This is a genomic window from Burkholderia sp. Nafp2/4-1b, from assembly GCF_003635165.1.
GTDB lineage: Bacteria > Pseudomonadota > Gammaproteobacteria > Burkholderiales > Burkholderiaceae > Burkholderia.
The window spans coordinates 281750-337496 of sequence record NZ_ML058616.1 but is presented as its reverse complement, the minus strand read 5'-3'; the positions used below and the strand labels follow the sequence as shown (position 1 = coordinate 337496).

The following is a 55747-nucleotide window of genomic DNA, read 5'->3' as shown; positions in this document are numbered from 1 at the left end:
CGCGTCGGCGGCCGCACCCGCGACGATCTTCTGGAACAGGTCCATGTCGATCGCGCCCGAGCACGAGTACGTGAACAGCAGGCCGCCCGGACGCAGCAGCTTGAAGCCGCTCAGGTTGATGTCCTTGTACGCGCGCGATGCGCGGTCGACGCTGTCGCGGGTCGGCGCGAACTTCGGCGGATCGAGCACGATCAGGTCGAAACGCTCGCCTTCGTCGACGAGGCGGCGCAGCGTCTTGAACGCGTCCGCGTCGAGCCAGGTCGCGCGTTCGGCGTCGAAGCCGTTCGCCACGACGTTCTGCTGCGCGAGCGCGAGTGCATCGCCCGACGAGTCGATCGACACGACGCGTTTCGCGCCGCCCTTGAGCGCCGCGAGCGAGAAGCCGCCCGTGTAGCAGAAGCAGTTGAGCACGTCGCGATCGGCCGCGTACTGCGCGACGAGCGCGCGGTTGTCGCGCTGGTCGACGTAGAAGCCCGTCTTGTGGCCGTTCGGCACGTCGACGTGATAGCGCACGCCGTTTTCGTTCGCGATCAGCGTCGCGGGCGGCGCGTCGCCGGCGAGCACGCCGGTCGTCTGCTCGAGCCCTTCCTTGTCGCGGATCGACACGTCCGAGCGTTCGTACACGTTCGGGCAGCCGGTCGCGCCGGTCAGGGCCGCGACGATCGCGTCCTTCCACGCTTCGACGCCCGCCGCCATGAACTGGCACACGAGCTGGCCGCGCGGCGCGGCGCCGGGTTCGGCCGTGTCCGCGATGTAGTAATCGACGATCAGCCCGGGCAGGCCGTCCGCTTCGCCGAACACGAGCCGCACCGCACCGGTGCCCGATACCATCGTCGTGCGGTGCGCGACCGCGCGCTGCACGCGGCGCTTGAAGAACGCGTGATCGATCGGCTCGTTCTCGTCGAAGCTCCACGCGCGCACGCGGATCTGCGACTGCGGGCTGTACGCGCCGCGCGCGAGGAAGCGGCCGTCGTGCGCGCGCACGATCACGGTCGCGCCGGGCGCGGGCTTGCCGTCGACGCGGTCGATTGCATTGGCATAGACCCACGGATGCCGGCGCAGCAGCGATTTTTCCTTGGACGGTTTGAGTGTGACGGTTTGCATGATCGATTCGGAATGAGTGGCCGGCGGCGCCGGCGCAGGCCGGTCGCCGCGCGGCGGGTCGTGCGGGATGCGCGTCAGTCGCGCTTCTTCGCGCGCGGATGCGCGCTGTCGTAAATCTTCGCGAGATGCTGGAAGTCGAGCGACGTGTAGACCTGCGTCGCGGCGACGCTCGCGTGGCCCAGCAGCTCCTGCACCGCGCGCAGGTCGCCGCTCGACTGCAGCACGTGCGTCGCGAACGAATGGCGCAGCACGTGCGGGTGGACGTTGGCCGGGATGCCCGCGGCAAGCGCCGCGCGCTTCACGCGGTCGCGCACGACGCCCGGCGCCATCCGGTTGCCGCGCACGGACAGGAACAGCGGTTGCGGATCGTGCTTGACGAATTCGCCGCGCACCGCGAGCCATGCGTTCAGCGCATCGATCGCCTTGCGGCCGACCGGCACCTTGCGTTCCTTGTTGCCCTTGCCGCGCACGGTGACTTCGGCTTCGGCGAGGTCGAGCCAGCCGGCCGAGCGGTAGCCGTCTGCTTGCGTATACATGACGTCGAGCCCGACCAGTTCGGCGAGGCGCAGCCCCGACGAATAGAACAGCTCGAGGATCGCGTGATCGCGGATGCCTTCGGTCGTGCCGGCGAGCGGGGCGTCCATCAGCGCCGATGCGTCGTCGACCGACAGCGCCTTCGGCAGGGTTTTCGGGCGCTTCGGCGCGCGCACCGCGGCGACCGGGTTCGCGGGCATCTCGATGCGCTGCGAGAGCCAGCGGTAGAACGCGCGCCACGCGGACAGCCGGTGCGAAATCGAGCGCGCGGACAGTCCGCCCGCATGCGCACGCGCGACGGCGCCGCGCATGTCGGCGGCCGTCAGCGCTTCCAGCGGCCGGCCGGAGGCGAGCTTCTTCAGTTCGTCGAGTTCGTGCGTGTACGCGCGCAGCGTGTGCTCCGATAGCTGCCTGATGTGCTTCAGGCTCGACAGGTAGGCGGCGATCGGATCGTCGGTCATCGCGGCTGCGATATCAGTGCGGCAGCAGGCGCGTGAGCGCGGCGCTCGCGAGCGTCGCGATCTGCGCGAGGAAGTCGGTCGCCATACCGTCGTGGAAGCGGCGCGGGTCGGGCGAGCCGAGCACGAGCAGGCCGAACGCCGGCGCATCGTTGCCGGCGAGCGGCGCGCGCAGCGCGAGCAGCGCGACCGAGGTGGCCGAGCCGTCGCCGGCCGGTGCGGCTTCGGCGCCTTCCGCCGCGCTCGCGGCCGGCGCTGCCACCGCGGGTGCCAGCCACTGCGCGGCTTCGAAACCGGTGTTCGCGCCGCAGTACGGCGTCGACAGACCGTTCGTGAACAGCCGCACTTCCTCGCCCACCTGGCGCGCGAAATCGGCCTGCGAATAGGTGTCGGCGACGTCCCACACGCGCAGCGCCGTTTGCGGCACGTCGAACACGTCGGCGATGCCGTCGGCGATCGTGCGCGGCAGCGCGTACGGGTCGCGCTCGGCGATCACGCGTGCGGTCCAGCGGCTGAACTTCGCGGACAGGCTGTCGTTCTCGTGGCCGTAGCGCACGAGTTCGGCGAGGCGGCGCTCGAGATGCTTGTTCTTGTCGCGCAGCATCTCCATCTGCCGCTCCTGCAGCGAGATCGCGGCCTTGCCGTGCGGATTCGCGAGACGGATCGTCGCGAGCAGTTCCGCGTGTTGCGCGAAGAATTCGGGATTGGCGAGCAGGTAGTCGGCGACTTCGCGATCGTTCATGTGGCTGGAGCGTTCAGTTAACAGGACGTTGAAGGGTCAGACGTTCAGGTCGATCTCGCCTTCGAACACGGTCGCGGCGGGCCCGGCCATCATCAGTGCGGCGGTTTCGTCGCGCGCGCCGCCCCAGCCGATCGTCAGCGTGCCGCCGTGCGTGTGCACGGTCACCGGCGAATCGAGCAGGCCGCGCCGGATGCCGGCCGCGACCGCCGCGCACGCGCCGGTGCCGCACGCGAGCGTCTCGCCCGCGCCGCGTTCGTACACGCGCAGCTTCACTTCGTTGCGCGACACGATCTGCATGAAGCCGGCGTTCACGCGCTGCGGGAAGCGGGCGTGGCGCTCGATCAACGGGCCTTCGTCGAGCACCGGATACGCTTCGACGTCGTCGACGACCTGCACCGCGTGCGGGTTGCCCATCGATACCGTCGAGATCCAGCGCGTCGCGCCGCCGACGTCGAGCGGCCACAGCGTGTCGTTGCCTTCCGTGCGGCCGTCGAGCCCCGCGGCGCCTGGACCGGCCGTGTCGAAGGGCACCTGCTCCGGCGCGAACACGGGCGCACCCATGTCGACGATGACTTCGCCGTTGTCCTGCATCGTCAGCGTGATCAGGCCCTTCATCACCTGCACGCGCACGCTGCGCTTGTCGGTCAGGCCGCGGTCGCTGACGAACTTCACGAAGCAGCGCGCGCCGTTGCCGCAGTGTTCGACCTCGCCGCCGTCGCAATTGAAGATCCGGTACTTGAAATCCGCGCCGTCGACGGTCGGCTTCTCGACGAGCAGCAGCTGGTCGGCGCCGATGCCGAAGTGTCGGTTGGCGAGCGCGCGCACCTGCGCGTCGGTAAGCGGCGGCAACGCGCGCGAATAGCCGTCGAGCACGACGAAGTCGTTGCCCGCGCCGTGCATCTTGGTGAACGAGAGTTTCACTGGGTCCGGAATTCCATGGCGAACAAGGTGGTCGGCACGGCGGACGCGGTGTGCCGCCATCCCGGGCGGCGTCGTTCGTCGTGCTGATCTCAACCGCAAATGATACATGCAGCCGACAGGGGCGTCCTGCGCGGAGGGGTGCCGGGCGTCGTTCGGGCGGCGGAGCGCGGCGATGCCGGCCGATCGGCTGACTGGTCGCGTGGGCAGCGAGTCGGCAGATTGAGGTAGTGCGATGTGGCGAGCGTGGTCGGGAAAGTTGAATCCGGCGACACGCGTGCCGGTGTTCCCGGCGCACGGGACTCGCCCCGCGCGCGTTTTCGTACAGGTCAAATTGACAAATCAATCAGGTGATTCGTATAGTGTGGCTATACGCTGCGTGGGCCATGCCATCGAATCGCACTCGAGTGTGGGAGGCCCATGATCAAGTCGTGGCAGCACAAGGGGCTGGAAGCGTTTTTCACGAACGGGAGCAGGGCGGGCATCCGGCCGGATCATGCGCCGAGGTTGCGGCGCCAGCTGGCTCGCCTCGACATCGCGAGCCAGCCGTTCGACATGAACGTACCGGGCTGGCGCATGCATGGCCTGGCCGGCGAGATGGAGGGCTACTACTCGGTGAGCGTGAGCGTCAACTGGCGCCTGACGTTCAGGTTCGAGGGCCCGGATGTCGTCCTGGTCAACTATCAAGACTATCACTGAGGTCATTCAACGCCATGACTCGCATCTTCAATCCGCCCCATCCGGGCGAGGCGCTGCGCGACGACATCTTGCCGGCGCTCGGCCTGACCGTCACCGAAGCCGCCGCGCAGCTCGGCGTCACACGTGCGGCGCTGTCGCGCATCCTGCACGGCCATGCCGGCATCTCGCCGGAAATGGCGCTGCGTCTCGAAGCGTGGCTCGGTGAGGAAAACGGCGGGAAGGCAGATCTGTGGCTCGCGCAGCAGTCGGCCTACGATCTCTGGCAGGCGCGCGCGAAAGGCGCGCCGAAGGTGGCGAGGGTGCAGGCGCGTATCTGACGACGCTGACGACGCGCCCGTGACTACGCGCCCGCGGGTTCTGCTCAGTAGAGGCTCGGCTCGCCGGGCGGGCGCGTCTTGAAGCGCTTGTGCACCCAGTAATACTGCTCGGGGATCAGCGGAATCTGTTCCTCGAGGAATTCGTTCATCCGCCGCGCGTCGAGATCGTCGTCGCCGGTCGGGTAGTTGTCCCACGGCTTGAACACCTTCAGCCGGTAACCCTTGTAGTTCGGCAGCACTTCGCCGATGAACGGCACGAGCTGCGCACGGCCCGTCTTCGCGAGCCGGCCGACGGCCGTCAGCGTGCACGCGGGCACGCCGAAGAAGGGCACGAACGTCGAATTGCGCAGACCATAGTCCATGTCCGCACCGAGCATCACCGGCTTGCGGTCTCGCAGCCAGCGCAGCACGACGCGCGCGCTGTCCGCGCGGCCGACCATCTCGGCATCGAAGCGCCCGCGCGCCTTCTTCGCTTCTTCCTCGAGCACCGCATTCGAGAACGGCTGGTACAGCGACCCGCAGCGGCGCTGCAGCGAACGGTTCAACCAGATCGAGCCGGCTTCGATGCCGACGAAATGCAGGCCGAGGAACAGCGTCGGGGGCAGATCGGGATCGGTGAGATCGACCGCGCTGTCGACCTGGATCAGCTTCGCGAGCTTGCGCTCGGAGCCGAACCACTGGACGCTGCGCTCCACGTAGCTGCGGATCGCGTGGCGGAAATGCCGGCCCGCCACTTCCTCGCGCCGTTCGTCGCTCCAGTCCGGGAAGCAGAGTTTCAGATTGATATGTACGATGCGCTTTCGCCGGCTGGGAATCTGATACAGCAGCCAGCCGAGGCCATCGCCGAACCGCGCGGTCAGACCGTACGGCAGGAGGGCGAGCAGCTTCAGCAAGCCGATGGCGAGGTGCGTGCCGAGGCGGCCTAGCATGCGGAATCTCCGTAAGGCCGGCTGGCCGGCACGTTGCGAACAGGGTGGTGGAACAGCGGACGATGCAGCACGGGCGGGGCTCTGTGACAATTCACGAAAGCCGCTATAATACGGGCTTCGCCGAGTTAACTGACAACTTGCGGGGCGAAGCCGGCCGGCGCGAAGCGCGCTGCCCGGTCCTGGTAATCCGCTAAAGCGTCGCCGCTTCAGGCCCAACGAAGCTGGCTACGTGAAACCAACCGTAACCACACAGGAGCCTGAAAAAGTGGCAAACGATTATTTCTTCACGTCCGAATCCGTCTCTGAAGGCCATCCGGACAAAGTCGCGGACCAGATCTCGGACGCGATTCTCGACGCCATCCTCGAGCAGGACAAATATTCGCGCGTTGCGGCCGAAACGCTGTGCAACACGGGTCTCGTCGTGCTGGCCGGTGAAATCACCACGACGGCCAACATCGACTACATCCAGATCGCGCGCGACACCATCAAGCGCATCGGCTACGACAACACCGACTACGGCATCGACTATAAGGGTTGCGCGGTGCTCGTCGCGTACGACAAGCAGTCGCCGGACATCGCGCAGGGCGTCGATCGTGCACACGACGACAACCTCGATCAAGGCGCGGGCGACCAGGGCCTGATGTTCGGCTATGCGTGCGACGAAACGCCGGAACTGATGCCGCTGCCGATCTACCTGTCGCACCGTCTCGTCGAGCGCCAGGCCAGCCTGCGCCGCGACGGCCGTCTGCAATGGCTGCGCCCGGACGCGAAGTCGCAGGTCACGGTCCGCTACGTCGACGGCAAGCCCGATTCGATCGACACCGTCGTGTTGTCCACGCAGCATGCACCGGACATCGAACTGCCGGCGCTGCGCGAAGCCGTGATCGAGGAAATCATCAAGCCGACGCTGCCGGCCGACCTGATCAAGGGCGACATCAAGTTCCTGGTGAACCCGACCGGCCGGTTCGTGATCGGCGGTCCGCAGGGCGACTGCGGCCTGACGGGCCGCAAGATCATCGTCGATACGTACGGCGGTGCCGCACCGCACGGCGGCGGCGCGTTCTCGGGCAAGGATCCGTCGAAGGTCGACCGTTCGGCAGCGTATGCCGGCCGCTACGTCGCGAAGAACATCGTCGCCGCGGGCCTCGCATCGCGCGCGCTGATCCAGGTGTCGTACGCGATCGGCGTTGCCGAGCCGACCTCGGTGATGGTCAACACGTTCGGCACGGGCCGCGTGTCGGATGCGGTGATCACGAAGCTCGTGCGCGAGCATTTCGACCTGCGTCCGAAGGGCATCATCAAGATGCTCGACCTGCTGCGCCCGATCTACGAGAAGACGGCCGCTTACGGCCACTTCGGCCGCGAAGAGCCGGAATTCTCGTGGGAAGCGACCGACAAGGCACTCGTGCTGGCCGAAGCGGCAGGCGTGGAGCCGACGGCACGCGTCGCGTAAGCGTCGTCCGCCAGAAACGAAAAACCCCGGCATGCCGGGGTTTTTTTATGCGTATCGCGCGGCGCGCGGAATGACGCCGCTCGCGGTGTGCGCGGCGCGCGCACGACTCGCCGGTTCGGCCTCAGCGTGCGCTGAACCCGAACCACCCGTTGCTCGCCGCGAGGCGGCGCGGGCGATTGACACGGCGCTGCGGCCCGAGCGTGCGGCGCAGCGCGAGTGCGCGCAGCGACGACGGCTTCTGCAGCAGCGAGCGCAGGCCGACGCGGCGTGCGGCCGCCTGCGCGCTCATCATCGAGAAAAACGCGTGGAACCACGCGCGGATACCGTCCAGCCGGCTATGCGCGTGCGTGTGCTCGGCGAGCGCGCGCGTGCGTGCGCGGTGATGGCGCAGCGAGCGGGCGGGAGCGGACGGCACGACGCGCTTCGCAGCGCGGCTGAGACGGGAAGTCAGACGGAATGGCATGTGAACGATGCTTCGCTTGTATGAATGGCGCCCTTGAAGAGCGCACTGGTATGAACGGCCTCGGATTGCGCAACGGATCTTACCGAAACTCGTTGCGCGCCGCGCCCGCCAGAATTGACAGGCCGCGACAGGCTACAAGGGATTCGTGACGCGCAAAAGTCGCGATAAACCCTCGTGCCGCAAGCGAATTGCCGCATACCGCCTGTCGCTGAGGCTCGCGCCGCGCCGCACAGTTCCCTTGCGCCGGATCAAATTGCGGATTGGCATGGCCCTGCGCACGACAATGGTGCTGTTCGCGGCATCCGGCGCCGATTTACAATCGTCACATTCACACAATAAACGTCTGGCATCCCATGTCGTCTCCATTGCAGTCGGAATCGATCCGCGCGCAAGTCGCGGAATTGCGCGAACGCGGCTTCGTCGTCGCGCGCGGCCTCGTGAGCGAAGCGCAATGCGCGGAACTCAAGCGCATCGCGGAGCGCCAGCTGCAGGAAGCGGCGGCACCGATCGAGTTCGAGGCGGACCTGCGCTACCCGGGCGCACCCGAGTCGAAGCACGCGCCGGGCGGGCATACGGTGCGGCGGCTGCTGGACGCCTACGCACGCGATCCGGCATTCGCCTCGCGCGCGATCGCGCCCGAAATCGGCGCGTGGCTGCGTGAGTATTTCGGCGAGCAGCCGGTGCTGTCGCGCGTGCATCACAACTGCATGATGACGAAGCACCCCGCGTACGGCAGCCTGACGGGCTGGCATCGCGACTTCCGCTACTGGTCGTTCGAGCGCGCGGACATGGTGTCGGTGTGGCTCGCGCTCGGCCCGGAAACGAACGAAAACGGCGCGCTGTGGCTGGTGCCGGGTTCGCACACGGCCGAATTCGGGCCGGAAGCGTTCGACGACGCGAAATTCTTCCGCAGCGACCTGCCGGAGAACCGCAAGATGATCGACGCGGCAACCTGCCCGCCGCTGCAGACGGGCGACGTCGTGTTCTTCCACTGCAACACGCTGCATTCGGCGGGGCAGAACCGTTCCGACGACGTGAAGTTCTCGCTCGTCTACACGTATCACGGCGTGAGCAACCGGCCGCTGCCGGGCACGCGCTCGGCCACGAAGCCGGAAGTGCAGTTCTAGCAGCGGTTCGGGCGGCGACGCAGCCGCATCGGTCGTTCGATGCGGCATCGCGGTCGCGCGGGCGGATGAAGGATGAAGCAACGGGCGGCCAGGGCCGCCCGTTGCGTTTGGTGCGGCCCGATCGCACGATACGGGTCGCCGCGTGTCGCGTCGCTGCGCGCTCAGCGCTTGCGGGCCGGCATCGAGAGGCCGATCAGGCCGATCAGCATCGCGACGGCGCCGCCGGCGATCAAGAGGATCGTCTTGGTAGCGGGCGAGCCGGTGAAGAAGCGCGACACGTTGTCATTGATCGAATGGAACGACTGGCCGCCGAAGTACAGCAGCACGATGCCGCCGACGAGCAGTGCAACCGAGATGACCCGGGACATACCAACCTCGCTGTAACGGTGATTCGAGACGCCGCAGTGTAGGCGACCCGCGCGGCCGAGTCCATGGCCGTGCGCGCTTGCGCGGTGTTCGTTACCATAGCCGTCGTGTGTTTCCTGCGCCGCTCGCGCGCACTGTTCGCGTGCGGCGCGCGTCCCTTCCCCGACTTCCTGACGGAACCGATCCATGGCCTACGAAGCAGCTTCCGAACGTTATGCCGACATGCAATATCGCACCTGCGGCAAATCCGGGCTCAAACTGCCCGCCCTGTCGCTTGGCCTGTGGCACAACTTCGGCGACTCGACGCCGATCGCGACGCAGCGCGACATCCTGCGTACCGCGTTCGACCTGGGCATCAATCACTTCGATCTCGCGAACAACTACGGGCCGCCGTACGGCAGCGCCGAAACCAACTTCGGCCGGCTGCTGAAGGAAGATTTCCGGCCGTACCGCGACGAGCTGCTGATCTCGACGAAGGCCGGCTGGGACATGTGGCCGGGGCCGTACGGCAGCGGTGGCGGGTCGCGCAAGTACGTGCTTGCGAGCCTCGACCAGAGCCTGCAGCGGATGGGACTCGACTACGTCGACATCTTCTATTCGCACCGCTTCGACGCACACACGCCGCTCGAGGAAACTGCCGGTGCGCTTGCGTCGGCGGTGCAGCAGGGCAAGGCGCTGTACATCGGCATCTCGTCGTACTCGGCCGCGAAGACGCGCGAGATGGCCGAACTGCTCGCGCAATACAAGGTGCCGCTGCTGATCCATCAGCCGTCGTACAACATGCTGAACCGCTGGATCGAGGAAGATCTGCTCGGCACGCTCGACGAGATCGGCACGGGCAGCATCGCGTTCACGCCGCTCGCACAGGGCCTGCTGACGTCGAAATACCTGAACGGCGTGCCGGCCGATGCGCGCGTGAACAAGCCGGGCGGCGGTTCGCTGAAGCAGGATCACCTGAGTGCGGACAACCTCGAGCACGTGCGCAAGCTCAACGGCATCGCCGAGCGGCGCGGGCAGAGCCTCGCGCAAATGGCGCTCGCGTGGGTGCTGCGCAACGGGCGCGTGACGTCCGCGCTGATCGGCGCGAGCCGTGCCGAGCAGGTGCGTGAAAACGTCGGCGCGCTGAAGAACCTCGAATTCTCGGCGGACGAACTCGCTGAGATCGATCGCTACGCGACCGAAGGCGGCGTCAATCTGTGGGAAAAGCCGTCCACCGATCAGGCGATCTGATCGGCAGCACCGGCGGTGCGGGCAGTCGATACGGGATGCGAACCATCGTATGCCGTATCGGCGAGGGCGCACGCACGTCGTCACGTCGCTGCGGTGCAGCGATGTGACCGGCGCGCGCAACACGCGCGGCTAGAGCAGCGCAGGCAGGCCTTCGACGAGCAATACCGCGACGCCGACGCCGAGGATCACGCCGAGCACGCGCAGCAGGTTGTGGCGGAATTCGGTGGCGCACGGCACCGCGCCGAGGAATAGCGCGCCGGCCAGCGCCATCGGGATCAACAGGATGAAGTCGCCGATCGTGAAGTAGGTCGTCATGCGTGTCTCCGTAGTCGGCCGGAGACGGCGCATGCGCATTCTCCAGCCCCATGCCGGGTATTTCTCGTTTGTTGCCGACCCGATTGCGGGCGGGCGGGCAATTCGAGTATAGGCAAGCTCACGGCGTTTTTCGCTATCCGAACCATTAAAAGTATGCGGATAACCGGGCGAATCCCGCGTTTTTTCACGCGAACAAGACGAATGCCTTGCGCAAATCTTTCCCGTTCCTTTCGTTTCGCGCGGAATCGTCGTACGTGTTCGATATGGGCCGCCGCGCCCGTGGATGCGGCGGCCCGTCCCCTTATGCGCGATTGGGTCGTGCGCGCAGGGCCGGCGCGCGGAACACGAGCGCGAGCCCCGCGACGATCGCCGCCATGCCGGCGAGCGCGAGCGGTTCGGGCCGGTTGCCGAGCCAGACGGCGTCCATCAGCGTGGTGACGACGGGCACAAGATAGAACAGGCTCGTCACGTTGACGAGATCGCCGCGCTGCATCAATCGGTAGAACAGCAACTGCGCGATCACGGAGATCACGATGCCGAGCCACAGCAGCGGCACGACGAACGCCCAGCTCGCATCGAGCGAGATCGGCCGGAACGGCAGGATCGCGACGCACAACGCGAGGCCGATCGCGTTCTGCAGCGGCAGCACATCGGCCGGGGACGAGCGCACGCGCTTTTGCAGCAGCGAGCCGACCGTCAGCGCGACGAGCGCCGTGAGCGCGCAGGCGACACCCATGATCGGCAAGCCGGCACCGCCCACGCCGCGGCACACGACCAGCGCGAGGCCGGCCAGCGACAGCCCGAGGCCCGCGACGCGCATTGGCTGCCAGCGCCGCTCGACGATCGCGAGCGTGAGGATCGGCTGCACGCCGAGGATCGTCGCGAGCACGCCCGGCGCGATGCCACGGTCGAGCGCGAGCAGGTAGAAGATCGAGTAGCCGCCCATCATCAGCAGCCCGATCAGCGCGGCCATGCGCCGCTCGCCGCGTGGCGGCAGCCAGCGGCCGCGCAGCGCGGCGAACGCGAGCAGCACGACGGATGCGAGTGCGAAGCGTGCGGTGAGAAAGACGAACGCGGACGCGTGACGCAGACCGAGTTCAGCGAAGATCGCGCCGCTGCTCCACAGCAGGACGAAGAGCGACGTGATGCCATGCGCGGCGAGCGCGCGTTTGAACGAAACCATGTGAATCCACCTGTCGAACGGATCGAAACGTTCCATGTCGCGGGCGCGGTAACGCGCCGTGCGTGAGCACGCACGAACGGCCGCGAACACGGCCGCACACGAGCGAATGGAAAACGGAAAGCGAAGCCGGCTGATCAGCCGACGCGTGCCGCCGGCGGGGGCGGCGCGGCGCGGACGACCGGCGGTGCGACAGGAGGAGGGAGGACCGACGGATGCGCGCACGCCCGCGGCCGCGAGTCGAACTGCGGCCGGGATTTTGCGAGAGCGGACGTGAGCGGATGCATCGTGTCGGAATGCGCTTGAACGCGGATGAGCGTCAAAGGTACCGCAAGGCTGCTGTCGAGCGCAACTGTCGGCGGCAGGACGCCGCCGCGCGCCGCGACGTCGTCACGCGGCGCCGCGCGCGGCCGCGGGCGTGGTGCCGTTGGGTGCTTTCACGCGAATTCTCCTGACTGCCGGGACAAAGGCCAGACGACCCGCGCATTGCGCAATTCTCGTACGTATCGCATGGCTGGCCGGATTCGGCGGACAGTCACATTCGACAGGGTATGATGGGGGTATCCGCCCGTGCAAGCGCACGCGCGGCGCAGTGGTTGATTGGAGACATTCGACGAATTCGCGGCACTTCACCCGCTTCTTCTTCTTTTCGCGCTTCGATAAACCGTGAACAATGGGATCACGCGCAACACCCCGGCGAGGGCGCGCGGATCGTGCATTTGCCGGCTCGCCAGCGGGCCGGGTTTCAAGTTTCAGAGTGGGGAACCATCATGCATGTCGGGTCGATTGTCTGCACTACCCATATCGCGGTGCCCAAGGGCGCGCGCGGCATCGTCCAGCGCCTTCTGGGCGACATGGCCATGGTGACCTGGTACGCGGGCGTGCCGGGCGAGTCGAAGGAACTCAACACCGAGCCGTTCTTTCTCGAGGATCTGATCGACACCGGCGAATCCGTGCTGCCGGCCGGCGCCGCGATCCACTGAGCCCGCGTGGCGCACCGAGCGCTCGTGTTTCGGCGCGGCTGACGGCACAATGCGGGGCATGAAAGACGTCACTTCCGCTCCCGCAGTTCCCGCCGGCCCGCCGTTTGCCGGCCTCACGCCCGAGTGCGTGCTCGACGCGCTCGACAGCGTGCTGATGCCGGCCGGGCTGCGCACCGACGGGCGCCTGCTCGCCCTCAACAGCTACGAAAACCGCGTCTACCAGGTCGGCATCGAAGACGGCCCGCCCGTCGTCGCCAAGTTCTATCGGCCCGAGCGCTGGTCGGACGATGCGATCCTCGAAGAACACGCGTTCGTCGCCGAACTCGCCGCGCGCGAAATTCCGGCGGTGCCCGCACGTATGTTCGACGGCCGCACGCTGCACGCGTTCGACGGCTTTCGCTTCTCGATCTTCGAGCGGCGCGGCGGCCGCGCGCCCGATCTCGACCGCAGCGACACGCTCGAATGGCTCGGCCGCTTCATCGGTCGTATTCATGCGGTCGGTGCGACGCAGCCGTACGCGTCGCGGCCGGTGCTCGACATCCGCACGTTCGGCTACGAGCCGCGCGACTACCTGCTCGCGCACGATTTCCTGCCCAACGATGTCCGGCCCGCCTACGAGACGGCGGTCGCGCTCGCGCTCGAAGGCGTCGAGGCCGCATTCGAGCGGGCGGGGGAAATCCGCCTGCTGCGCACGCACGGCGACTGCCACCCGAGCAACGTGCTGTGGACCGATGCGGGACCGCACTTCGTCGACTTCGACGACAGCCGGATGGCGCCCGCCGTTCAGGACTTGTGGCTGCTGCTGCCGGGCGACCGCGAAGGCGCGTCGCGCGCGCTCGCGGACCTGCTTGCCGGTTATGAGGACTTCTGCGAATTCGAGCCGCGCGAGCTGCATCTGGTCGAAGCGCTGCGCACGCTGCGCTTGATTCACTATGCGGCGTGGCTCGCGCGCCGCTGGGACGATCCCGCGTTTCCGGCCGCGTTCCCGTGGTTCAACACGCATCGCTACTGGGAAGCCCGCGTGCTCGAACTGCGCGAGCAGATCGCCGCGATGCAGGAAGGGCCGCTCTGGCCCGTGTGAGGTGCGATGATGCGCGATGACGCGCGCGGCGCCGTTGTCGCGCGGTGGCGGCAGCGTCGACGGGCCGCCGTGCATTGCACGCGGCCCGCCTCGCTCAGAACTTCAACATCATCTTGATCACCGCGGCGAAGCGCTTGCCGTAAGGCGGCGCGATCAGCCCGCGCGTATTCAGGCGCGCCTGCGTGAGCACCGGTTTCATCTTCGAGAACGTCACGAAGCCGTCGTAGCCGTGATAGGCGCCCATCCCGCTCGCACCGACGCCGCCGAACGGCAGGCTGCCGCACGCGATGTGCAGCAGCGCGTCATTGACCGTCACGCCGCCCGAGATCGTTTCGCGCATCACGCGGTCGACCGTGCCGGCATCCTCGTCGAACAGGTACAGCGCGAGCGGCCGCGGCCGTGCATTCACGTAGGCGATCGCTTCGTCGAGCCGTTCGTACGGCACGAGCGGCAGCAGCGGCCCGAAGATTTCCTCCTGCATCAATTGCGATGCAGCCGGCACGTGCGTGACCGCACACGGCACGAAGCGGCGCGACACGGGATCGGACTGCGCATCGGACAACGGATGCAGCTGCGCGCCGGCTGCCTGCGCGTCGCTCGCCAGTTGTTGCAGCCGCGCGTAATGGCGCGGCGACACGATCGTCGTGTAGTCGCCGTTGGCCGACAGGTCCGGATACAGCTTCGCGAAGCGCGCGCGCGCGCGTTCGATGAACGCGGCTTCCATCCCGCGCGGCAGCAGCACGTAGTCGGGCGCGATGCAGGTCTGGCCGGCGTTCAGCGTCTTGCCGCCGATGATCGCGTCGACGGCCGCATCGAAGCGCGCATTCGGGCCGACGATCGCCGGCGACTTGCCGCCGAGCTCGAGCGTGACGGGCGTGAGGTTGTCGGCCGCGGCGCGCATCACGTGGCGGCCGACGTGCGTCGAGCCGGTGAACAGCAGGTGATCGAACGGCAGCGCGCTGAACGCGGCGCCTACTTCCGCATCGCCGTTCACGACCGCGACGTGGTCGCGCGAGAAGGTCTTGCCGATCAGCTGTTCGAACAACGCCGACGTGCGCGGCGTCAGTTCGGACATCTTGATGATCGCGCGGTTGCCGGCCGCGAGCGCGCAGATCAGCGGGCCGGCCGCGAGCAGGATCGGATAGTTCCACGGCACGACGATGCCGACCACGCCGAGCGGCTGCGGCAGCACCTTCGCGCGCGCCGGCCGCAGCCACTTGTTCATCGGCTTGCGGCGCGGTTTCATCCAGCGCTTGCCGTGCTTGAGCGCGTCGTCGATCTCTTCCTTCGCCATCCAGATTTCCGACAGCAGCACCTCCTGCTTCGCGCGATGCCCGAAGTCGGCGCTGATTGCGTCGGCGAGCGCATCCGCGTGATCGATCAGCAGCGTGCGCAGCGCGCGCAGATGCTGCGCGCGAGTCTCCCACTCCGGATACGGCGCGCGCAGGTAGGCGGCGCGCTGGTCGTGCAGCAGCGACGTCAGCGCGTCGACGGACGGTAGCGCTTGCGGGGCCAGTTCGGGCAGGTCGTTCTTCATGTCGTCTCCTCCAGTTGGGCGTGGCACGTCGGCCAGCAGTCAGGCCGCACGTACCCGCTCGACGAGCGTGGCGGGGCGGATCGGGATGGCACGCGTCGCGCGGCGCGGGGCCGGATGCGACGTACGGTCAAAAACAGGGCGCGGCGTGCGGCAAACGTCGCATCCGCGCGACGGTGTTCGCGTTTCATGGCGGGGGTAAACGAGGTGCGCGTACGGCTCGATGCGACCGCTGAATGGTGCGCGATCGCGCGCGGCGAACGCTTGCCGACGCATCGAAGCGACGCAGCGCGACACCCGCGGCGACAGGCATGCAACCGGCGCGTGCCGCACAGGCGACACGCCGTCCAAACGGTCGGCGATGCGGGGTGTCGTTCGATTTCGACCGGCCACGCGTACGCCGTTGCACGTCACCGCACGGGCTGCCGTTTGAAATGAAATGCCGGCCGCGTGCGGTGCGTCCGGACTACCCGGTCGGCACGCGGCCTGCAGAACGTCGCGCTGCATCGTCGTCTCCCCAGTTTCGCGACGGCGCGGCTTCGGGTGGCCGCCGCATCGCGTCGAATTCATCGATACATCTTAAATTTAGTTCACGCGGGCGTTTAGAGGAATCGCTCTTGAATCGGCGTGCCGCGCGCGCGACGGCCATTCCTACAATGCCCGAACATTACAAGCGGGAGCCGGCCGCGCCGGGCGCCGTTCATGACACGAAGGAGACGTGACATGCAATACGACTACATCATCGTTGGCGGCGGATCGGGCGGGTCGAGCCTCGCCAGCCGCCTCGCCGATGCATGCCCCGACGCGACGATCGCGCTGATCGAAGCCGGCTCGCACACGGAGCGCAACCTGCTCGTCAACATGCCGGTGGGGATCGCGGCGCTGGTGCCGTTCAAGCTCGGCACGAACTACGGTTACGAGACGGTGCCGCAGCCGGGCCTCGGCGGCCGCCGCGGCTACCAGCCGCGCGGGCGCGGGATGGGTGGCTCGAGCGCGATCAACGCGATGATCTACACGCGCGGCCATCCGGGCGACTACGACGAGTGGGCGCAACTCGGCGCGACGGGCTGGGGCTGGCAGGACGTGCTGCCGTATTTCCGGCGCGCGGAAGGCAACCAGCGCGGCGCCGACGCGTGGCACGGCGCGGACGGCCCGCTGACGGTGTCCGACCTGCGCTTTCGCAATCCGTTCTCCGAACGATTCATCCAGGCCGCGCATGCGGCCGGCTATCCGCTGAACGACGACTTCAACGGCGCGACGCAGGAAGGCGTGGGCTTCTACCAGGTCACGCATCGCGACGGCTCGCGCTGCAGCGTCGCGCGTGCGTACATCTACGGCCGCAACCGCCCGAACCTGCACGTGATCACCGATGCGACGGTGCTGCGCGTGGGCTTCGACGGCAAGCGCGCGGTGGGCGTCGTGGTGTCGCGCGACGGGCGCATCGAGACGCTCGCCGCGCGCGCGGAAGTGGTCCTGTCGGCCGGCGCGTTCAATTCGCCGCAACTGCTGATGTGCTCGGGGATCGGCCCGGCGGAGCAGCTGCGCCGGCACGGGATCGCCGTCGTGCAGGACGCGCCGGACGTCGGCGCGAACCTGATCGACCACATCGATTTCATCATCAACACGCGCGTGAATTCGTCGGAACTGGTCGGCATCTGTCTGCGCGGAATCGCGAAGATGACGCCGGCGCTCGCGCGCTATTTCTCGAGCCGCACGGGGATGATGACGAGCAACGTCGCGGAGGCCGGCGGCTTCATCAAGAGCGACCCGTCGCTCGAGCGTCCGGACCTGCAGCTGCATTTCTGCACGGCGCTCGTCGACGATCACAACCGCAAGATGCACTGGGGCTTCGGCTATTCGCTGCACGTGTGCGCGCTGCGCCCGTTCAGCCGCGGCACGGTCGCGCTCGCGAGCGGCGATGCGCGCGATGCGCCGTTGATCGATCCGCGCTTCTTCAGCGATACGCGCGATCTCGACCTGCTGGTGCGCGGGGCGCAGGCGATGCGCCGGATCCTGTCGCAGGCACCGCTCGCGTCGCAGGGCGGCCGCGAGCTGTACACGCGCGCCGGCCAGAGCGAAGCGGAGCTGCGCGCGACGATCGTCGCGCACGCCGACACGATCTATCACCCGGTCGGCACCTGCCGAATGGGCTCGGATCCGCGCGCGGTCGTGGATCCGCAACTGCGCGTGCGCGGGGTCGAAGGACTGCGGGTGGTGGATGCGTCGGTGATGCCGACGCTGATCGGCGGGAATACGAATGCGCCGTCGGTGATGATCGGCGAACGGGCGGCGGACTTCATCGTCGCCGCGCGCCAGGGCGGCGTGCCGCGCGGGGAGGCGGCCGCGGCGGTGCACGGCCGCTGAGCGGCGCGCACCGGCACACGACCGACGCGATGCTCAGGCGAACGTATCCACGAGGCCCGCGCGGCCCACGCTCGCGCCGGCCGCTGCGGATTGCGCAGCGTCGACCGGTGCATCGACGGCTGACGATCCGGCGCGTGCGCGCGGCGACGACTGCCCGCCGGCGAAGCGCTGTTGCGGGTTCTGCTGCTGCGATGCGAAGCCGCCGTCGCTGACGGTCGCGCTGCCCAGGCCGAGCCCGCCCGCTTCCATCGCTTCGCGCAGCTTCGGCAGCGCGGCTTCCACCGCGTCGCGCACCTGCGCGTGCTGCGACACGAACAGCGCATGCGCGTGGTTGTCCGCGACGCGCAGCACGACCTGCAGCGGACCGAGGTCCGGCGGGTTCAGCGTCAGCTCGGCGCTCTGCTGGTGCGCATTCGACAGGAACACGACCTTCTGGCTCAGCGCGTCCGTCCAGTCGGCGGTGCCGACGTGCGGCGCGAGCACATGCGGGTTGGCCGCGGCGATCGAGCTGGCGGCCGGCGACGTCGCGACGCTCGCCTGGGCGGCTGCCGCGGCCGTGGCGGCAGCGGCCGAGGCATCGGCGGCCGGACTGGCGGTTTCTTCGGCTGCCGCGAGGGCATGTGCGGCAGGCTGGCCGGTCGCGCTTGCCTGCAGGGTCGCTTGCGTGGGCGTCTGCTGCGTCGCGAGCGCGCCTTTCGCGTCGGCGAGCGTGCGGTCGAAGGTCGCGACCTTCGGCGTGAGCGGTGCGGCGGCGGTCGATGCGGACGCCGTCGTCGTGGACGTCGTGGACGTGGGCGCCGCCGCTGTCGCAGCGGTGCCCGTCGCGGGCATCGCGATCGCGCCCGAACCGCCGGTCAGCTTCGTCAGCGCGGCCTGCAGCGCATCGCGGCTCGACGCTGGCGCGGCAGGCACGGCCGGTTCGGCGGCCGCATCCTTCGCGGTTTGATTCGTCAGCGCAGCCGTCGCGTCGGGCTGGCCGGACACGGCCGTCGTTTGCGCGGCGGTGGCGGCGCTGCCGGCATCGGCCGGTGCCGCGTCGTTCGCGCGCGCCAGCAGTTGTGCCTGCACGGCGGCGGCCGCGGCGAGCGCGGCGGCGTCGGGGGTGGGTGTCGCATTCACATCGGCGGTCGACTGGTCGTCGTCGTCGTTACCGGACGGTTTGGTGCCGGCGGCCGACGTCGACGCCGCCGGTTTCGTCGTGGCGTCGGGCTGGCCGGCGTTCGCCGCGTCGTGGCGTGTGACGACGCTTTGCTTCAGCGTCTGCGCGAACGGCACGGCGGCCGGGCTGGTCGCCGCATCGTTGCCGGCGGTCTTGGCCGCGGCCGACGAACTCGCGTCGCGGACGGCCTTGAGTGCGGTGCTGGCGGTGTCGAGCAGCGCGCCGAGCAGGGGCAGGGGAGGCATGACGGTTCTCTCGTTCGAAAGCGGTGAGCGGTTACGCCGAGCGGGCCGCATCGGCCCGCATGCGCAGGATCTTCGCGGCGTGTTCGTCGGCATCGCGTTGTTCGCGCTTCGCGGCACGCTGCGTTTCCTGCGCGACGCCGCGCGCCTGCAGGATTTCGTACGAGCCGACGGTGCGCTTCTTCTGCTGCCAGTTCGGGCGGGCTTCGTCGATACGCACTTCGGCCGCGACCAGCACGTTGCGCTGCTGGGCGATCGCCGCGTCGAGCGTATCGATGAACGCCTGGAAATTGCGCAAGTTGCCGGCCGGCATCCCGTTCTGCGCGGACTGCGCGAAGCGCGCGTGGTATTCGTCGCGGTAGCGCAGCAGCGCATCGAGCTGCTCGGCGGCCGCGGTGCGGTCGCGCTGCGCGGTGCCGAGCTGCTTCGCGGCGGTGTCGAGATCTTCCTGCGCGCGGTCGAGCAGCAGTTGCAGGGGAAAGCCGTGTGCCATCGGGATCAGCCTCCGTATACGTCGAACAGCGCATCGAGCGCGGCGAGGCTCGACGCGAACGGCGCGCATTCGCGAAAGCCCTGCTGCAGGAACGATTCGATGCGCGGATAGAGCGCGATCGCGCGGTCGAGCTGCGCGTCGCGGCCGGGCGCGTATGCGCCGACCGCGATCAGGTCGCGATTGCGCTGGTAGCGCGACAGCATCTGCTTGAATTGCCGCACGCGATCGAGGTGCGGCTCGTCGATCAGCGCGGTCATCGCGCGGCTGATCGACGCCTCGATGTCGATCGCCGGATAGTGGCCGGCTTCGGCGAGCGCGCGCGACAGCACGATGTGGCCGTCGAGAATCGCGCGGGCCGAGTCGGCGATCGGGTCCTGCTGGTCGTCGCCTTCGGTCAGCACCGTGTAGAACGCGGTGATCGACCCGCCGCCTTCCGGCCCGTTGCCGGTGCGCTCGACGAGCGCGGGCAGCTTCGCGAACACCGACGGCGGATAGCCCTTGGTCGCGGGCGGCTCGCCGATCGCGAGTGCGATCTCGCGTTGCGCCATCGCGTAGCGCGTCAGCGAATCCATCAGCAGCAGCACGTGCTTGCCCTGGTCGCGGAAATACTCGGCGAGCGACGTCGCATACGCGGCGCCCTGCATCCGCAGCAGCGGCGACACGTCGGCCGGCGCCGCGACGACGACCGAGCGCGCGAGGCCGTCCTCGCCGAGGATCTGTTCGATGAATTCCTTCACTTCGCGGCCGCGTTCGCCGATCAGCCCGATCACGATCACTTCCGCGCTGGTGTAGCGCGCCATCGTGCCGAGCAGCACCGACTTGCCGACGCCGGAGCCGGCGAACAAGCCCATCCGCTGGCCGCGGCCGACGGTGAGCAGCCCGTTGATCGCGCGCACGCCGACGTCGAGCACGTGATGGATCGGCTCGCGCTCGAGCGGGTTGATCGACGGCGCCGACAGCGGTGCGTCGACCTTCGAGCCGAGCGGGCCGAGGCCGTCGAGCGGGCGGCCCGACGCGTCGACGACGCGCCCGAGCATTTCCCAGCCGACCGGCAGCCGCTTAGCGCCCGCGAGCGGATCGGCGACGGGCGCGGCTTCCAGCGGCCACACGCGCGCGCCGGGCAAGACGCCGGCGACATCGGTGGTCGGCATCAGGAACAGGCGATCGCCGGAGAAGCCGACGACTTCCGCTTGCGCGTGCGGCAGCGTGCTGCCGGGCGGCAGTTCGATCGTGCATTCGGCGCCGACCGACAGGCGCAGCCCGATCGCTTCGAGCACGAGGCCCGCGGCGCGCGTGAGACGCCCGCACGGGCGCAGCGGCAGCGCGTGGTGACTGCGCGTCGCGAGGCCGTTCAGGTGCGTGCGCCAGTGCGCGAGATGCGGATTGTGCGGCGCGCGCGGCGCGGCATCGGCGGCATCGGCCGCATGAGCTTGCGCGTGGGTGCCGTGTATGTCGTGTATGTCGTGCGCGGCGACATGCGGCGCTTCGGCACCGAACGACGCGAGCGCGAGTTCGCGCTCGAGCGGCGTCATCCCGTCGTGCAGCACCGATTCGAGCGTGGGCGTCACCATGTGCCCACCTTGCCGATCGCGGCGGCGACGCGCTGCCAGCGGGTCGGCAGCGTCGCGTCGACTTCGCCGGTCGCGGCGTGCGCGCGGCAGCCGCCGCGCTCGATCGACGCGTCGGTGCGCACGTTCCAGCCGAGCGTATCGAGATCGTCCTGCAGATACGCTTCGACGACGGGCAGGTCGGCCGGATTCACCGCGAGATGCGGTGCGCCGGACAACGCCGGCTCGGCGGCGAGCACGTCGCGCACGGCCGCGACGAGCGCGGCGGGATCGTGCTTCACGTGCTGGCGCACGACCTGCTGCGCGATGTCGAGCGCGAGCTGCGCGAGGTCGGACGCGAGATCGTGCTCGGCGCTCGACACGGCTTCGCGGAACGACGCGGCGAGCGCGGCGAGCCGCGCGGCCTGTTCGCGTGCTTCGGCCTGGCCGGCCGCGAAACCCTGCTCGCGGCCCTGGTCGAAACCGGCCTGGTAGCCGAGCGCCTGGCCTTCGACGTGGCCGGCCGCGTGGCCTTCGGCGTGCGCGGCGTCGCGCACGCGCTGCAGTTCCTCGGCGAGCGCGGCGGCGGCCGCTGCCGCATCGTCGGGCGGCGGCGGAGGCGGGGGCGGATCGAACGACGCCATCTCCCACCGCTGGTACGCGGTGAGGGTGCCGGCGCGGTCGCGCACGGAATCAGACATACGCGTCTTCCGCCTTGCCGCCGATCACGATCTGGCCGCTTTCGGCGAGGTTGCGCACGATCTGCAGGATGCGGCGCTGCTGCGTCTCGACTTCGGACACGCGCACCGGGCCGCGCGCGTCGAGATCCTCGGCGAGCAGTTCGGCCGCGCGTTGCGACATGTTCGCGAGGAACTTCTGGCGCAGCGCGGGCGGCGCGCCCTTCAGCGCGATGATCAGCGTTTCCGACTCGACTTCCTTCAGCACCATCTGGATCGCGCGATCCTCGAGGTCGAGCAGGTTCTCGAACACGAACATCTGGTCGATGATCTTCTGCGCGAGGTCGGCGTCGTACTGGCGCACGCTCTCGAGCACGCCCTCTTCATGATTGCTCGTCATGAAGTTCAGGATCTCGGCCGCGGTGCGGATGCCGCCCATCGGGCTGCGCTTCAGGTTGTCGCTGCCGGACAGCAGGCCGGTCAGCACGTCGTCGAGCTCGCGCAGCGCGGCCGGCTGGATGCCGTCGAGCGTCGCGATCCGCAGCAGCACGTCGTTGCGCAGCCGCTCGGTGAAGCACGATGCGATCTCGGACGCCTGGTCGCGGTCGAGGTGCACGAGGATCGTCGCGATGATCTGCGGATGCTCGTTCTTGATCAGTTCGGCGACCGCGCCCGAGTCCATCCACTTCAGGCCCTCGATGCCGCTCGTGTCGCTGCCCTGCAGGATCCGGTCGATCAGCACGCCGGCCTTGTCCTCGCCGAGCGCCTTGGTCAGCACCGAGCGGATGTAATCGCTCGAATCGAGCGACAGCGCGGTGTGCTGCTCCGCTTCCCGCGCGAATTCCTGCAGCACGTCCTCGACCTGCTCGCGCGTGACGTTCTTCAGCGCGGCCATCGCGGCGCCGATCTTCTGCACCTCGCGCGGTGCGAGGAACTTGAATACTTCAGCGGCCTCTTCCTCGCCGATCGACATCAGCAGCAGCGCGCTCTTGGTCAGGCCTTCAGCGTTCATCGGACACCCAGTTCTTCACGACGGTTGCGACGATCTTCGGATCCTGGCGGGCGATCGTGCGCGCGTAGTCGAGGTTGCGTTCGTAGCGGTGCTTTTCGTTCTCGAAGCCGAGCAGCAGCGGATCGGGCTCGTCGGCCTTGTCCGGCGCGGGCAGGCCGTCGAGCGCGATGGCATCTTCCGGCGCCGCGAGCGTCGGCGCGACCGGCTCGGGTGGCGGGAACGCGCGGCGCATCGCCGGCCGCACGAACATGAAATAGAGCGCCGCCGCGGCCGCCGCGATGCCGAGCCACTTCGCGGCTTCCTTCGCCATCGCGATCATGTCCGGCTGGCGCCACCACGGCAGGTCGGCGTACGGATCGGCGGCGGTCGAGAACGCGCTGTTGACGACGTTGACCGAGTCGCCGCGCTTCTCGTCGTAGCCCATCGCGTCCTTCACGAGCTGCTCGATCTGCGCGAGCTTCGCGGGCGGCAGCGGCTGCATCGTCACGTGGCCCTTCGCGTCCGCGATCGGCTGGTAGTTGACGACGACGGCGACCGACAGCCGCTTCACGTTGCCCATCGGCTGTTCGACGTGACGGATCGTCTTGTCGAGCTCGTAATTGGTCGTCTGGTCCTTGCGGTCGCTGACGGGTGTCGCCTGCGGACCGTTCTGGCCGTTGCCGGCGACGATCGGCGCGGACGCCGGCTGCGGCGGCGTGTTCGACAGCGCGCCCGGCACGCCCGACGCGCCGCCCTGCGCGAGTTCGGTGGCGGTGCTGGTCTGTTGGCTGCGGATCGCGCTCTGCTGCGGCGTGCCGTTCGGGCCGTAGCTTTCGGAGGTCTGCTCGAGCTTCGAGAAATCGACGTCCGCGCTGACCTGCGAGCGTGCGTTGCCGGTGCCGAAGATCGGCGCGAGGATCGCGTCGATGCGCTTTTGCGTGTTGCGCTCGACCTGCTGCACGTACTTGAGCTGGCTCGCATCCAGCCCGGATGCCGACGCGGTCTGCGTGAGCAGGTTGCCGTCCTGGTCGACGATCGTCACGTTCTTGGCCGGCATGTCGGGCACGCCGGACGACACCATCCGCGTGATCGCCTGTACCTGGCCCTCGTCGAGCACGCGGCCCGGGTAGAGGTCGACGAACACCGACGCGCTCGGCGCCTCCTTGTCGCGCACGAACACGGACGGCTTCGGGATCGCGAGATGCACGCGCGCGCCGCGCACCGCGTTGATCGATTCGATCGTGCGCTGCAGCTCGCCTTCGAGCGCGCGCTGGTAATTCACCTGCTCGGCGAACTGGCTGATGCCGAATTTCTGGTTGTCCATCAGCTCGAAGCCGACCGAGCCGCCCTTGGGCAGGCCCATCGCGGCGAGCTTCAGCCGCGTTTCGTGCACCTGGTTCGACGGCACGAGGATCGCGCCGCCGGCATCGGCGAACTTGTAGGGAACGTTTGCCTGCTGGAGCGCGGCGATGATCGCGCCGCCGTCGCGGTCCGACAGGTTGCTGTACAGCACGCGATAGTCGGGCGCGCGGCTCCACAGCACGAGCGCGGTGATCGCGGCGATCGCGAATGCGACGGCGATCACGAACGGCAGCTTCGGGTTGCCCTTCATCCGCGAGATGCCGGGGATGCGTTCCGCGAAGCCGCCGAACCCGAAGTCCGCGCCGGCGCCGCCCGCGCCCGGGAACGCGGCGGCCGCGGTGGCACCTGGCGCCGGGCTGGCGAGTGCCGCGCGGGCGTCGGGGTTGATCAGCGAGTTGGCCTGCGAATCCATGCGTGGAATTTCTCCGGAGCGGAACGACTGAGCCGCTCGGGCGAGCGGACGGACAATGACACGATGCGATTATCGGGATCCGGGCGCGACTCCGATCGACCGAAAAGAGCGGGATTTCCCCCGTACTTTCGCGGCTTTGGCGCGGGCCGCGCTGCTATCCTTTTTCACGATCCGGCATGGTGCGCGTGGTGCGGCGCCGGCGGAACCGCCCGGTGGATCCGGGTCTCTTCTCTTATGTCTGGGGACAGCATGACTGCCAACGTCAGCGGAATCGGTTCGGTGTTGCAACAGATGCAGGCGATGGCCGCGCAGGCGAACGGCGGCGTCGCGAGCCCGACGGCGGCGCTCGCCGGCTCGGGCGCCGCGACGGCCGGCACGTTCGCGAGCGCGATGAAGGCGTCGCTCGACAAGATCAGCGGCGACCAGCAGCACGCGCTCGGCGAGGCGAAGGCGTTCGAGGTCGGCGCGGCGAACGTGTCGCTGAACGACGTGATGGTCGACATGCAGAAGGCCAACATCGGCTTCCAGTTCGGGCTTCAGGTCCGCAACAAGTTGGTGAGCGCTTACAACGACATCATGCAGATGTCGGTCTGACGGAGCGGCTGCCGCGGGCGCGGCCTGGCGCCCGGGCCGGCACCCGTTGCGCCTAAAGCTTTCTCGTTCCCTTCCGATAACTCCGGAACAAGGCCGCGTCGTGCGAAGCACGGCGGCGGCTTCCGCATAGCCAACGCATCACAAGGAGAAGCGCATGTTTTCCCCAGGACACGCTGGAGCCAGTGCGTACGCGCGTGTCGGCGTCGAGACGGGGGTGATGGGCGCCTCCCCGCACCGGCTGATCGCGATGCTGTACCAGGGCGCGCGGCAGGCCATCGCGCTCGCACGCATGCATTTGCAGCAGGGCAACGTGCCGGCGCGCGGCGAAGCGATCGGCAAGGCGATCGGGATCGTCGAGAGCGGGCTGCAGGCCGCGCTGAACCGCGAGGCGGGCGGCGAGATCGCCGGGCGCCTCGACGCCCTGTATGCGTATATCGGCCGGCGCCTGCTCGAAGCCAACGCGAAAGCGAGCGATGCGATGCTGGTCGAGGTCGACGGACTGCTCGCCACGCTCGAGGAAGCGTGGACGGGCATCGCTCCCGAAGTCGCGCGGATGGCCGCTCAACACGCGGCGGACGCGACGCGATGAATCGCAAGGCCGAATACTTCGCGTGTTACGAGGCGCTCGCGGCCGTGTCGGGGCGCATGCTGTGCGCCGCGCGCGGTGCCGACTGGAGCGCGCTGCCGGAGTTGCAGGCCGAATTCCTGCGTCTCGTCGACGGGCTGAAGGCGGCCGATCCGGGCGTTGCGCTCGACGCATCGGACCTCGGCCGCAAGCTCGCGCTGATTCGCCGCATCCTCGCCGATGACGCCGCGATCCGCGATCTCGCGAGCCCCGACGTCGCGCGGCTGTCCGCGCTGTTCGAGGCGCGCCGTTCGACCCAGGTATTGACCGATCTGTACCGCGCGCGCGGCTGATGGCCGCGAGCGCCCGTGTGCCGGGCGGCGGCTGCCGCGTGCCCGGCTTCGCAACGATGTGGCCGAGATGAGCAGGCTCCGATCATGACCGGTATCGACTCCGTTGCGGCCGCCCTGCTGGCGAGCCGCCTCGACAGCCTGCTGACCGGCACCGTGACGGCGCCGGCCGGCGGCGGCGCGACCGCGCAGGTCGGCACGCCGGGCACCGGTGCATCGTCGTCGCCCGCGACCGGTGCCGCGCCGGCCGCGCCGCCGGCGTCCGCGCAGACCGCGCTGTCCGATGTCGCGCTCGTGCTCGACGCGATCTCGCGCGCAGGCGGTGTCACGACGCCGGTGATCGCCGGGCGCACGCCGCTGCTCGCCGATCCTTCCGTGTTGCTGGGTACGGCGGCGGCCGTGCCCTCGCAAGCGCAGCCGGCAACCGAACCGACGTCTTCCGCGGCATCCGCGGCACCTGCTTCTGGTTCTGCTTCCGCTGCAGCGTCAACGTCAACGTCGGCGTCGGCCGTGCGCGACGCAGCCGGCCTGCCGCCCATCGCGGCGCTGCGCGCGGCGCTCGCACAGGCGGTGAGCGAAAGCGGCCTCTTTTACGAATCTCATCTCGCGCAGTGGCTGGCCGGCCAGCGCCCGCTCGCCGCGCTGATGCGCGAGCCGCAGGCGCGCCTCGCGACCGTGCCGGTGCAGCCTGCCGCGGATGCCGCGCAGCACGACGCGCCCGACGTGCTCGACGAATTGCTCGCATCGCGGCTGCCGCTGCCGACGGCCGCGCCGCGCGCCGCCATGTCGCCAGGTGCGCCCGCGCCGGGTGGCGCGGCGCCGCACGAGCTCGCGCAAAACGCACCGGCGGCGGCCCGGCCAGGCGCGGCGTCGAGCATGGCCGCGCTGACCGATCCGCTCGGCGAGCACGCCGATACGCGCTGGACGCCCGCGCGCGCCGAGCTGGCCGCCGCGTCGGCCGATCCGCAGACGCAGGCAGCGACGGCCGTGCATCCGGCCGCGGTGCCGATCGTCCGGCAGCAGCTCGATGCGCTCGCGACCGACCAGTTTCGCTGGACGGGCGAGGCATGGCCCGGCGCGCGCCTCGACTGGACGATCGAGCCCGACGATCCGGGCAGCCACGCGTCGCGCGGCGCCGACGACGCGGGTGACGGGATCGCATGGCGCACGCGGCTCACGCTGACGTTGCCGTCGCTCGGCACGGTCGACGCGGAACTGGTGCTGAACGGCGCGCAGCTCGTCGCGCGGCTGCGCGCGAATTCGGCCGGCGCCGACCGGCTCATGCGCAGCGAGGCCGCGCTGCGGCAACGGTTCGAGGGTTCGGGCCTGACACTGGGCGGACTGTCGATTCGCGCGGTCGGCGACGAGCCGGACGGCCTCGACCCGCTCGTCGCGCAGGCGGCCGCCGCCGCATATGCGCGCAGCGCGGCCGGTGGCATGCCGGGCGGCGATGACGAGGCACCGCGATGAGCATGACGTCCCGCAAGCGTGCTGCCGCGCTCGTCTACGATCCGAAAGGCGGCGACAGCGCGCCGCGCGTGGTCGCGAAAGGGTACGGCCTGCTCGCCGAGATGATCGTCGCGCGTGCGCGCGATGCAGGGCTGTACGTGCATACGGCACCGGAGATGGTGTCGCTGCTGATGCAGGTCGACCTCGACGACCGGATTCCGCCGCAGCTCTACCAGGCCGTCGCGGACCTGCTCGCGTGGCTCTACGCGCTCGATCGTACCGAGCCCGAAGCGACCGACGCCGCGCCGCGCTTCCCGCTGCCGCCGCTGCGCCGCTGAGCGCGCGGTTTCTTGCGAAAGACTGTCTCGCACTTTCGGGATGGTTTCGTCGCCATCTTTCTTCTAATGACGGCGATTCCCCTGCAATTCGCACGCTTCGCCGGCTATCGACCAATTGTCGCGCTCGCCCGCCATGCGCGCGCGGATTGAGCGGCTTCGGCATTTGTGTAATGATATCCATTCTCATTTTCATGCTGCCCCCGGGCGGCGCATGTTTTCCGTGCGCCGCCCGTTGCTTTGAACGAATGGATACTCTCGCGTGAACGCGCCCGAAACGATCGCCCCGCCGCAGGCGGGCATGCCGCCCGCCGGCATCACCGTGCTGCATCCGGCCGCACGTCCCCTGAGCGACGCCGAACGGGCGGCGCGCCGCCAGCGCTCGCGCCGCGCGACCTTCATCAAATGGCTGCGCAAGGTGCACGGCTGGGTCGGGCTATGGGGTGCGGTGCTCGGGCTGCTGTTCGGTGTGACCGGCGTGCTGCTCAACCACCGCGCGCCGCCGCTGAAGATCTCGACCGGCGAACCGCAGGTCGAGCAGATGCAGATCGCACTGCCGGACCCGATGCCGAAGTCGCCGGCCGCGATGACGAAGTGGCTGCAGCAGGAATTGCATTTCGACGGCCGGCCGGGCCGCGTGCGCAAGGAGCCGGCGCAGCCGGTCGCGTGGGGCGACAAGCGCGTGATGCAGCCCGAGCACTGGCAGATGGGCCTGTTCGGTCCGCACCAGAACCTGCAGGCCGAGTACTGGGTCGGCAACGGCTACGTATCGGTGAAGCGCACCGGCAACACGTTCCTGACGACCTTGAACAATCTGCATCGCGGTGTAGGGATGAGTCTTGGCTGGGTGCTGCTGATGGACACGATCGCGGGTTCGCTGATCCTGTTGTCGCTGACGGGCGTGCTGCTGTGGACGGAACTAAACAAGCGCCGCACGGTGGGCGTGGTGCTGGTGGCCGGCTCGGTCGCCGCGGCGCTCGCGGCGGGCCTCGCCTGAGGTTTCGCCCGGTGCGCGCCGGCTTAACCGCCGGCGGCGCGTGATGATGATCCGGCGCGGCCGTGCGCCGGAGAGGGGCTGTCTCAGGGCTTCAGAGCGTCAGAGCCTCAGAGCCCCAGAGTCTCAAAGCCTCAAAGCCTCAAAGCCTCAAAGCCTCAAAGCCCGCAGGTCGCGCCGTTGTTCGCCGCGATCTCGCGCGCGGCCTTCGCGCCCTCGACCTGCAGGATCGTCGGCAGCGACACGTTGTTCTTCGCGGCCGTGACCTCGGCCAGGATCGAGATCGCGATTTCCGGCGGCGTGCGGCTGCCGATGTAGATACCGGCCGGCCCGTGCAGCCGGGCCAGTTCCGCGTCCGTCAGGTCGAATTCGAGCAGCCGCTCGCGCCGCGCGGCGTTGTTGCGCCGCGACCCCAGCGCCCCGACGTAGAACGCGGGTGTCTTCAACGCTTCCATCAGCGCGAGATCGTCGAGCTTCGGGTCGTGCGTGAGCGCGATTACGGCCGAACGGGCATCGAGCTTCATGTCGAGCACCGTGTCGTCGGGCATCGTGTGCACGACGCGCGTGCCCGGCACGTCCCACGCATCCGTGTACTCTTCGCGCGGATCGCAGACCGTCACCTGGTAGTCGAGCCCGACCGCGATCTGGCACAGATAGCGCGACAATTGACCCGCGCCGATCACGAGCATCCGGTAGCGCGGCCCATGGATCGTCACGAGCCGTTCGCCGTCGAACGCGAGCCCGTCGGTCGCCTGCGCGGGCGACAGCGACGCGCGGCCGGTCGCGAGCGTCATCGTGCGCGTGACGAGCCGGCCGGCTTCGACTTCCGCACAGAGCGCGGCGATCCCGCTGTCGCGCGTGAGCGGCTCCAGCACGAGCTGAATCGTGCCGCCGCAGGGCAGCCCGAAGCGGTGCGCTTCCTCGGCCGTCACGCCGTACTTGACGGCTTCCGGGCGCGCTTCGGCCGCGATCCCGCTCGCATGCACGCGGGCGATCAGGTCGTCCTCGATGCAGCCGCCGGACACGGAGCCGACCACCAGCCCGTCTTCGCGCACCGCGAGCATCGCGCCCTCGGGGCGCGGCGACGAGCCCCACGTCTTCACGACCGTCACGAGCAGCACGCGGCGCCCTTCGTCGAGCCAGCGCGCGCTGGATTTCAGTACATCGAGATCGACGCTTTCCATCATGGATTCCTGTTGCCGGAGGGCCGCCGGAGCGGACCATCGTTCGATGGCGCGATTATGAACCGGCCGGCGCACGCGTGCAGGCAGCGTGCGGGGCGTATGCGCAAATCCGGACGATCAGGCAAGACTTCGCGACGATCGGGCATCGGGCATGGCACGGGCATTTGGCACGGGCACGGACACGGACACGGACCGGGCCGGGCCTGGCCGGGCACCGGGCATCGGGCATCGGGCCTCCGGCGCGCGGGTACGGCGCGCCGGGCATGCCCGGCGGCGGAGGGTTCGGCGAGGGGAGGGAGCGAGCCGCACGGGCCTCATGACCCGGTGCGGCAGCGCATCGCCGCGCGGCATGGGCGCGCGGCAATGCGGGTCAGTGCGCGTCGTGCCGACCGTGGGCGAGCTTCGAGTGGCGCCGCGAGTACAGGAAATAGATCACGAGGCCGATCACGAGCCAGATGCCGAACGCGGCCCACGTGACGGGCTGCAGGTTCAGCATCAGGAACAGGCACGCGCCGACCGCGAGGATCGGTACCACCGGCACGCCCGGGCAACGGAACGCGCGCGGCAGTTCGGGGTGCGTGCGGCGCAGCACCAGCACGGCGATCGACACCATCGAAAACGCGGCGAGCGTGCCGATGTTGATCAGCTCGGCGAGCACGTTGAGCGGCACGAGCGCGGCGATCAGCCCGAAGAAAAGGCCGACGAGCCAGGTCGTCAGGAACGGCGTCGCGTAGCGCGGATGCACGCGCGACAGCGCGGCTGGCAGCAGCCCGTCGCGCGACATCGCGAAGATGATGCGCGTCTGGCCGTAGCTCATCACGAGGATCACGGTCAGCATGCCGAGCACCGCGCCGAGATCGATAAAGCCCGCGACCCACTTCTCGCCGGCGATCTGCAGCGCATACGAGATCGGATGCGACACGTTCGCGTACTGGGCCGCCGGCACGATGCCGGTCGCAACTGCCGCGACCGTCACGTACAGCACCGCGCACACCGCGAGCGACGCGATGATGCCGATCGGCAGGTCGCGCTTCGGATTCTTCACTTCCTCGGCCGCCGACGACACCGCATCGAAGCCGATGAACGCGAAGAACATCACGGCCGCAGCTCCAAACACGCCGTTCCAGCCGTGCGGCATGAACGGCTTCCAGTTCGCCGGCGTGACGTGGAACACACCGACCGCGATCACGAGCAGCACCACCGACACCTTGATGAACACCATGATGTTGTTGATGCGGGTCGACTCGCGGATGCCGATCGACAGCAGCGTCGTGATCACCAGCATCACGAGGAACGCGGGCAGGTTGAACAGCGTGGTGACGCCCGGAATCGCGCCGGGCGCGGCGGTTAGCACCGTCGGCAGCGTGAGTCCGAAGCCCTGCAGCAGCGACTGCAGGTAGCCCGACCAGCCGACCGACACGGCCGACGACGCGAGGCCGTACTCGAGCATCAGGTCCCAGCCGATGATCCACGCGACGAGCTCGCCGAGCGTCGCGTACGAATACGTATAGATCGAGCCCGCGACCGGAATCGTCGACGCGAACTCGGCGTACGACAGCGCGGCCAGGCCGCACGCGATCGCGGCGATCACGAACGAGAGCATCAGCGCCGGGCCGGCCTGCACGGCGCCCGTGCCGGTCAGCACGAAGATACCGGTGCCGATGATCGCGCCGATGCCGAGGAAGGTGAGGTCGATTGCGCCGAGCGCTTTCTTGAGCCCGGCGCCATGCGCACCGGCGATCATGCGATCGACGTTTTTCTTGCGGAAGAGGGACATTGCGGATGAAGTCTCCGGCGCGCGCGAGTGCAGCGCCGCCGAGTGAGTGAAAACCCGCAATTTTAGCTGATTTGGCTCGGAAGACCCGCTGCGGCGCAGCGGTGCGCCGCGGAATCGTCAGGTAAAACAAGCGCTTGCGCGCGGCCGGGCGGCGGCCGGCGGGCGCAGCGCGCGATTCCGGCGGATTCGCGCGCGTCAGGCGCCCGACGCGGGCGCCATGTCGACGAGCCGGTTGCTCATCACGTAGAACGTCAGCTCGGCGTTGTTCGACAGCCGCATCTTCTCGAGCAGGCGCGACCGGTACACGCTGACCGTCTTCACCGACAGCGACAGCGTGTTCGCGATATCGGTCAGGCGCTTGCCCGACGCGAGCATGCAGAGCGTCTGGTATTCGCGGTCGGACAGCTTCTCGTGCGGCAGCGGTTCGTTCTCGAACGATACGTATTCGGCGAGCGCCTCGGCCATCGCCGGGCTCACGTACTTGCGGCCGGCCGCGACCTGCTGGATCGCGCCGATCATCTGCGCGGCGTTCACCGTCTTCGACAGGTAGCCGGCCGCGCCGGCCTTCAGCGCGCGCACCGCGTACTGGTCCTCGCGGTACATCGAGAACATCAGCACCGGCGTCGCGGGCAGCTTGCGCTTGATGCGCTTGAGCAGCTCGATGCCGTTCGTGTCCGGCAGCGAGATGTCGAGCAGGATCACGTCGAAGGTCTGGCGGTCGACGGCGGCCACCGCGTCGGCGCCGGTCTCGGCTTCGGTCACTTCGCGCGCGACGCAGCGGTCGATCAGCAGGTGGCGGATCCCTTGCCGGACGATCGCGTGATCGTCCACGAGCAGGATGTTCAGGCTCATGACGACCTCACGAATGCGACGCGCGGCGCGCGGCGGCCGGCACCGCAAACAGCGAATCCCACGCAAAGCGCGCGACGACGCGCGTGCCGCGGCCCGATGCCGGCGCGCTCGCGTCGAAGCTGCCGCCGAACGCCTCGCAGCGCGCGCGCATGCCGGCGAGGCCGTAGCCCGCGCGCCGGCTGCGCGAGAAACCGGTCCCATCGTCGGCGACGATCACGGACAGATGCGAGCCGTCCGTGTCGATCCGCACGTCGACGGACGTCGCGCGCGCATGCTTCGCGACGTTCGACAGCGCCTCCTGCGCGACGCGGAAGACCGCGAGCGCGCTGGCGCCGGCCAGTTGCGTGAGCCGTGCGTCGGCCGCGCAGACGAAGCTCGTGCGCAGGCCGGTGCGGGCCGCATGGCTGTCGACCCACGACGACAGCGCGCCAACGACGCCGCCGTCGAGCGCCGGCGTGTCGCGCTCGTCGATCAGCCGGCGGTTCGCGTCGGTCGCGGCGTCGAGCGCCAGCTGCGCGAGCTCGATTGCCCGCAGGCAGCCCTCCGGCGCGTCGGCCGGCAACCAGGTTTGAACGTTTGCGAGCGCGAAACGTGCGGCGGTGAGTTCGGCGCCGAGCCCGTCATGCAGCTCGCCGGCCAGATGGCGGCGGGCCGCTTCGTCGGCGACCATCAATTCAGTGGACAGCGCCGCGATCCGGGCAGCGGATGCGTCGCGTTTGGGCAGGGCGTCGGCCATCGGTGCAGACGCGGCGCAGCTGTGCACGAGCTGCCGCGACGGGAACGGGGCGTGGGCGCCCGGGGGCGCGTTGAGCGACGTATCCATGACTCTCCCTGCTGTCAGAAAGCGGTTCAGACACCGGCTGGCTCTGTGGAGCGGCCGCTGTTTCGATGAAGGCCGCCGCCAGAGAATCGCCTCATGTCGAGGTAACAAAAGTTACATCTTGTAACGTTTGTGTCCGACCCTCCAATGGTCGCCGGATCGGCGACCACGCGGGGCGAATCATATCTCAAAAATTTGGAAAAAGTCATGCTGGGCGTGCATTTAAGGGTAAATGTGAATAATCGGATCGAAGATGTTGTAGGAAAAACACCGACACGAAAATACTTGGGGCGCCCGTATCCAAATGTAACTATTTGAGATGACATGGTCGCCGTTTGTTACGAATTCGCCAAGTAGGGACGAAAAAAAACCGGAGCTTTCGCTCCGGTTCTTGACGCGGGACAAATTCGGGGATCGATCAGTCCACGAACGCGCGCTCGATCACGTAGTGACCCGGTGCGCTGTTCTTGCCTTCGACCAGCCCGGCCTGCTTCAGCAGCTCGGTCGTGTCCTTCAGCATCGCGGTGCTGCCGCACAGCATCACGCGGTCGTTTTCCGGCGAGAACGCCGGCACGCCGAGGTCGGTGAACAGCTTGCCCGTCGCGATCAGGTCGGTGATCCGGCCCTCGTTGTCGAACGCTTCGCGCGTGACCGTCGGGTAGTAGACGAGCTTTTCCTTGATGATGTCGCCGAGGTATTCGTGGCCCGGCAGGTCGTGCTTGATGTAGTCCATGTACGCGAGCTCGCCCTTCAGGCGGCAGGTGTGCGTCAGGATGACCTTGTCGAAGCGTTCGTAGATGTCCGGGTCGCGGATGATCGACATGAACGGCGCGAGGCCGGTGCCGGTCGACAGCATCCACAGCGTCTTGCCGGGCAGCAGGTTGTCGGCGACCAGCGTGCCGGTCGGCTTCTTGCCGATCAGCACCGAGTCGCCCACCTTCAGGTGCTGCAGGCGCGACGTCAGCGGGCCGTTCTGAACCTTGATGCTGAAGAATTCGAGGTGCTCTTCGTAGTTCGGGCTGACGATCGAGTAGGCGCGCGCGAGCGGCTTGCCGTCGACCTCGAGGCCGACCATCGTGAATTCGCCGTTGTTGAAGCGCAGGCTCGGTTCACGGGTGCAGGTGAAGCTGAACAGCGTGTCGGTCCAGTGGTGGACGGATTGGACGGTGGCGGTGTCGTATTTGCTCATGGCTTTGAAAACGGACGCGCGTAGTGAACGCGTGTAACGGGCCCAAAAACGGGCAAAAAACCGAGTGCGTCGGCCCGATCGCGGATCGGCCGGCCGGCGCGTCGGACACGCGCCTTCTCGATGACAGACGATTGAGGAACTCGTTATTTTACCCTGCTTGGGGCAGATGCGGGCTTGACCCGCGCCGCCGCGCGGATTTGGCGCAACGAATTATTTCAACGAGCTTTCACTGAGCGGCCGACGTGCGCGTACCGCCGGGACCGACGAGCGCGGCGCCGCACCGCGCGCGAGCGGGCGCCGCATGCGATGGTCGCCGTGCCGTGCGCTCACCGCGCGGCGGCCTGCTGCGGATCGAGGCGCAGCCGCGCGATGTACGGCAGGTGATCCGACAGCCACGCGGTTTCGCCGGACGGCGCCTGCCATTCGAGCGGCGTCAGGCCGCGCACGAACATCTTGTCGAGCGCGAGCGCCGGCGAGAACGCGGGGAACGTGCGGCCCGACTGGCCGAGCAGCGTCGCGACCTCGGACATCCCGATCTCGCCGAACAGCGCGACCGAATCGTTGCGCCAGTCGTTGAAGTCGCCGGCGAGCACGAGCGGATCGTCGCCTGCGTTGCGCACGATCCAGTGCGCGATCCAGTGCATCTGGCGCAGCCGTGCGGCGCGCGTGAGCGCAAGGTGCGCGCACAACAGCGTGACGGGGCGCGCGCCGGCGAGCGTCGCCCGCGCGACCAGCAGCCCGCGCCGCTCGAAGCGGTGCGCGGAGATGTCCCAGCGGCCGCCGAGGTCTAGCGGGTGTGGCGACAGGATTGCATTGCCATGGCGCCACGACGGCTTGAACACGTTCGGCCCGAGCGCGATCTGCCAGTCGAGCGCTTGCGCGATCTCGGTGGCCTGGCAGTGCCACACGTCGTCGACGGTGTCGTCGATCGGCGCGCCGAAGCCGGCGGCGAGCAGCGGGCGCGGCATGCGGCGCGCCATCGCTTCCTGCAGAAAATACACGTCCGCGTGCGTCGATTGCATCCAGTTGCGCATCGCGTTCCACGCGGTGAAGCCGAGCGGCGAGCGGCCCTTGTGCAGGTTCCAGCTGACCGCGGTGATTTCGTCGGGCGCGGCGTGCGGTTCGGCGAACGGCAAGGACAGGGCGTCGGCGGACATGGCGGTCAGTCCTTTGCGACGTGCGCACGCACGCGGTAGACGAGATGCGGATGCTGCTCGACGATCGTCCAGTCGGTCCATGCATCGCTGCCGACCGACAGCCCCGGATGGCTCGCGACGATCTGCCGCGGCGACGCGGGCAGGCATGGATCGCCGCGCGTCGCGGTTTCGTCGTCGAGGGTTTCCTGCACGTCGAGCGCGAGCGATACCGCATGCGCGGCATCGTCGACGGTCAGCGGTGCGACCGTGACCGAGCGTGAGCGCTCGGTCGGCACGACGCGTGCGGCGTTGCCGCAGCCGACCGGCACGGCGGACGGATAGCGATGGGTGTCGGTGCGGGTTTGTCCGACCGTGGTGCGCTGCTGGAACGTGTCGATCGTCTGACCGTCGCGCACCACCTGGATTTCCCATGCGACGCCGGCCGGTGCGGGGCTCTGCGCATGGGCCGCGAGCGCGACGCTCGCGAGCAGGACGGCCAGGCCGTGTTTCAGCATGAAACTTCTCCGGAAACGCGGGGTAGCGGGGAACGGACGCACATCTTACGCCCGATCGATTTGGATGGTGATGTGACCGGACGCGTCGCCGCGGGTTCGCAGCATGTTCCGGTCCTGATCGAAAGGTAGGTGCGCGCGGCGCGTTTTCAAGCGAAACAGCGCGTGAACGCGGCGACGCTTGCAGTGCGCGTGCGGTGTTAGCAGCACACCGCGGTGGCTGCTTGCTTGCGCACCGATGCGGGATCGGTACACTGAAAATCGTAAGGGTCTGATGGGTGTGCGGATCGTGTAACGGCAGCAGCAGCGAGGTTGGTATGACGACGGCGATGGTGAAACAGGAACTGGCGGTGGCGTCCTTCAGCATGGTGTACGACCTCGAGCAGGTCGAGACGGCACTGAACGATCTGAACGAGAGCGCGAGCGACGCACTGCGCGCCACCTACGAGCGGATGCTCAAGACCGGCAATCTGCGCTTTTGCGTGAAGCCGAACCGGATGCCGTCGTTCGACGAGCTCGGCGACGCGTTGCCGAATTTCACCGAGCCGCTCGACGACGTGCGCAAGCAGGTCGCGCTGTGCCTCGAGACGGAGGACCGGCTCGAACTGATGCCGATCCTGCTGCTCGGGCCGCCCGGCATCGGCAAGACGCATTTCGCGAAGGCGCTCGCGCAGCTGCTCGGCACTGCGTATCACTACGTGCCGATGAGTTCGCTGACGGCCGGCTGGATCCTGTCGGGCGCGTCGTCGCAATGGAAGAACGCGAAGCCCGGCAAGGTGTTCGACGCGCTCGTGAACGGCAGCTACGCGAACCCGGTGATCGCGGTCGACGAGATCGACAAGGCCGGCAGCGACGCGCAATACGATCCGCTCGGCGCGCTGTACGCACTGCTCGAGCACGACACCGCGCGCGCGTTCGTCGACGAATTCGCCGAGGTGCCGATCGACGCGGGCAACGTGATCTGGATCGCGACCGCGAACGACGCGCAGGCGATTCCGGAGCCGCTGCTCAACCGGATGAACGTGTACGAGATCGCGCCGCCGGATGCCGCCGGCGCGCGGCGGATCGCGCAGACGATCTACGACGAGATCCGCACGTCGCACGCGTGGGGCCGGCGCTTCCCGACGACGCTCGACGACGACGCGCTCGACGTGCTGGCCGCGACGCCGCCGCGCACGATGCGTCGCGCGCTGCTGCATGCGTTCGGCGCCGCGCGGCTCGACGGCCGCGACGTGATCGCTCCGTCCGACATCCGCTCCGACGAGGGCGCGGCGAAGCGCCGGCCGATCGGGTTCTGAGCCGGCGGCGCGCGGTGCGCCGCGGTATGGCCGGGCGCACCGCACTGCTCCGTGCCGCTCCGTACCGCGCGCCGTACGCATACAACCCGATACACTTGCGTTCGGCAAGCGGGCGAACCGGGACGTACAATTCCTTTCTCTCCCCTCGATGCGTAAGCGACGCGAAACGCCATGGAGCAGATGGATTGTGTGGTGATCGGCGCGGGTGTCGTCGGGCTGGCGATTGCGCGGGAACTGGCCGCGCGCGGGCGCGAGACGATCGTGCTCGAGGCGGCCGAAGCGATCGGCACGGCCACGAGCTCGCGCAACAGCGAGGTGATCCATGCGGGGCTCTACTACCCGCGCGGTTCGCTGAAGGCGATGTCATGCGTGCGCGGGCGCGACCTGCTGTACGAGTTCTGCGGCACCCACCACGTGCCGCACCGGCGCGTGGGCAAGCTGCTGGTCGCGACGAGCGCCGCGCAGGTGAAGCAGCTGAAGGCGATCGCCGCGCGCGCGGCCGAAAACGGCGTGCTCGACCTGATGCCGCTCACGCGTAGCGAGGCGCAGAGGCTCGAGCCCGCGCTCGAATGCGTGGAGGCGCTGTTCTCGCCGAGCACCGGCATCGTCGACAGCCATCAGCTGATGCTCGCGCTGCTCGGCGACGCCGAGCGCAACGGTGCGATGTGCGCGCTGAAATCGCCGGTCGAGTCGATCGACGTGCTGCGCGGCGGCCGCTTCGTCGTGTGTACCGGCGGCGACGCGCCCGCCGAAATCGAGGCCGCGTGCGTGATCAACAGCGCGGGCCTCGGCGCGCAGGCGCTCGCGCGCCGCACGCGCGGCCTCGACCCGCGCTGGGTGCCGCCGCTCTATCTCGCGCGCGGCAACTACTTCAACCTGTCCGGCCGCGTGCCGTTCTCGCACCTCGTCTATCCGATGCCCGACCGGGCGGGGCTCGGCGTGCACCTGACGCTCGACCTGAGCGGGCAGGCGCGCTTCGGCCCGGACGTCGAATGGATCGACGCGCTGCGCTACGACGTCGACCCGGCGCGCGCGCAGTCGTTCTACGCGTCGATCCGTGCGTACTGGCCGGAATTGCCGGACGACTCGCTGCAGCCTGCGTACGCGGGCATCCGGCCGAAGCTCGCAGGGCCCGGCGAGCCGCCGGCCGATTTCATCGTGCAGGGCGCCGCGCAACACGGCGTGCGCGGGCTCGTGAATCTGTTCGGCATCGAATCGCCGGGGCTCACCGCGTCGCTCGCGCTCGCGCAGCGCGTCGGCGACATGACGTCGGATGCGTGACGCACGTGGCCCGCATCCGGGGGGCCGCGTGCGCAGCGAAGGCCGAACCCCGTGTGAAATCCCTTATCTCCGGCATTTCGGCGCGCACATTTATTCGCTTGGCGGTTATTCTGTTGACCGGCCGTCGCTAGAACGGCTTTCAAACCGATAACGTTGGAGCGAGTCCCCCATGAAAGCAACCCGTCGGAGTTTCCTGATTACGAGTATCGGTGCCGTGTCCGCGCTGGCGCTGTCGCGCGAAGCGCTGGCCGACGCGCCGATGCTGTCGGAGACGGATCCGACCGCCGTGGCGCTCGGCTACAAGGCCGATGCCACCAAGGTCGACAAGACGAAGTATCCGAAGTACGCAGCGGGCCAGGACTGCGCCGCCTGCATGCTGTACCAGGGCAAGAAGGGCTCGGCTTCGGGCCCGTGCGCCGCGTTCGCCGGCAAGCAGGTGTCGGCGAAGGGCTGGTGCAGCGCATTCTCGAAGATGGGTTGAGCCCGCGCGGCATCGTGCGATGCCGCATTGTGGCGAAAACCGCAAAACGCCCGCCATCGGACGATGGCGGGCGTTTTTTATGCTTGAAAACGGTTCCGTCGCTTTCTACACTCGCTGCACACCAGCGCGGCGGGACACCGTCACGCGCCGCGCCGCCCGGTACGGCGAATCCACGAGGACGAGACACGCATGGCGACGATTGCGAATTCAACGAAAACGAGCCGGCCCGAGCGTGCACTGAACCGGCGTGCAGTCGCGGCCGCCGTGATCGGCAATGCGCTCGAATGGTACGACTTCACGGTGTTCGGCTTCATGACGGTCGTGATCGCCGAGCTGTTCTTCCCGACGACCAGTGAATATTCGTCGCTGCTGCTGACCACCGCGACGTTCGGCGTCGCGTTCTTCATGCGCCCGATCGGCGGCATCGTGTTCGGGCTGTACGCGGACCGCGCGGGCCGCAAGGCCGCGCTGTCGCTCGTGATCCTGCTGATGACGGTCGGCATCTTCCTGCTCGCGATCGCGCCGCCCTATGCGGCGATCGGCATCGGCGGCCCGATCCTGATCGTGCTCGGCCGCCTGCTGCAGGGCTTCTCGGCGGGCGGCGAATTCGGCAGCTCGACCGCGCTGCTGATCGAAGCCGCGCCGTTCTCGAAACGCGGCTTCTACGGCAGCTGGCAGATGGCGAGCCAGGCGGGCGCGCTGCTGATCGGCGCGCTGGTCGGCGCGGCCGTCACGCGCGGGCTGTCGCCCGACGCGCTGCGCAGCTGGGGCTGGCGCGTGCCGTTCGTCCTCGGGCTCATGATCGGCCCGATCGGTTTCTATATCCGCCGCCATCTCGCCGATTCCGAAGCGTTCCTGCACGCGCAGCAAAGCGCGCGCCGCGCGACGCTCGGCGAAGTGTTCACGCGCCATCCTCGCGAGGTGCTGTGCGGGCTCGGCTCGGTGATCGCGCTGACGGTGACGATCTACGTGCTGATCAGCTACCTGCCGACCTTCGCGGTGAAGCAGCTGAAGCTGCCGTATGCGGAATCGTTCTACGCGGTGATCGTCGGCAACCTGCTGCTGATGGTGCTGTCGCCGATCGCGGGCGCATGGTCGGACCGCATCGGTCGCAAGGGGCTGTCGCTGTGGTCTCTCGTGCTGACGTTCGCGCTGATGTATCCGCTCTTCGCGTGGCTCGACGCGGCGCCGAGCATCGGGCGCCTGATCGCGGTGCAGGCGCTGCTGTCGATCACGCTCGCCGGCTATTACGGGCCGTTCGGCGCGATGATCGCCGAGCTGTTCCCGGCCAACGTGCGCTCGACCGGGCTGTCGATCGCGTACAACGTCGCGGTGATGCTGTTCGGCGGCTTCGGGCAGTTCATCGTCACGTGGCTGATCAAGGCGACGGGCACGCCGCTCGCGCCGACCTATTACGTGATGGCGGGAATCGCGCTGTCGATCGTCGCGGTCGCATTCGTGCCCGCGCGCAACGCGGATCTCGACGCACCGGCCTGACGACGAATTGCCGCGCGCGCATCGGACCGTTTCGAAACCCGCAACGATGCGCGGTATGCCCCCAAAAACGGCGTGACGTCCTTGCGCATCCGCATCCCGTTTTGTTTAGTTGTCGAAGGAAACACGCGCGGGATTGGCGAAACGGCCGCTAACGCGTGCAATGGCACTTTTCGCGCGCACAAGACATCCGCAAAAACCCGCGTAGGCCGCGTCTAGAAGAGTTTTTTCTCCAGCTTGTTGCAAAATCGCTAGCTCAAGTAATATCCGCGTACCCGGCCCCTGGGGGACCGGTTCCGATCTGGAAACCTGGAGGAAACATGGAATACAACCGTCTGTTGCACACCCTGCGTGTTACCGCCATTGCAGGCGTGGCAGCGGCATCGCTCGGCGTCGCGGGCTCTGCATTCGCACAGATCCCGAACAAAACACTCGTCTACTGCTCAGAAGGCAGCCCGGCGGGTTTTGATTCCGCGCAATTCACCACCGGCGTCGATTTCACCGCCGCCACGTTCACCGTCTACAACCGTCTCGTCGAATTCGAGCGCGGCGGCACGAAGGTCGAGCCGGGTCTCGCGGAAAAGTGGGACGTCTCGTCCGACGGCAAGGTCTACACGTTCCATCTGCGGCATGGCGTGAAGTTCCACACGACCGACTTCTTCAAGCCGACGCGTGAATTCAACGCGGACGACGTCGTGTTCTCGTTCGAGCGCATGCTCGACCCGAACAATGCGTTCCGCAAGGCGTACCCGGTGTCGTTCCCGTACTTCACCGACATGGGCCTCGACAAGCTGATCACGAAGATCGAGAAGGTCGATCCGTACACCGTGAAGTTCACGCTGTCCGAGCCGAACGCGCCGTTCATCCAGAACATGGCGATGGAATTCGCGTCGATCCTGTCGGCCGAATACGGCGATCAGCTGATGAAGGCCGGCAAGGCCGCCGACATCAACCAGAAGCCGGTCGGCACGGGCCCGTTCATCTTCCGCAGCTACACGAAGGACGCGACGATCCGTTTCGACGGCAATCCTGATTACTGGAAGAAGGGCGCCGTGAAGCTCTCGAAGCTGATCTTCTCGATCACGCCCGATCCGGGCGTGCGCGTGCAGAAGATCAAGCGCAACGAGTGCCAGGTGATGAGCTATCCGCGTCCGGCCGACATCGCGACGCTGAAGGCCGACTCGGGCATCGACATGCCGTCGCAGCCGGGCTTCAACCTCGGCTACCTCGCGTACAACGTCGAGCACAAGCCGGTCGACAAGCTCGAAGTGCGTCAGGCACTCGACATGGCGATCAACAAGAAGGCGATTCTCGAATCCGTCTATCAGGGCGCGGGCCAGGCCGCCAGCGCGCCGGTGCCGCCGACCCAATGGTCGTACGACAAGAACCTGAAGATGCCGGCGTACGACACCGCGAAGGCGAAGGCGCTACTCGAGAAGGCCGGCTTCCCGAACGGTTTCGAAATCACGCTGTGGGCGATGCCGGTGCAGCGCGCGTACAACCCGAACGCCCGCCTGATGGCCGAGATGATCCAGGCCGACTGGGCGAAGATCGGCGTGAAGGCGAAGATCGTCACGTACGAGTGGGGCGAGTACATCAAGCGCGCGCACACGGGTGAGCAGGACACGATGCTGATCGGCTGGACGGGCGACAACGGCGACCCCGACAACTGGCTCGGCACGCTGCTCGGCTGCGAAGCGATCAAGGGCAACAACTTCTCGCACTGGTGCTACAAGCCGTTCGACGAGCTGATCCAGAAGGGTCGCACGACGACGGGCCAGGACGCGCGCACGAAGATCTACACGCAGGCTCAGCAGATCTTCGCGCAGCAGCTGCCGTTCTCGCCGATCGCGAACTCGACGGTCTACCAGCCGGTTCGCAAGAACGTGGTCGACATGCGCATCGAGCCGCTCGGCTATGCACGCTTCGACGGTGTCGGCGTGAAGTAATGCGGCCCGTATAAGCTGTCTACGAAGACCGGCTAACTCATCCGGCGGCGGGAGGCCAAAAGCTTCCCGTCGCCGGTCGCACATTTCCCACGAGAAAATACGAGACGCATCATGTTCACATTCGTGTTGCGCCGCGTGGGGATGGTGATCCCGACCTTCATCGGCATCACCATCCTGGCGTTTGCGCTGATTCACCTGATACCGGGCGACCCCATCGAAGTGATGATGGGCGAGCGCGGTGTCGATCCCGCGATGCATGCGGAGGCAATGAAACGCCTCGGGCTCGACCAGCCGCTGCCGCTGCAGTACATCCACTACATCGGCCGGGCGCTGCATGGCGACCTCGGCATGTCGATCATCACGAACACCAGCGTCGCGGGCGAATTCTTCGCGCGCTTCCCGGCGACCGTCGAACTGTCGCTGTGCGCGCTCGTGTTCGCACTCGCCGTCGGCCTGCCGGCCGGCGTGATCGCCGCGCTGCGGCGCGGCTCGGTCGTCGATCACGGCGTGATGGGCACCGCGCTCACCGGCTACTCGATGCCGATCTTCTGGTGGGGGCTGATCCTCATCATGGTGTTTTCGTCGTATCTCGGCTGGACGCCCGTGTCGGGCCGTATCGCGGTCGAATACGACTTCCCGCATCCCACGGGCTTCATGCTGATCGACGCGCTGCTCGCGCCCGACGAAGGCTCGTTCAAGTCGGCGGTCAGCCACCTGATCCTGCCCGCGATCGTGCTCGGCACGATCCCGCTCGCGGTGATCGCGCGGATGACGCGTTCGTCGATGCTCGAAGTGCTGCGCGAGGACTACATCCGCACCGCCCGCGCGAAGGGGTTGTCGCCCGTGCGCGTGGTGGTCGTGCATGCGCTGCGCAATGCGCTGATCCCGGTCGTCACCGTGATCGGCCTGCAGATCGGCACGCTGCTTGCGGGCGCCGTGCTGACCGAGACGCTCTTTTCGTGGCCCGGTGTCGGCAAGTGGCTGATCGATGCGATCGGCCGCCGCGACTATCCGGTCGTGCAGGGCGGCATCCTGTTGATCGCGACGCTCGTGATCGTCGTGAACCTGGTCGTCGACCTGCTGTACGGCGTGCTGAATCCGCGCATCCGCCACACGAGGTAATTCCATGAGCAATCTGCAAAATACCCTGCCGAGCGAATCCGCGCCGGCCGGTGGCCGTGCGCTCGCGCTGCGCGAGTTCTGGGCCAACTTCTCGCGCAACCGCGGCGCGGTGAGCGCCGGTATCGTCGTGCTCGTGCTGATCCTGGTCGCGGTCTTCGCGCCGCTGATCGCGCCGCACAGCCCGGTCGAGCAATATCGCGACTTCGTGAAGATCCCGCCCGCGTGGCTCGCCGGCGGCAACTGGAAATTCATTCTCGGCACCGACGAAGCGGGCCGCGACATTCTTTCGCGACTGATGTTCGGCGCGCGGATGTCGTTCTGGATCGGCTTCGTGTCGGTCGTGCTCGCGCTGATCCCCGGCATCGTGCTCGGGCTGGTCGCCGCGTTCTTCCAGAAGTGGGCCGACACGCCCGTGATGCGCATCATGGACGTGCTGCTCGCGCTGCCGTCGCTGCTGCTCGCGGTGGCGGTCGTCGCGATCATCGGCCCGGGCCTCGTCAACACGATGTTCGCTATCGCGATCGTCGCGCTGCCGGCCTATGTGCGTCTCACGCGCGCATCGGCGCTCGGCGAGCTGCAGAAGGAGTACGTGACGGCGTCGCGCGTGGCCGGTGCCGGCACGCTGCGCCTGATGTTCTCGCAGGTGCTGCCGAACTGCACGGCGCCGCTGATCGTGCAGGCGACGCTCGGCTTCTCGTCGGCCATCCTCGACGCCGCGGCGCTCGGCTTCCTCGGCCTCGGCGTGCAACCGCCGACCGCCGAGTGGGGTGCGATGCTCGCGTCCGCGCGCGACTACATCGACAACGCGTGGTGGATCGTGACGATGCCCGGCCTGTCGATCCTGATTTCGGTGCTCGCGATCAACCTGCTCGGCGACGGGCTGCGCGACGCGCTCGATCCCAAGCTGAAACGGATGGCATGACATGACACAGAATCTTCTGACCATCCGCAATCTGGCGGTGAACTTCAACGGCCTGCCGGCGGTCGACCGGATCAACCTGTCGATCGCGCCGGGCGAAGTGGTGGGCGTCGTCGGCGAATCGGGCTCGGGCAAGAGCGTGACGATGATGGCGCTGATGGGCCTGATCGATGCGCCCGGCAAGGTGACGGCCGACGAGGTCACGTTCAACGGCGTGGATCTCCTGAAGGCGTCGCCGAAGGCGCGCCGCAAGATCGTCGGCAAGGACATCGCGATGGTGTTCCAGGACGCGCTGACGAGCCTGAATCCGAGCTACACGGTCGGCTACCAGATCAAGGAGGTGCTGAAGCTGCACGAAGGCTTGCGCGGCGACGCGCTGCACCGGCGCGCGCTCGAACTGCTCGACCAGGTCGGCATTCCGGATGCGAAGAACCGCATCACGGCGTTCCCGCACCAGATGTCGGGTGGCATGAACCAGCGCGTGATGATCGCGATGGCGGTCGCGTGCAACCCGAAGCTCCTGATCGCCGACGAGCCGACCACCGCGCTCGACGTGACGATCCAGGCGCAGATCATGGATCTGCTCGTGAAGCTGCAGAAGGAACGCGGGATGGCGCTCGTGCTGATCTCGCACGACCTGGCCGTGGTGTCGGAAGTCGCGCAGCGCGTCGCGGTGATGTATGCGGGCGAGGTCATCGAGACCAATCGCGTGCCGGACATCTTCCGTGCGCCGCATCATCCGTACACCGAAGCGCTGCTGGCGGCGATTCCCGAGCACAATCAGGGTGCGCGTCGCCTTGCCGCATTGCCGGGCATGGTGCCGGGCCGCGATGATCGCCCGTCCGGGTGCCTGTTCGCGCCGCGCTGCAAGTACGTCGTCGACGATTGCCGCAAGGCGCGTCCGGCGCTCGACACGCTCGAGCCGGGCAACGACGCGATGCGGGCGCGCTGCATCAAGCCGCTCAATGTTTCCAATCTCGACCTGACGGGAGGCGCACGATGAATGCAAATCAAGAAGTCCGTGCCGCTTCGGACGACGAGGATGCGGTGCTGGTCGCCGACCAGCTCGCGAAGCACTACACGGTCAAGCGCGGGATGTTCGGGCAGGGCACCGTGAAGGCGCTGAACGGCGTGTCGTTCACGCTCAAGCGCGGCAAGACGCTGGCCGTCGTCGGCGAGTCGGGCTGCGGCAAATCGACGCTCGCGCGCCAGCTGACGATGATCGAGACGCCCACCGCGGGCAGCCTGATGATCGACGGCAAGAACGTCGCCGGCGCGAACCGCGAGACGGTCGCCGACCTGCGCCGCCGCGTGCAGATGGTGTTCCAGAACCCGTTCGCGTCGCTGAACCCGCGCAAGACCGTCGAGCAGACGCTTTCCGAGCCGCTCGAGATCAACACGAACCTGACGGCCGCCGAGCGCGCGGCGCGCATCGCGCAGATCATGCGTACGGTCGGCCTGCGGCCCGAGCACGCGAAGCGCTATCCGCACATGTTCTCGGGCGGCCAGCGCCAGCGCGTCGCGATCGCGCGCGCGATGATCCTCGATCCGCGGATCGTCGTGGCCGACGAGCCGGTGTCCGCGCTCGACGTGTCGATCCAGGCGCAGATCCTGAACCTGTTCATGGATCTCCAGGAAGAGTTCAACACGAGCTACGTGTTCATCTCGCACAACCTGTCGGTGGTCGAGCACGTCGCGGACGACGTGATGGTGATGTACTTCGGCAGCGTCGCGGAGCTCGGCGACAAGGCGACGATCTACGCACGACCGCGCCATCCGTACACACGCGCGCTGATGTCGGCGACGCCGGCGATCTTCGAGGAAGACCGCCGCGTGCAGATCAAGCTGCAGGGCGAGCTGCCGTCGCCGCTCAATCCGCCGTCGGGCTGCTCGTTTCACCAGCGCTGCCCGTACGCGATCGAGCGCTGCCGCGTCGAGGAACCGCAGCTGCGCGACGTCGACGGACGCCGTGTGGCCTGCCATCGCGCCGAGGAGGTGGGGGAGGCGAATGCCTGATGGTTTGGCGGCGCGCGCGTCTGGCGTGCGCCGTTCGGGGAAGGGCGGTGCGCGCGTGATGCGCGCCTGCCGCAACGCACGGCGCTGGAGCGTGCGCACGGTCACGGGCGCGGCGCTGGCCGGTGCATGCGCGGCCGCCAGCGTGCTGGTCCCCGTCGACGCCGCGCGTGCCGATGAGCGCGCGCCGGCGAGTGCGCCGATCCGGCCGTCGCAGGTTCCGCGGCCCGGCGTGAGCCTGCCGGGTTTTCATGTGCCGTCGGTGTCGGACGGCACGGTCGCGCGCGGCACGGTGCGCGTGCAGCCCGCCCGCATGCCGTTCTACGTCGCCACCAAAGGCAAGGTCACGCTGTACGTGCTCGGCACGCTGCACACGGGCGACCCGTCCGACTATCCGCCCGTACAGCCGTTCCGGCCGCCGATCCTCGCGGCGCTCGCCGCGTCGCCGACCCTGGCGCTCGAGCTGTCGCCGGACGATCTGCTCGAATCGCAGGGCGACGTGTCGAAGTACGGCGTGTGCCGCTACCCTTGCCTGCAGCGCCTGCTGCCCGAGCCGCTGTGGCAGCGGCTCGCCGCGCGCCTGCGCGGCAACCCGGCCGCGCTCGCGGAGATCCGCCGGATGCGGCCGTGGCTCGCGGCGCTGGTCGTCGAGACCTACGACTCGCTGTCGGCCGGCCTGCAGACCGAGTACGGCACCGAGGCGCAACTGCAGAACGTGTTCCTGAAGAAGAAGGGCGGCCGCGTGATCGGGCTCGAGACGCTCGCCGAGCAGATGCGCGCGTTCACCGGGCTCACGCTCGCCGAGCAGCGCGAGATGCTCTCGCAGGACATGGTGCAGACGCCGGCACAGAACGCGGATGACATCAAGTCGCTGCACCGGCTGTGGCAAATTGGCGACGCCGATGCGATCGCTGCGTGGGCGGTCGCGAAGAGCGAGCGGCTGGCCCGTTCGAAAGCCTTGTCGGCGTCGATCGACCGCAAGATCCTGTACGAGCGCAACCGGCGCTTCGTTGCACGGATGACGGCAATCGCCGCGCCGAACCGGCCGGTGTTCGTCGCGATCGGTGCGCTGCATTTGGGCGGCTCGCGCGGCGTGCTCGAATTGTTGCGCCAGCAAGGATACCGGGTCGACGCGAACTGATCGCGCCGGCTTCGATGCACCGATCCTCCCCTGTTTGATCGACGTTGCCCACGCGTTGAAATGCGCATGCGCAGCCATGCGTTTCGATAAGGAAAACCCTTGAATCGTCAGGAAATAGCGTTTAAAACGATTGACATCCCGTTCTGCCAATCTCTATTCTTCATCCCACAAGTTTAAAAAATGAAAAGAATAGATAAGTTCTACGGGGTAGCAGAAAACAAAGCGCGGGGTTAGCGTAGCCGGCACGTAATTGCGTGCCGGCCGCGGAGTGTCTGCATGCACGGCGGGGCCAAACATCGTCGGCACAACAAATGCATGCGGCAGACTTGCGGATAAGCGACGTTCCGTTGTCCGACCGGGGGAAGCAGTAATCGGGCGGCGGCGGACGTTTTTTGAACCGGGGCATCTTACCGGTCACCGTCGACAGACGGTTTCGGGGGGCGAATCGACAGACGGCGAAGACCGCGGCGATTGTGCCAACAGAAAAGCGCCACGAGGGCGCTTTTTTCTTTTGGGGCGGCGATTTTCTACCGGTGCCGGCGCCGTGCTGTGCCGATGCGCTGCACTGCGCCGTTATGCGCCTTCGTCGGCCTGCAACGCACCGGGCGCGACGACATCGACGCCGGCCGCTTCGAGTGCCGTGCGGATCCGCTTCGCGAACGCGAGTGCATGCGGGCCGTCGCCGTGCAGGCAGACCGTCTGCGCATTGAGCGGCACCCATTCGCCGCTCACCGCCCGCACCCGCCGCTCGCGCACCATGTCGAGCGTGCGCGCGAGCACCGCCTCTTCATCGTCGATCAGCGCGCCGGGCTGGCTGCGCGGCACGAGCGAGCCGTCCGCGCGGTAGCCGCGATCGGCGAACACTTCTTCCACCGCGGCGAGCCCCGCGTTGCGCGCGGCGGCGACGAACACGCTGTTCGCGAGCCCGAACACGGCGAGCGACGGATCGAAGTCGTGGATCGCGGACACCACCGCGTCGGCGATCATCGGATCGCGCGCGGCCTGGTTGTACAGCGCGCCGTGCGGCTTCACGTGCGCGATGCGGCCGCCTTCGGCTTGCGCGATCGCCGACAGCGCGCCGAGCTGGTACAGCACGCCCGCATAGATGTCGCCGGCCGGCAACTGCATTTCCTTGCGGCCGAAATTCTCCGGGTCGTGAAAGCTCGGATGCGCGCCGATCGACACGCCTTTCTGCACGGCCCAGCGCACGCAGTCGCGCATCGCATTGGCGCCGCCTGCATGCCAGCCGCACGCGATGTTCGCCGACGTGACGAGGTCGAGCAGCGCCTCATCCGATCCGCTTCCTTCACCGAGATCGGCATTCAGATCGATTTCCATGATGTCCTCGTCCACTGATCGCGTGGCGCGTCCTTCGTCCTTCGTCGTGCTTCCGCCATTGTCACGCCGCGCGCGATTCCTTGCGGCGGCGGGTTTCCTCGCGCATCTCGATCGCGACGTCGATCTGCCGCAGATACGCACGTTCCGCGACCAGCGCGTCGCGCGCGGCGTCGCGTGTCGTGCGCACGAAGCGGATCGGCAGATTGAGCCGCGCCTGTGCGAGTTTCCAGAGATCCGCGCGGATCACCGTGCCGATCTTCGGATAGCCGCCGGTGGTCTGCGCGTCGTGCATCAGCACGATCGGCTGGCCGTTCGGCGGGACCTGGATCGTGCCGGGCAGCACCGCGTGCGACAGCAACTCGACCGGCCGCTCGCGCGCGAGCTCGGTGCCGGCGAGACGATAGCCCATCCGGTTGCTGTTCGCGGTGACGAGCCATTCCTCATCCCAGAACGCCTGCTGCGAATCGGCCGCGAACGATGCGTAGTCGGGGCCCGGCAGCACGCGCACGGGCATCGCCCACGGCGCATGCGCGGACCGGTGGCGGCGCGGCGGCTCGTCGACGCGCGCGAACGCGCACCACGCGGGCGCCTTCACGCCGAATTCGGGCGCATCGGCCGCGAGGCAGCCGGCGCCGGCCGGCGGCACACCGACCGGGAGCCGATCGCCGTCGCGCAGCGCGCGGCCGCCGAGGCCGCCGAAGCGCGACGCGAGATCGGTGCTGCGCGAGCCGAGCATCGGCAGCACGTCGATGCCGCCCGCGATGCACAGATAGCCGCGCATCCCGCGCTTCGCGGCCGGCAGCACGAGCGTCTGGCCGGCGTCGACCGGCAGGCTCCACCACGAGTAGACGGGCTTGCCGTCGAGCGTCGCGCCGAATTCGGTGCCGGTGATCGCGATGCGCGTCGCGCGTGTGAAGCGGAACGCGGCCGGGCCGATCGTGATTTCGACGGCGGCCGCGTCGGGGCGGTTGCCGACGAGGCGATTGCCGACTTCGAGCGCGAGGCCGTCGAGCGCGCCGCCTTGCGCGACGCCGAGATGGCGCGTGCCGCGGCGGCCGAGATCCTGCACGGTCGACAACGGGCCGGCGCGGACGACCTCGATCGTGCCGGGTGCGGTGTTCTGGCTCATGTCGCGACTCCGGCAATGGTGAAGCGTACGCGGTCGCCGGGCAGCAGCAGCGTGGGCTGCGCGCGCGTCGGATCGAACAGCACCTGCGACGTGCGGCCGATCAACTGCCAGCCGCCCGGCGACGTGGCCGGATAGATGCCCGTCTGCGCGCCGCCGATGCCGACCGAGCCGGCCGGCACTTCGAGGCGCGGCGCCGCGCGGCGCGGCGTGTGCAGCGCTGCGTCGAGGCCGCCGAGATACGCGAAGCCCGGCTGGAAGCCGACGAAGAACACGACGTATGCGCCGGCCGCATGGCGCGTGACGACTTCGTCGGCCGACAGCCCGGTATGGGCGGCGACGGTCGCCAGGTCGGGGCCGGCGGCCCCGCCGTATTCGACCGGAATCTCGATCTCGCGACCGTCCGCGTGCTCGATGTCGGCGGTTTCCCACGCGTCGCGCAGCGCGGGCGTGAGCGAGTCGGCCGTCGTGGCGAGCGCGTCGAACACGATCGTCAGGTTGTTCATGCCCGGCACGACGTCGATCACGTCGGGCCACGCGCGCGCGGCCTCGGCGACGGCCCAGACGCGGCGCTGGCAATCGAGCGTGGCGGGCGGCGGCACCTCGCAGACGAGGGCGGCATCGCCGAGCGGATAAATGCGGGGTTGCGTCATCGGACTGGCACGGTTCGGACGGCAATGTTAGCGCACATTGTCAATAAAATATCGACAACTTCCCAATAAGCGTTTTTGCCTAGCTCGCATGCAGAGGCTTCTGTCGTACACTCGGCACACCCTGACATCCGGCTTGCGCCGCCTTTTCATGAAGCGTCCTCCGACCAAGATCGTGTCATCCGAACACCTCGTTTCCGACTCGAGCGCGGAGCTGTCGGAGCTCGAATACGGGCTCATCATGGCCGGCAACGCATTCAACCGATGGATGGTGCGCTGCATGTCGGCCGCGGGCGCGAAAGACATGACGGCGGTCGAGGTCTCGCTGCTGCATCACGTGAGCCACCGCGAACGCAAGAAGAAGCTCGCCGACATCTGCTTCGTGCTCAATATCGAGGATACGCACGTCGCGACCTATGCGCTGAAAAAACTGATCGCCCGCGGCTATGTGAAGAGCGAGAAGAGCGGCAAGGAAGTGTTCTTCTTCGCGACCGACGCGGGGCGCGAGCTGTGCCTGAAGTATCGGGAGGTGCGCGAGCATTGCCTGATCGAGACGCTGAAGGACAGCGGCCTCACCAACGAGCAGATCGGCGACGCGGCGCAATTGCTGCGCCACGCATCGGGCCTCTACGACACGGCCGCGCGCGCGGCAGCCTCGCTGTAAACAATTGCGGACGGAACGCTGAACGCAGCGACGCGCGGCATGCCGCTCACGCGACGTCGCGCGCCGCGTCATCGGGCTGAAGGATAAAGCGCGCCGTCGGTCACGATCCACTGCATCGCGAGATCGTGCGCCTCGGCAGGCAGCGCCTCCACGCGGCACGCTTCATACGCGATGCCGACCGTGACCGGCAGCGTGTCGCCCGGCCATACCGCGAGCGTGCGGTCGTAATAGCCGCCGCCATAGCCCAGCCGGTAGCGCTGCAGGTCGAATCCCACACACGGAATCAGCAACAGGTCGGGCACGACGACGACCCCCGACGCCGGTTCCGGAATCCGGTGATGGCCTTCGCGCATCGGCGTATCGGCATCCCACGCATGAAACTCGAGCGGTGTGTGGCGCTCGCCGATCACGGGCAGCGCGGCACGGCGGCCGGCGCCGGCCGCGGCCCACGCGAGCACCGCGTCGCGCGCGTCGAATTCGCCCGGCAGCGGCCAGTAGAAGCCGACCGTCGCGGGCGCGAGGCGGTCGAGCAACACGCGCAGCCGCGCATCGAGCGCGGCGTTCGCGGCGGGTTGCGACGCGGCGTCGCGACGCGCGCCGGACAGCGTTTTGCGCAGCGCAACCTTCGGGTTCGGCACAGGGTTGCATGCTATGCTTTCGCTCAATTCGTGCTCCATTCAAAACGATGTCGAACAGCCTTTTCCGAGTATATCGCGCGGTCGCGCTCACGCTTTCGGCCGCCGCGCTCGTCGCGGGCACGGCCGCGTGCGCCGCACCGGGCGACGACACGCTCGCCGGGGATGACCAGATCTTCGTGCAGCTTCGCGAAGCCGCGCGCCGCAACGACGCCGCGAAGGCCGCGCAGCTCGCGTCGATGATCCCGAACTATCCGGTTCCGTCCTACGTCGAGTATTTCCAGATCAAGCCGCAGTTGTTCGATTCGACGGGCCGCGCGCGCGTCGATGCGCCCGACGCACCGGTGCAGTCGTTCCTGCAGCGCTACGACGGCCAGGCGATCGCCGACCGCATGCGCAACGACTACCTGCTCGTGCTCGGTGCGCGCCACGACTGGCGCAACTTCGACGACCAGTACAAGCGCTTCGTGCTCGACGACGACACGCAGGTCAAGTGCTACGCGCTCGAATCGCGCGCGGCGCGCAACGAGAACGTCGCCGAGGCGGCGCGCGCGCTGCTCGTCGAGCCGAAATACTACGGCGACGCATGTGTCGACCTGATTACGGCGCTCGCCGTCAATCAGCAGTTCACGAGCGACGACGTGTGGCAGCAGGCGCGCCTTGCGTACGAGCAGAACTACACGACGCTCGGCGGCAAGATCGTCGACGCGCTGGGCCCGCGCCCGGTCGGCTTCGACCAGGCGACCAGCGCGCCGCCGCTGTACCTCGCGCGCGGCGTCGGCCCCGACGCCGCATCGCATCAGCTCGCGCTGATCGCGCTCGGCCGGATGGCGCGCAACGATCCGGACGCCGCGGCCGGGATGCTGACGACGGTCGCGCCTTCGCTGACCAAGCAGGAACAGGCGATCGCGTGGGGTGCGATCGGTTACCAGGGCGCGATCAAGCGCTCGCCGCTCGCGTCGGTCTGGTATGCGAAATCCGCGAATGCGCCGCTGTCGAATCCGGGCTACGAATGGCGCACGCGCGCCGCGCTGCTCGCGGGCAACTGGCCGATGGTGCGCTGGTCGATCGAGCAGATGCCGCCGTCGCTGCGCGACGATCCGGCGTGGATCTACTGGCACGCACGCGCGCTCAAGCAGAGCGGCGACACGCTGCAGGCGAACCAGGAATTCGAGCAGGTCGCCGGGCAGTACAACTTCTACGGGCAGCTCGCCGGCGAAGAGCTCGGCCAGCGCACGACGGTCCCGCCGCGCACGAAGGTGAGCGATGCCGAGGTCGACGCGATGAGCAAGATCCCCGGCTTCGCGCTCGCGCAACGCTTCTACGGGCTGAACCTGCGTCTCGAAGGCAACCGCGAATGGAACTGGCCGCTGCGCGGGATGACCGATCGCCAGCTGCTCGCCGCCGCTGAATACGGCAAGCGCGTCGACCTGCTCGACCGCACGGTCAACACGGCCGACCGTACGAAGGCCGAGCACGACTTCACGCTGCGCTACCCGTCGCCGTACCGCGACATCGTCGAGCGTTATGCGCAGTCGTCGGGCCTCGACATCGAATGGGCGTACGGGCTGATCCGCCAGGAATCGCGCTTCATCACGAACGCGCGTTCGTCGGTCGGTGCGGGCGGGCTGATGCAGCTGATGCCGGCCACCGCACAGCTCGTCGCGAAGAAGCTCGGCATGGGGACGATCACGCGTGCGCAGATGCACGACATCAACACCAACATCCAGCTCGGCACCTCGTATCTGGCCGACATCTACAACAACTTCGACAGCTCGCCGGTGCTGGCGACCGCCGGTTACAACGCGGGCCCGGGCCGGCCGCGCCAGTGGCGTCAGGTATTGACGCAGCCGATCGAAGGCGCGATCTTCGCGGAGACGATTCCGTTCAACGAGACGCGCGACTACGTGAAGAACGTGCTGTCGAATACCGTCTACTACGCGGCGCTCTTCGAGGGCAAACCGCAGTCGTTGAAGAAGCGTCTAGGCACGATCTCGCCCTGATCCGCAATCTTCACACTGCCGCGCGAGACGCGGCAGTGTTCTTTTGAGGACCCGAACATGGATCGCCAGACCGTCGCGCTGTTGGGCGGCACCGGTTTCATCGGCAGCCGGCTCGTCAACGCGCTGATCGACGCCGGCAAGCAGGTACGGATCGGCACGCGGCGGCGCGAGCATGCGCGTCACCTGCAGATGCTGCCGGTCGAGATCGTCGAGCTCGACGCGCTCGACGCGCTCGACGCGCTCGACGCGCGCACGCTGGCGCGTTTCGTCGCCGGCGCGCATGCGGCCATCAACCTCGTCGGCGTGTTGCATGGCGGTCATGGCACGCCGTACGGGCCCGGCTTCGCGCGCGCGCACGTCGCGCTGCCGGCCGCGCTCGCCGAGGCGTGCGTCGAAGTCGGCGTGCGGCGCGTGCTGCACATGAGCGCGCTCGGTGCCGATTCGCACGGCGCGAGCATGTACCAGCGCTCGAAGGGCGACGGCGAGGCCGCGCTGCATGCGGTCGCGGCCACCGATTCGCTTGCGCTGACGATCTTCCGCCCGTCGGTGGTGTTCGGCCCCGGCGACGTTTTCCTGAATACGTTCGCGAACCTGCAGCGTGCGCTGCCGGTGCTGCCGCTCGCGATGCCCGACGCGCAGTTCCAGCCGGTGTTCGTCGGCGACGTCGTACGCGCGTTCGTCAATACGCTCGATCTGGCCGGCGCGCACGGCAAGACCTATGAACTCGGCGGCCCGACGGTCTACACGCTCGAGCAGCTGGTGCGCTATTGCGGCACGCTGGTCGGCCGGCAGGCACGCATCGTGCGCCTGCCCGACGCGCTCGCGCGGCTGCAGGCGCGCGTGTTCGAAAGCCTGCCCGGCGAGCCGGTGATCACGCGCGACAATCTCGCGTCGATGTCGGTGCCGAACGTGCTGTCCGGGCCGCTCGCGCCGGAACTCGGGTTGTCGCCCGCGAGTCTCGAGAGCATCGCGCCCGCGTATCTCGGCAACGCCGCGCAGCGCTCGCGCTTCGACTGGTTCCGCTCGCGCCGCTAGGCGTCGCGGGCCTCGCTTTCCGTCATTCACTTTCGCGCTTTTCGGAACACCGCCATGAAACTCGTCATTGGAGACAAGAACTACTCGTCGTGGTCGATGCGGCCGTGGCTGCTGCTCACGCATTTCGGCATCCCGTTCGACGAGGTCGCGATCGAGCTGCG

At 68.2% G+C, this 55747-nt stretch carries 55 protein-coding genes (2 of these 55 cut by a window edge); 28 read left to right on the top strand and 27 right to left on the bottom strand.

What is annotated here, in order from left to right; translation table 11 throughout:
• The 4 genes from C7H84_RS24800 to dapF all read right to left on the bottom strand — a co-directional run.
• Window positions 1-1104, bottom strand: the 5' portion of a protein-coding gene (locus tag C7H84_RS24800; RefSeq protein WP_121861237.1) for a class I SAM-dependent rRNA methyltransferase. 111 nt of this gene lie to the left of the window's left edge; only the first 1104 of its 1215 coding nucleotides appear in the window; its start codon is at window positions 1102-1104; the stop codon falls past the left edge of the window.
• A gap of 74 nt (window positions 1105-1178) precedes the next feature.
• A complete protein-coding gene (gene xerC / locus C7H84_RS24795) occupies window positions 1179-2099 on the bottom strand; it encodes a tyrosine recombinase XerC (RefSeq protein ID WP_121861236.1) in 921 nt (306 codons plus the stop codon).
• Between the two features lie 13 nt (window positions 2100-2112).
• On the bottom strand, window positions 2113-2838 hold the full coding sequence (locus tag C7H84_RS24790; RefSeq protein WP_121861235.1) for a DUF484 family protein: 726 nt from the start codon (window positions 2836-2838) through the stop codon (window positions 2113-2115).
• A gap of 36 nt (window positions 2839-2874) precedes the next feature.
• The gene (dapF, locus tag C7H84_RS24785) at window positions 2875-3759 is read right to left on the bottom strand and encodes a diaminopimelate epimerase (protein ID WP_121861234.1); all 885 of its coding nucleotides are present in this window, start codon (window positions 3757-3759) and stop codon (window positions 2875-2877) included.
• A gap of 417 nt (window positions 3760-4176) precedes the next feature.
• On the opposite strand from dapF, the gene C7H84_RS24780 reads away from it, so the two are divergent.
• Complete coding sequence (locus C7H84_RS24780) at window positions 4177-4455, top strand: type II toxin-antitoxin system RelE/ParE family toxin (RefSeq protein ID WP_121861233.1); 279 nt, start codon at window positions 4177-4179, stop codon at window positions 4453-4455.
• Window positions 4456-4469: 14 nt separating this feature from the next.
• Complete coding sequence (locus C7H84_RS24775) at window positions 4470-4772, top strand: HigA family addiction module antitoxin (protein WP_121861232.1); 303 nt, start codon at window positions 4470-4472, stop codon at window positions 4770-4772.
• Window positions 4773-4816: 44 nt separating this feature from the next.
• Here C7H84_RS24775 and lpxL read toward each other — a convergent pair whose 3' ends face one another.
• Entirely contained in the window at window positions 4817-5701 is an 885-nt protein-coding gene (gene lpxL / locus C7H84_RS24770) for a lauroyl acyltransferase LpxL (RefSeq protein WP_121861231.1), read from the bottom strand.
• 265 nt (window positions 5702-5966) lie between these two features.
• Here lpxL and metK point away from each other — a divergent pair, with 265 nt between their 5' ends.
• Window positions 5967-7154 carry a methionine adenosyltransferase gene (metK, locus tag C7H84_RS24765; RefSeq protein WP_121861230.1) on the top strand — a complete coding sequence of 396 codons (1188 nt, stop codon included), beginning with the start codon at window positions 5967-5969 and terminating at the stop codon, window positions 7152-7154.
• 121 nt (window positions 7155-7275) lie between these two features.
• On the opposite strand, the gene C7H84_RS24760 is transcribed toward metK, so the two are convergent.
• On the bottom strand, window positions 7276-7617 hold the full coding sequence (locus tag C7H84_RS24760) for a hypothetical protein (RefSeq protein WP_121861229.1): 342 nt from the start codon (window positions 7615-7617) through the stop codon (window positions 7276-7278).
• A gap of 353 nt (window positions 7618-7970) precedes the next feature.
• Here C7H84_RS24760 and C7H84_RS24755 point away from each other — a divergent pair, with 353 nt between their 5' ends.
• Window positions 7971-8744 carry a phytanoyl-CoA dioxygenase family protein gene (locus C7H84_RS24755; protein WP_121861228.1) on the top strand — a complete coding sequence of 258 codons (774 nt, stop codon included), beginning with the start codon at window positions 7971-7973 and terminating at the stop codon, window positions 8742-8744.
• Window positions 8745-8905: 161 nt separating this feature from the next.
• Here the strand turns inward: C7H84_RS24755 and C7H84_RS24750 are convergent, their stop codons facing one another.
• On the bottom strand, window positions 8906-9112 hold the full coding sequence (locus C7H84_RS24750) for a DUF3185 family protein (RefSeq protein WP_121861227.1): 207 nt from the start codon (window positions 9110-9112) through the stop codon (window positions 8906-8908).
• A 184-nt stretch (window positions 9113-9296) separates the two neighbouring features.
• Between C7H84_RS24750 and mgrA the strand changes: the two genes are divergently transcribed.
• Entirely contained in the window at window positions 9297-10340 is a 1044-nt protein-coding gene (mgrA, locus tag C7H84_RS24745) for an L-glyceraldehyde 3-phosphate reductase (protein ID WP_121861226.1), read from the top strand.
• 129 nt (window positions 10341-10469) lie between these two features.
• Here the strand turns inward: mgrA and C7H84_RS24740 are convergent, their stop codons facing one another.
• Together C7H84_RS24740 and C7H84_RS24735 are read right to left on the bottom strand one after the other, a co-directional pair.
• Window positions 10470-10655, bottom strand: a complete 186-nt coding sequence (locus tag C7H84_RS24740; protein WP_014895742.1) for a hypothetical protein — start codon at window positions 10653-10655, stop codon at window positions 10470-10472.
• Between the two features lie 301 nt (window positions 10656-10956).
• A complete protein-coding gene (locus C7H84_RS24735; protein WP_121861347.1) occupies window positions 10957-11838 on the bottom strand; it encodes a DMT family transporter in 882 nt (293 codons plus the stop codon).
• Window positions 11839-12605: 767 nt separating this feature from the next.
• Between C7H84_RS24735 and C7H84_RS24720 the strand changes: the two genes are divergently transcribed.
• Together C7H84_RS24720 and C7H84_RS24715 are read left to right on the top strand one after the other, a co-directional pair.
• Window positions 12606-12818 (top strand): hypothetical protein, encoded by a 213-nt coding sequence (locus C7H84_RS24720; RefSeq protein WP_006753011.1) that lies wholly within the window; start codon window positions 12606-12608, stop codon window positions 12816-12818.
• Between the two features lie 49 nt (window positions 12819-12867).
• The gene (locus tag C7H84_RS24715) at window positions 12868-13899 is read left to right on the top strand and encodes a serine/threonine protein kinase (RefSeq protein WP_121861223.1); all 1032 of its coding nucleotides are present in this window, start codon (window positions 12868-12870) and stop codon (window positions 13897-13899) included.
• 94 nt (window positions 13900-13993) lie between these two features.
• Here C7H84_RS24715 and C7H84_RS24710 read toward each other — a convergent pair whose 3' ends face one another.
• The gene (locus C7H84_RS24710) at window positions 13994-15436 is read right to left on the bottom strand and encodes a coniferyl aldehyde dehydrogenase (RefSeq protein ID WP_121861222.1); all 1443 of its coding nucleotides are present in this window, start codon (window positions 15434-15436) and stop codon (window positions 13994-13996) included.
• Window positions 15437-16156: 720 nt separating this feature from the next.
• On the opposite strand from C7H84_RS24710, the gene C7H84_RS24700 reads away from it, so the two are divergent.
• A complete protein-coding gene (locus C7H84_RS24700; protein WP_121861221.1) occupies window positions 16157-17797 on the top strand; it encodes a GMC family oxidoreductase N-terminal domain-containing protein in 1641 nt (546 codons plus the stop codon).
• Between the two features lie 33 nt (window positions 17798-17830).
• Here C7H84_RS24700 and C7H84_RS24695 read toward each other — a convergent pair whose 3' ends face one another.
• From C7H84_RS24695 to fliF, 6 genes are read right to left on the bottom strand one after another with little or no spacing between them, the layout of a single operon-like run.
• Window positions 17831-19201, bottom strand: coding sequence for a flagellar hook-length control protein FliK (locus C7H84_RS24695; protein WP_121861220.1), 1371 nt, complete (start codon window positions 19199-19201; stop codon window positions 17831-17833).
• 31 nt (window positions 19202-19232) lie between these two features.
• The gene (gene fliJ, locus C7H84_RS24690; RefSeq protein ID WP_121861219.1) at window positions 19233-19691 is read right to left on the bottom strand and encodes a flagellar export protein FliJ; all 459 of its coding nucleotides are present in this window, start codon (window positions 19689-19691) and stop codon (window positions 19233-19235) included.
• Window positions 19692-19696: 5 nt separating this feature from the next.
• Complete coding sequence (fliI, locus tag C7H84_RS24685) at window positions 19697-21262, bottom strand: flagellar protein export ATPase FliI (RefSeq protein WP_121861218.1); 1566 nt, start codon at window positions 21260-21262, stop codon at window positions 19697-19699.
• Complete coding sequence (gene fliH, locus C7H84_RS24680; protein ID WP_121861217.1) at window positions 21256-21939, bottom strand: flagellar assembly protein FliH; 684 nt, start codon at window positions 21937-21939, stop codon at window positions 21256-21258. The genes fliI and fliH overlap by 7 nt, the downstream gene beginning before the upstream one ends.
• Window positions 21932-22927: a flagellar motor switch protein FliG gene (fliG, locus tag C7H84_RS24675; RefSeq protein ID WP_121861216.1), complete on the bottom strand. Its 996-nt coding sequence runs from the start codon at window positions 22925-22927 to the stop codon at window positions 21932-21934. Before fliG ends, fliH begins: the two co-directional genes overlap by 8 nt.
• A complete protein-coding gene (fliF, locus tag C7H84_RS24670; RefSeq protein WP_121861215.1) occupies window positions 22917-24680 on the bottom strand; it encodes a flagellar basal-body MS-ring/collar protein FliF in 1764 nt (587 codons plus the stop codon). The genes fliG and fliF overlap by 11 nt, the downstream gene beginning before the upstream one ends.
• Window positions 24681-24929: 249 nt before the next feature.
• On the opposite strand from fliF, the gene fliE reads away from it, so the two are divergent.
• From fliE to C7H84_RS24640, 6 genes are all read left to right on the top strand, one after another.
• Window positions 24930-25274, top strand: coding sequence for a flagellar hook-basal body complex protein FliE (gene fliE / locus C7H84_RS24665; RefSeq protein ID WP_121861214.1), 345 nt, complete (start codon window positions 24930-24932; stop codon window positions 25272-25274).
• Between the two features lie 154 nt (window positions 25275-25428).
• Window positions 25429-25863 (top strand): flagellar export chaperone FliS, encoded by a 435-nt coding sequence (gene fliS, locus C7H84_RS24660; RefSeq protein WP_121861213.1) that lies wholly within the window; start codon window positions 25429-25431, stop codon window positions 25861-25863.
• On the top strand, window positions 25860-26192 hold the full coding sequence (locus C7H84_RS24655) for a flagellar protein FliT (RefSeq protein WP_121861212.1): 333 nt from the start codon (window positions 25860-25862) through the stop codon (window positions 26190-26192). Before fliS ends, C7H84_RS24655 begins: the two co-directional genes overlap by 4 nt.
• Window positions 26193-26276: 84 nt before the next feature.
• Window positions 26277-27659, top strand: a complete 1383-nt coding sequence (locus C7H84_RS24650; protein WP_121861211.1) for a flagellar hook-length control protein FliK — start codon at window positions 26277-26279, stop codon at window positions 27657-27659.
• Window positions 27656-27976 (top strand): EscU/YscU/HrcU family type III secretion system export apparatus switch protein, encoded by a 321-nt coding sequence (locus C7H84_RS24645; protein ID WP_121861210.1) that lies wholly within the window; start codon window positions 27656-27658, stop codon window positions 27974-27976. Before C7H84_RS24650 ends, C7H84_RS24645 begins: the two co-directional genes overlap by 4 nt.
• A 259-nt stretch (window positions 27977-28235) precedes the next feature.
• Window positions 28236-28970, top strand: coding sequence for a PepSY-associated TM helix domain-containing protein (locus tag C7H84_RS24640; protein ID WP_162999353.1), 735 nt, complete (start codon window positions 28236-28238; stop codon window positions 28968-28970).
• Between the two features lie 155 nt (window positions 28971-29125).
• On the opposite strand, the gene C7H84_RS24635 is transcribed toward C7H84_RS24640, so the two are convergent.
• From C7H84_RS24635 to C7H84_RS24605, 7 genes are all read right to left on the bottom strand, one after another.
• Window positions 29126-30151, bottom strand: a complete 1026-nt coding sequence (locus C7H84_RS24635; RefSeq protein WP_121861209.1) for an XdhC family protein — start codon at window positions 30149-30151, stop codon at window positions 29126-29128.
• Between the two features lie 370 nt (window positions 30152-30521).
• Window positions 30522-31928, bottom strand: coding sequence for an amino acid permease (locus tag C7H84_RS24630; RefSeq protein ID WP_121861208.1), 1407 nt, complete (start codon window positions 31926-31928; stop codon window positions 30522-30524).
• A gap of 195 nt (window positions 31929-32123) precedes the next feature.
• Window positions 32124-32780, bottom strand: coding sequence for a response regulator transcription factor RqpR (rqpR, locus tag C7H84_RS24625; protein WP_121861345.1), 657 nt, complete (start codon window positions 32778-32780; stop codon window positions 32124-32126).
• Between the two features lie 7 nt (window positions 32781-32787).
• The gene (gene rqpS / locus C7H84_RS24620; RefSeq protein ID WP_121861207.1) at window positions 32788-33603 is read right to left on the bottom strand and encodes a quorum system sensor histidine kinase RqpS; all 816 of its coding nucleotides are present in this window, start codon (window positions 33601-33603) and stop codon (window positions 32788-32790) included.
• Between the two features lie 415 nt (window positions 33604-34018).
• A complete protein-coding gene (locus tag C7H84_RS24615) occupies window positions 34019-34789 on the bottom strand; it encodes a ferredoxin--NADP reductase (RefSeq protein WP_121861206.1) in 771 nt (256 codons plus the stop codon).
• A 326-nt stretch (window positions 34790-35115) separates the two neighbouring features.
• A complete protein-coding gene (locus C7H84_RS24610; RefSeq protein ID WP_121861205.1) occupies window positions 35116-35946 on the bottom strand; it encodes an endonuclease/exonuclease/phosphatase family protein in 831 nt (276 codons plus the stop codon).
• 5 nt (window positions 35947-35951) lie between these two features.
• On the bottom strand, window positions 35952-36440 hold the full coding sequence (locus tag C7H84_RS24605) for a hypothetical protein (RefSeq protein ID WP_121861204.1): 489 nt from the start codon (window positions 36438-36440) through the stop codon (window positions 35952-35954).
• Window positions 36441-36754: 314 nt separating this feature from the next.
• Between C7H84_RS24605 and C7H84_RS24600 the strand changes: the two genes are divergently transcribed.
• From C7H84_RS24600 to C7H84_RS24555, 10 genes are all read left to right on the top strand, one after another.
• Entirely contained in the window at window positions 36755-37735 is a 981-nt protein-coding gene (locus tag C7H84_RS24600) for an AAA family ATPase (RefSeq protein ID WP_121861203.1), read from the top strand.
• A 171-nt stretch (window positions 37736-37906) separates the two neighbouring features.
• Complete coding sequence (locus C7H84_RS24595; RefSeq protein ID WP_121861202.1) at window positions 37907-39016, top strand: NAD(P)/FAD-dependent oxidoreductase; 1110 nt, start codon at window positions 37907-37909, stop codon at window positions 39014-39016.
• 169 nt (window positions 39017-39185) lie between these two features.
• Window positions 39186-39497, top strand: a complete 312-nt coding sequence (locus tag C7H84_RS24590) for a high-potential iron-sulfur protein (RefSeq protein ID WP_121861201.1) — start codon at window positions 39186-39188, stop codon at window positions 39495-39497.
• 189 nt (window positions 39498-39686) lie between these two features.
• Complete coding sequence (locus C7H84_RS24585) at window positions 39687-40994, top strand: MFS transporter (RefSeq protein ID WP_121861200.1); 1308 nt, start codon at window positions 39687-39689, stop codon at window positions 40992-40994.
• A 317-nt stretch (window positions 40995-41311) separates the two neighbouring features.
• Entirely contained in the window at window positions 41312-42940 is a 1629-nt protein-coding gene (locus tag C7H84_RS24580) for an ABC transporter substrate-binding protein (RefSeq protein WP_121861199.1), read from the top strand.
• Between the two features lie 111 nt (window positions 42941-43051).
• Complete coding sequence (locus C7H84_RS24575) at window positions 43052-44062, top strand: ABC transporter permease subunit (RefSeq protein ID WP_121861198.1); 1011 nt, start codon at window positions 43052-43054, stop codon at window positions 44060-44062.
• A gap of 4 nt (window positions 44063-44066) precedes the next feature.
• Window positions 44067-44984: an ABC transporter permease subunit gene (locus C7H84_RS24570; protein ID WP_121861197.1), complete on the top strand. Its 918-nt coding sequence runs from the start codon at window positions 44067-44069 to the stop codon at window positions 44982-44984.
• A gap of 1 nt (window position 44985) precedes the next feature.
• Window positions 44986-45984 (top strand): ABC transporter ATP-binding protein, encoded by a 999-nt coding sequence (locus C7H84_RS24565; RefSeq protein ID WP_121861196.1) that lies wholly within the window; start codon window positions 44986-44988, stop codon window positions 45982-45984.
• Window positions 45981-46997: a peptide ABC transporter ATP-binding protein gene (locus tag C7H84_RS24560; RefSeq protein ID WP_121861195.1), complete on the top strand. Its 1017-nt coding sequence runs from the start codon at window positions 45981-45983 to the stop codon at window positions 46995-46997. Before C7H84_RS24565 ends, C7H84_RS24560 begins: the two co-directional genes overlap by 4 nt.
• The gene (locus tag C7H84_RS24555) at window positions 46990-48135 is read left to right on the top strand and encodes a TraB/GumN family protein (RefSeq protein ID WP_121861194.1); all 1146 of its coding nucleotides are present in this window, start codon (window positions 46990-46992) and stop codon (window positions 48133-48135) included. The genes C7H84_RS24560 and C7H84_RS24555 overlap by 8 nt, the downstream gene beginning before the upstream one ends.
• Before the next feature lie 573 nt (window positions 48136-48708).
• On the opposite strand, the gene pxpA is transcribed toward C7H84_RS24555, so the two are convergent.
• From pxpA to pxpB, 3 genes are all read right to left on the bottom strand, one after another.
• Complete coding sequence (gene pxpA, locus C7H84_RS24550; RefSeq protein WP_121861193.1) at window positions 48709-49473, bottom strand: 5-oxoprolinase subunit PxpA; 765 nt, start codon at window positions 49471-49473, stop codon at window positions 48709-48711.
• Between the two features lie 61 nt (window positions 49474-49534).
• Window positions 49535-50602, bottom strand: coding sequence for a biotin-dependent carboxyltransferase family protein (locus tag C7H84_RS24545; RefSeq protein WP_121861192.1), 1068 nt, complete (start codon window positions 50600-50602; stop codon window positions 49535-49537).
• Window positions 50599-51252, bottom strand: coding sequence for a 5-oxoprolinase subunit PxpB (gene pxpB, locus C7H84_RS24540; protein ID WP_121861191.1), 654 nt, complete (start codon window positions 51250-51252; stop codon window positions 50599-50601). Before pxpB ends, C7H84_RS24545 begins: the two co-directional genes overlap by 4 nt.
• A gap of 148 nt (window positions 51253-51400) precedes the next feature.
• Between pxpB and C7H84_RS24535 the strand changes: the two genes are divergently transcribed.
• Entirely contained in the window at window positions 51401-51913 is a 513-nt protein-coding gene (locus C7H84_RS24535; RefSeq protein WP_121861190.1) for a winged helix DNA-binding protein, read from the top strand.
• Window positions 51914-51981: 68 nt separating this feature from the next.
• On the opposite strand, the gene C7H84_RS24530 is transcribed toward C7H84_RS24535, so the two are convergent.
• On the bottom strand, window positions 51982-52590 hold the full coding sequence (locus C7H84_RS24530; RefSeq protein ID WP_121861189.1) for a 5-formyltetrahydrofolate cyclo-ligase: 609 nt from the start codon (window positions 52588-52590) through the stop codon (window positions 51982-51984).
• An 8-nt stretch (window positions 52591-52598) separates the two neighbouring features.
• Here C7H84_RS24530 and C7H84_RS24525 point away from each other — a divergent pair, with 8 nt between their 5' ends.
• The 3 genes in view from C7H84_RS24525 to C7H84_RS24515 are tightly spaced (at most 57 nt apart) and all read left to right on the top strand, a layout consistent with a single transcriptional unit that may run on beyond the window.
• On the top strand, window positions 52599-54551 hold the full coding sequence (locus C7H84_RS24525; RefSeq protein ID WP_121861188.1) for a lytic transglycosylase domain-containing protein: 1953 nt from the start codon (window positions 52599-52601) through the stop codon (window positions 54549-54551).
• A 57-nt stretch (window positions 54552-54608) separates the two neighbouring features.
• Window positions 54609-55586 carry a complex I NDUFA9 subunit family protein gene (locus C7H84_RS24520; RefSeq protein WP_121861187.1) on the top strand — a complete coding sequence of 326 codons (978 nt, stop codon included), beginning with the start codon at window positions 54609-54611 and terminating at the stop codon, window positions 55584-55586.
• 54 nt (window positions 55587-55640) lie between these two features.
• Window positions 55641-55747 carry the beginning of a glutathione S-transferase family protein gene (locus tag C7H84_RS24515; protein WP_121861186.1) on the top strand. The gene runs 541 nt beyond the window's last position, so the window shows 107 of its 648 coding nt (coding positions 1-107); it begins with the start codon at window positions 55641-55643; the stop codon falls past the right edge of the window.

Excerpts from the sequence above, each read along its gene's own strand:
- C7H84_RS24630 (WP_121861208.1), bottom strand. The coding sequence starts at position 31,928 with ATGTCCCTCTTCCGCAAGAAAAACGTCGATCGCATGATCGCCGGTGCG.
- C7H84_RS24565 (WP_121861196.1), top strand. The coding sequence starts at position 44,986 with ATGACACAGAATCTTCTGACCATCCGCAATCTGGCGGTGAACTTCAAC.
- C7H84_RS24735 (WP_121861347.1), bottom strand. The coding sequence starts at position 11,838 with ATGGTTTCGTTCAAACGCGCGCTCGCCGCGCATGGCATCACGTCGCTC.
- rqpR (WP_121861345.1), bottom strand. The coding sequence starts at position 32,780 with ATGAGCCTGAACATCCTGCTCGTGGACGATCACGCGATCGTCCGGCAA.
- fliH (WP_121861217.1), bottom strand. The coding sequence starts at position 21,939 with ATGTCTGATTCCGTGCGCGACCGCGCCGGCACCCTCACCGCGTACCAG.
- C7H84_RS24635 (WP_121861209.1), bottom strand. The coding sequence starts at position 30,151 with ATGGAAAGCGTCGATCTCGATGTACTGAAATCCAGCGCGCGCTGGCTC.
- C7H84_RS24560 (WP_121861195.1), top strand. The coding sequence starts at position 45,981 with ATGAATGCAAATCAAGAAGTCCGTGCCGCTTCGGACGACGAGGATGCG.
- C7H84_RS24715 (WP_121861223.1), top strand. The coding sequence starts at position 12,868 with ATGCGGGGCATGAAAGACGTCACTTCCGCTCCCGCAGTTCCCGCCGGC.
- C7H84_RS24720 (WP_006753011.1), top strand. The coding sequence starts at position 12,606 with ATGCATGTCGGGTCGATTGTCTGCACTACCCATATCGCGGTGCCCAAG.
- C7H84_RS24520 (WP_121861187.1), top strand. The coding sequence starts at position 54,609 with ATGGATCGCCAGACCGTCGCGCTGTTGGGCGGCACCGGTTTCATCGGC.
- lpxL (WP_121861231.1), bottom strand. The coding sequence starts at position 5,701 with ATGCTAGGCCGCCTCGGCACGCACCTCGCCATCGGCTTGCTGAAGCTG.
- C7H84_RS24615 (WP_121861206.1), bottom strand. The coding sequence starts at position 34,789 with ATGAGCAAATACGACACCGCCACCGTCCAATCCGTCCACCACTGGACC.
- C7H84_RS24760 (WP_121861229.1), bottom strand. The coding sequence starts at position 7,617 with ATGCCATTCCGTCTGACTTCCCGTCTCAGCCGCGCTGCGAAGCGCGTC.
- mgrA (WP_121861226.1), top strand. The coding sequence starts at position 9,297 with ATGGCCTACGAAGCAGCTTCCGAACGTTATGCCGACATGCAATATCGC.
- rqpS (WP_121861207.1), bottom strand. The coding sequence starts at position 33,603 with ATGGATACGTCGCTCAACGCGCCCCCGGGCGCCCACGCCCCGTTCCCG.
- C7H84_RS24535 (WP_121861190.1), top strand. The coding sequence starts at position 51,401 with ATGAAGCGTCCTCCGACCAAGATCGTGTCATCCGAACACCTCGTTTCC.
- C7H84_RS24605 (WP_121861204.1), bottom strand. The coding sequence starts at position 36,440 with ATGCTGAAACACGGCCTGGCCGTCCTGCTCGCGAGCGTCGCGCTCGCG.
- C7H84_RS24645 (WP_121861210.1), top strand. The coding sequence starts at position 27,656 with ATGAGCATGACGTCCCGCAAGCGTGCTGCCGCGCTCGTCTACGATCCG.
- C7H84_RS24545 (WP_121861192.1), bottom strand. The coding sequence starts at position 50,602 with ATGAGCCAGAACACCGCACCCGGCACGATCGAGGTCGTCCGCGCCGGC.
- fliJ (WP_121861219.1), bottom strand. The coding sequence starts at position 19,691 with ATGGCACACGGCTTTCCCCTGCAACTGCTGCTCGACCGCGCGCAGGAA.
- C7H84_RS24740 (WP_014895742.1), bottom strand. The coding sequence starts at position 10,655 with ATGACGACCTACTTCACGATCGGCGACTTCATCCTGTTGATCCCGATG.
- C7H84_RS24610 (WP_121861205.1), bottom strand. The coding sequence starts at position 35,946 with ATGTCCGCCGACGCCCTGTCCTTGCCGTTCGCCGAACCGCACGCCGCG.
- fliG (WP_121861216.1), bottom strand. The coding sequence starts at position 22,927 with ATGAACGCTGAAGGCCTGACCAAGAGCGCGCTGCTGCTGATGTCGATC.
- C7H84_RS24780 (WP_121861233.1), top strand. The coding sequence starts at position 4,177 with ATGATCAAGTCGTGGCAGCACAAGGGGCTGGAAGCGTTTTTCACGAAC.
- C7H84_RS24595 (WP_121861202.1), top strand. The coding sequence starts at position 37,907 with ATGGAGCAGATGGATTGTGTGGTGATCGGCGCGGGTGTCGTCGGGCTG.
- pxpB (WP_121861191.1), bottom strand. The coding sequence starts at position 51,252 with ATGACGCAACCCCGCATTTATCCGCTCGGCGATGCCGCCCTCGTCTGC.
- C7H84_RS24525 (WP_121861188.1), top strand. The coding sequence starts at position 52,599 with ATGTCGAACAGCCTTTTCCGAGTATATCGCGCGGTCGCGCTCACGCTT.
- C7H84_RS24570 (WP_121861197.1), top strand. The coding sequence starts at position 44,067 with ATGAGCAATCTGCAAAATACCCTGCCGAGCGAATCCGCGCCGGCCGGT.
- fliF (WP_121861215.1), bottom strand. The coding sequence starts at position 24,680 with ATGGATTCGCAGGCCAACTCGCTGATCAACCCCGACGCCCGCGCGGCA.
- C7H84_RS24655 (WP_121861212.1), top strand. The coding sequence starts at position 25,860 with ATGAATCGCAAGGCCGAATACTTCGCGTGTTACGAGGCGCTCGCGGCC.
- fliS (WP_121861213.1), top strand. The coding sequence starts at position 25,429 with ATGTTTTCCCCAGGACACGCTGGAGCCAGTGCGTACGCGCGTGTCGGC.
- C7H84_RS24580 (WP_121861199.1), top strand. The coding sequence starts at position 41,312 with ATGGAATACAACCGTCTGTTGCACACCCTGCGTGTTACCGCCATTGCA.
- pxpA (WP_121861193.1), bottom strand. The coding sequence starts at position 49,473 with ATGGAAATCGATCTGAATGCCGATCTCGGTGAAGGAAGCGGATCGGAT.
- fliE (WP_121861214.1), top strand. The coding sequence starts at position 24,930 with ATGACTGCCAACGTCAGCGGAATCGGTTCGGTGTTGCAACAGATGCAG.
- C7H84_RS24585 (WP_121861200.1), top strand. The coding sequence starts at position 39,687 with ATGGCGACGATTGCGAATTCAACGAAAACGAGCCGGCCCGAGCGTGCA.
- C7H84_RS24695 (WP_121861220.1), bottom strand. The coding sequence starts at position 19,201 with ATGCCTCCCCTGCCCCTGCTCGGCGCGCTGCTCGACACCGCCAGCACC.
- fliI (WP_121861218.1), bottom strand. The coding sequence starts at position 21,262 with ATGGTGACGCCCACGCTCGAATCGGTGCTGCACGACGGGATGACGCCG.
- C7H84_RS24650 (WP_121861211.1), top strand. The coding sequence starts at position 26,277 with ATGACCGGTATCGACTCCGTTGCGGCCGCCCTGCTGGCGAGCCGCCTC.
- C7H84_RS24590 (WP_121861201.1), top strand. The coding sequence starts at position 39,186 with ATGAAAGCAACCCGTCGGAGTTTCCTGATTACGAGTATCGGTGCCGTG.
- C7H84_RS24790 (WP_121861235.1), bottom strand. The coding sequence starts at position 2,838 with ATGAACGATCGCGAAGTCGCCGACTACCTGCTCGCCAATCCCGAATTC.
- C7H84_RS24600 (WP_121861203.1), top strand. The coding sequence starts at position 36,755 with ATGACGACGGCGATGGTGAAACAGGAACTGGCGGTGGCGTCCTTCAGC.
- C7H84_RS24710 (WP_121861222.1), bottom strand. The coding sequence starts at position 15,436 with ATGAAGAACGACCTGCCCGAACTGGCCCCGCAAGCGCTACCGTCCGTC.
- C7H84_RS24750 (WP_121861227.1), bottom strand. The coding sequence starts at position 9,112 with ATGTCCCGGGTCATCTCGGTTGCACTGCTCGTCGGCGGCATCGTGCTG.
- C7H84_RS24775 (WP_121861232.1), top strand. The coding sequence starts at position 4,470 with ATGACTCGCATCTTCAATCCGCCCCATCCGGGCGAGGCGCTGCGCGAC.
- C7H84_RS24700 (WP_121861221.1), top strand. The coding sequence starts at position 16,157 with ATGCAATACGACTACATCATCGTTGGCGGCGGATCGGGCGGGTCGAGC.
- C7H84_RS24530 (WP_121861189.1), bottom strand. The coding sequence starts at position 52,590 with ATGGAGCACGAATTGAGCGAAAGCATAGCATGCAACCCTGTGCCGAAC.
- C7H84_RS24555 (WP_121861194.1), top strand. The coding sequence starts at position 46,990 with ATGCCTGATGGTTTGGCGGCGCGCGCGTCTGGCGTGCGCCGTTCGGGG.
- xerC (WP_121861236.1), bottom strand. The coding sequence starts at position 2,099 with ATGACCGACGATCCGATCGCCGCCTACCTGTCGAGCCTGAAGCACATC.
- C7H84_RS24575 (WP_121861198.1), top strand. The coding sequence starts at position 43,052 with ATGTTCACATTCGTGTTGCGCCGCGTGGGGATGGTGATCCCGACCTTC.
- C7H84_RS24755 (WP_121861228.1), top strand. The coding sequence starts at position 7,971 with ATGTCGTCTCCATTGCAGTCGGAATCGATCCGCGCGCAAGTCGCGGAA.